This is a genomic window from Allobranchiibius sp. GilTou38, assembly GCF_017565325.1.
In the GTDB taxonomy this organism is placed as follows: domain Bacteria; phylum Actinomycetota; class Actinomycetes; order Actinomycetales; family Dermatophilaceae; genus Allobranchiibius; species Allobranchiibius huperziae.
On sequence record NZ_JAGEKN010000013.1, the window covers coordinates 1 to 42,427 of the forward strand.

The 42,427-nt window shown below is 67.3% G+C and carries 43 protein-coding genes; 19 read left to right on the forward strand and 24 right to left on the reverse strand.

Going from position 1 to position 42,427, the window contains the following annotated elements:
* Positions 1-1,374 precede the first annotated feature (1,374 nt).
* Positions 1,375-1,806 carry a hypothetical protein gene (locus tag JOB34_RS15555; RefSeq protein WP_208053548.1) on the forward strand — a complete coding sequence of 144 codons (432 nt, stop codon included), beginning with the start codon at positions 1,375-1,377 and terminating at the stop codon, positions 1,804-1,806.
* Positions 1,807-2,569: 763 nt separating this feature from the next.
* On the opposite strand, the gene JOB34_RS17935 is transcribed toward JOB34_RS15555, so the two are convergent.
* Positions 2,570-2,698: a hypothetical protein gene (locus JOB34_RS17935; RefSeq protein WP_279538971.1), complete on the reverse strand. Its 129-nt coding sequence runs from the start codon at positions 2,696-2,698 to the stop codon at positions 2,570-2,572.
* A 1,443-nt stretch (positions 2,699-4,141) separates the two neighbouring features.
* On the opposite strand from JOB34_RS17935, the gene JOB34_RS15560 reads away from it, so the two are divergent.
* From JOB34_RS15560 to JOB34_RS15590, 7 genes are all read left to right on the forward strand, one after another.
* On the forward strand, positions 4,142-5,497 hold the full coding sequence (locus tag JOB34_RS15560; protein WP_208053549.1) for a ParB N-terminal domain-containing protein: 1,356 nt from the start codon (positions 4,142-4,144) through the stop codon (positions 5,495-5,497).
* Between the two features lie 401 nt (positions 5,498-5,898).
* Complete coding sequence (locus JOB34_RS15565; protein ID WP_208053550.1) at positions 5,899-6,912, forward strand: DUF932 domain-containing protein; 1,014 nt, start codon at positions 5,899-5,901, stop codon at positions 6,910-6,912.
* A 529-nt stretch (positions 6,913-7,441) separates the two neighbouring features.
* Positions 7,442-7,822 carry a hypothetical protein gene (locus JOB34_RS15570; protein WP_208053551.1) on the forward strand — a complete coding sequence of 127 codons (381 nt, stop codon included), beginning with the start codon at positions 7,442-7,444 and terminating at the stop codon, positions 7,820-7,822.
* 239 nt (positions 7,823-8,061) lie between these two features.
* Positions 8,062-8,481, forward strand: coding sequence for a single-stranded DNA-binding protein (locus JOB34_RS15575; RefSeq protein WP_208053552.1), 420 nt, complete (start codon positions 8,062-8,064; stop codon positions 8,479-8,481).
* A gap of 91 nt (positions 8,482-8,572) precedes the next feature.
* A complete protein-coding gene (locus JOB34_RS15580; protein WP_208053553.1) occupies positions 8,573-9,352 on the forward strand; it encodes a ParA family protein in 780 nt (259 codons plus the stop codon).
* 2 nt (positions 9,353-9,354) lie between these two features.
* Positions 9,355-9,966: a hypothetical protein gene (locus JOB34_RS15585; protein WP_208053554.1), complete on the forward strand. Its 612-nt coding sequence runs from the start codon at positions 9,355-9,357 to the stop codon at positions 9,964-9,966.
* A gap of 628 nt (positions 9,967-10,594) precedes the next feature.
* Positions 10,595-11,122: a hypothetical protein gene (locus JOB34_RS15590; RefSeq protein ID WP_208053555.1), complete on the forward strand. Its 528-nt coding sequence runs from the start codon at positions 10,595-10,597 to the stop codon at positions 11,120-11,122.
* Positions 11,123-11,208: 86 nt separating this feature from the next.
* Here JOB34_RS15590 and JOB34_RS15595 read toward each other — a convergent pair whose 3' ends face one another.
* The 4 genes from JOB34_RS15595 to JOB34_RS15610 all read right to left on the reverse strand — a co-directional run bounded on the left by JOB34_RS15595 (position 11,209) and on the right by JOB34_RS15610 (position 14,102).
* Entirely contained in the window at positions 11,209-11,697 is a 489-nt protein-coding gene (locus tag JOB34_RS15595; RefSeq protein ID WP_208053556.1) for a hypothetical protein, read from the reverse strand.
* On the reverse strand, positions 11,694-11,843 hold the full coding sequence (locus JOB34_RS15600; RefSeq protein WP_208053557.1) for a hypothetical protein: 150 nt from the start codon (positions 11,841-11,843) through the stop codon (positions 11,694-11,696). The genes JOB34_RS15595 and JOB34_RS15600 overlap by 4 nt, the downstream gene beginning before the upstream one ends.
* A gap of 112 nt (positions 11,844-11,955) precedes the next feature.
* Positions 11,956-13,056: a hypothetical protein gene (locus JOB34_RS15605; protein WP_208053558.1), complete on the reverse strand. Its 1,101-nt coding sequence runs from the start codon at positions 13,054-13,056 to the stop codon at positions 11,956-11,958.
* Positions 13,056-14,102 carry a site-specific DNA-methyltransferase gene (locus JOB34_RS15610; RefSeq protein WP_208053559.1) on the reverse strand — a complete coding sequence of 349 codons (1,047 nt, stop codon included), beginning with the start codon at positions 14,100-14,102 and terminating at the stop codon, positions 13,056-13,058. The genes JOB34_RS15605 and JOB34_RS15610 overlap by 1 nt, the downstream gene beginning before the upstream one ends.
* A gap of 17 nt (positions 14,103-14,119) precedes the next feature.
* Here JOB34_RS15610 and JOB34_RS15615 point away from each other — a divergent pair, with 17 nt between their 5' ends.
* The 6 genes from JOB34_RS15615 (at position 14,120) to JOB34_RS15640 (ending at position 18,283) form a co-directional block, all read left to right on the forward strand.
* Positions 14,120-15,889 (forward strand): restriction endonuclease, encoded by a 1,770-nt coding sequence (locus tag JOB34_RS15615; RefSeq protein WP_208053560.1) that lies wholly within the window; start codon positions 14,120-14,122, stop codon positions 15,887-15,889.
* A 109-nt stretch (positions 15,890-15,998) separates the two neighbouring features.
* Positions 15,999-16,637 carry a recombinase family protein gene (locus JOB34_RS15620; protein WP_208053561.1) on the forward strand — a complete coding sequence of 213 codons (639 nt, stop codon included), beginning with the start codon at positions 15,999-16,001 and terminating at the stop codon, positions 16,635-16,637.
* Positions 16,634-16,990: a hypothetical protein gene (locus tag JOB34_RS15625; protein WP_208053562.1), complete on the forward strand. Its 357-nt coding sequence runs from the start codon at positions 16,634-16,636 to the stop codon at positions 16,988-16,990. The genes JOB34_RS15620 and JOB34_RS15625 overlap by 4 nt, the downstream gene beginning before the upstream one ends.
* A 9-nt stretch (positions 16,991-16,999) precedes the next feature.
* Positions 17,000-17,413, forward strand: coding sequence for a hypothetical protein (locus tag JOB34_RS15630; RefSeq protein WP_208053563.1), 414 nt, complete (start codon positions 17,000-17,002; stop codon positions 17,411-17,413).
* A gap of 28 nt (positions 17,414-17,441) precedes the next feature.
* Positions 17,442-17,759, forward strand: a complete 318-nt coding sequence (locus JOB34_RS15635; protein ID WP_208053564.1) for a helix-turn-helix transcriptional regulator — start codon at positions 17,442-17,444, stop codon at positions 17,757-17,759.
* Complete coding sequence (locus JOB34_RS15640) at positions 17,756-18,283, forward strand: hypothetical protein (RefSeq protein ID WP_208053565.1); 528 nt, start codon at positions 17,756-17,758, stop codon at positions 18,281-18,283. Before JOB34_RS15635 ends, JOB34_RS15640 begins: the two co-directional genes overlap by 4 nt.
* 149 nt (positions 18,284-18,432) lie before the next feature.
* Here JOB34_RS15640 and JOB34_RS15645 read toward each other — a convergent pair whose 3' ends face one another.
* Both JOB34_RS15645 and JOB34_RS15650 read right to left on the reverse strand, forming a co-directional pair.
* A complete protein-coding gene (locus JOB34_RS15645; RefSeq protein ID WP_208053566.1) occupies positions 18,433-18,702 on the reverse strand; it encodes a hypothetical protein in 270 nt (89 codons plus the stop codon).
* Positions 18,695-18,991, reverse strand: a complete 297-nt coding sequence (locus JOB34_RS15650) for a hypothetical protein (protein WP_208053567.1) — start codon at positions 18,989-18,991, stop codon at positions 18,695-18,697. Before JOB34_RS15650 ends, JOB34_RS15645 begins: the two co-directional genes overlap by 8 nt.
* 394 nt (positions 18,992-19,385) lie before the next feature.
* Between JOB34_RS15650 and mobC the strand changes: the two genes are divergently transcribed.
* The 3 genes from mobC to JOB34_RS15665 all read left to right on the forward strand — a co-directional run bounded on the left by mobC (position 19,386) and on the right by JOB34_RS15665 (position 22,510).
* Entirely contained in the window at positions 19,386-19,817 is a 432-nt protein-coding gene (gene mobC / locus JOB34_RS18210; RefSeq protein WP_208053568.1) for a plasmid mobilization relaxosome protein MobC, read from the forward strand.
* The gene (locus JOB34_RS15660) at positions 19,814-21,559 is read left to right on the forward strand and encodes a hypothetical protein (protein ID WP_208053569.1); all 1,746 of its coding nucleotides are present in this window, start codon (positions 19,814-19,816) and stop codon (positions 21,557-21,559) included. Before mobC ends, JOB34_RS15660 begins: the two co-directional genes overlap by 4 nt.
* A 141-nt stretch (positions 21,560-21,700) precedes the next feature.
* A complete protein-coding gene (locus JOB34_RS15665) occupies positions 21,701-22,510 on the forward strand; it encodes a hypothetical protein (RefSeq protein ID WP_208053570.1) in 810 nt (269 codons plus the stop codon).
* An 83-nt stretch (positions 22,511-22,593) separates the two neighbouring features.
* Here JOB34_RS15665 and JOB34_RS15670 read toward each other — a convergent pair whose 3' ends face one another.
* From JOB34_RS15670 to JOB34_RS15740, 15 genes are all read right to left on the reverse strand, one after another.
* Positions 22,594-24,297, reverse strand: coding sequence for a hypothetical protein (locus JOB34_RS15670; protein WP_208053571.1), 1,704 nt, complete (start codon positions 24,295-24,297; stop codon positions 22,594-22,596).
* Positions 24,290-24,784, reverse strand: coding sequence for a DUF4913 domain-containing protein (locus tag JOB34_RS15675; protein ID WP_208053572.1), 495 nt, complete (start codon positions 24,782-24,784; stop codon positions 24,290-24,292). Before JOB34_RS15675 ends, JOB34_RS15670 begins: the two co-directional genes overlap by 8 nt.
* Entirely contained in the window at positions 24,781-26,490 is a 1,710-nt protein-coding gene (locus JOB34_RS15680) for a type IV secretory system conjugative DNA transfer family protein (protein WP_208053573.1), read from the reverse strand. The genes JOB34_RS15675 and JOB34_RS15680 overlap by 4 nt, the downstream gene beginning before the upstream one ends.
* 130 nt (positions 26,491-26,620) lie before the next feature.
* Positions 26,621-28,330 (reverse strand): hypothetical protein, encoded by a 1,710-nt coding sequence (locus JOB34_RS15685; protein ID WP_208053574.1) that lies wholly within the window; start codon positions 28,328-28,330, stop codon positions 26,621-26,623.
* On the reverse strand, positions 28,330-29,859 hold the full coding sequence (locus tag JOB34_RS15690) for an SCO6880 family protein (protein ID WP_208053575.1): 1,530 nt from the start codon (positions 29,857-29,859) through the stop codon (positions 28,330-28,332). The genes JOB34_RS15685 and JOB34_RS15690 overlap by 1 nt, the downstream gene beginning before the upstream one ends.
* Positions 29,852-31,321 (reverse strand): hypothetical protein, encoded by a 1,470-nt coding sequence (locus tag JOB34_RS17940; RefSeq protein WP_208053576.1) that lies wholly within the window; start codon positions 31,319-31,321, stop codon positions 29,852-29,854. The genes JOB34_RS15690 and JOB34_RS17940 overlap by 8 nt, the downstream gene beginning before the upstream one ends.
* A gap of 95 nt (positions 31,322-31,416) precedes the next feature.
* A complete protein-coding gene (locus JOB34_RS15700; protein ID WP_208053577.1) occupies positions 31,417-32,196 on the reverse strand; it encodes a hypothetical protein in 780 nt (259 codons plus the stop codon).
* Positions 32,197-32,240: 44 nt separating this feature from the next.
* Positions 32,241-32,543: a hypothetical protein gene (locus JOB34_RS15705; protein ID WP_208053578.1), complete on the reverse strand. Its 303-nt coding sequence runs from the start codon at positions 32,541-32,543 to the stop codon at positions 32,241-32,243.
* A gap of 283 nt (positions 32,544-32,826) precedes the next feature.
* Positions 32,827-33,027: a hypothetical protein gene (locus JOB34_RS15710; RefSeq protein WP_208053579.1), complete on the reverse strand. Its 201-nt coding sequence runs from the start codon at positions 33,025-33,027 to the stop codon at positions 32,827-32,829.
* A complete protein-coding gene (locus JOB34_RS15715) occupies positions 33,024-33,221 on the reverse strand; it encodes a hypothetical protein (RefSeq protein WP_208053580.1) in 198 nt (65 codons plus the stop codon). Before JOB34_RS15715 ends, JOB34_RS15710 begins: the two co-directional genes overlap by 4 nt.
* A complete protein-coding gene (locus tag JOB34_RS15720; RefSeq protein ID WP_208053581.1) occupies positions 33,221-33,901 on the reverse strand; it encodes a DUF6668 family protein in 681 nt (226 codons plus the stop codon). The genes JOB34_RS15715 and JOB34_RS15720 overlap by 1 nt, the downstream gene beginning before the upstream one ends.
* A complete protein-coding gene (locus tag JOB34_RS15725; RefSeq protein WP_208053582.1) occupies positions 33,898-35,394 on the reverse strand; it encodes an ATPase in 1,497 nt (498 codons plus the stop codon). Before JOB34_RS15725 ends, JOB34_RS15720 begins: the two co-directional genes overlap by 4 nt.
* Positions 35,395-35,436: 42 nt before the next feature.
* Positions 35,437-36,090, reverse strand: a complete 654-nt coding sequence (locus JOB34_RS15730) for a hypothetical protein (protein WP_208053583.1) — start codon at positions 36,088-36,090, stop codon at positions 35,437-35,439.
* 2 nt (positions 36,091-36,092) lie between these two features.
* Positions 36,093-37,226 (reverse strand): lytic transglycosylase domain-containing protein, encoded by a 1,134-nt coding sequence (locus JOB34_RS15735; RefSeq protein WP_208053584.1) that lies wholly within the window; start codon positions 37,224-37,226, stop codon positions 36,093-36,095.
* A gap of 2 nt (positions 37,227-37,228) precedes the next feature.
* Positions 37,229-38,956 carry a hypothetical protein gene (locus tag JOB34_RS15740; protein ID WP_208053585.1) on the reverse strand — a complete coding sequence of 576 codons (1,728 nt, stop codon included), beginning with the start codon at positions 38,954-38,956 and terminating at the stop codon, positions 37,229-37,231.
* Positions 38,957-39,391: 435 nt separating this feature from the next.
* On the opposite strand from JOB34_RS15740, the gene JOB34_RS15745 reads away from it, so the two are divergent.
* On the forward strand, positions 39,392-39,724 hold the full coding sequence (locus JOB34_RS15745) for a hypothetical protein (protein ID WP_208053586.1): 333 nt from the start codon (positions 39,392-39,394) through the stop codon (positions 39,722-39,724).
* A 363-nt stretch (positions 39,725-40,087) separates the two neighbouring features.
* Entirely contained in the window at positions 40,088-40,399 is a 312-nt protein-coding gene (locus JOB34_RS15750) for a helix-turn-helix domain-containing protein (protein ID WP_208053587.1), read from the forward strand.
* On the opposite strand, the gene JOB34_RS15755 is transcribed toward JOB34_RS15750, so the two are convergent.
* Both JOB34_RS15755 and JOB34_RS15760 read right to left on the reverse strand, forming a co-directional pair.
* Positions 40,384-41,547: an MFS transporter gene (locus tag JOB34_RS15755; RefSeq protein WP_347813893.1), complete on the reverse strand. Its 1,164-nt coding sequence runs from the start codon at positions 41,545-41,547 to the stop codon at positions 40,384-40,386. The genes JOB34_RS15750 and JOB34_RS15755 overlap by 16 nt on opposite strands.
* Positions 41,548-41,627: 80 nt before the next feature.
* Positions 41,628-42,269, reverse strand: a complete 642-nt coding sequence (locus JOB34_RS15760) for a helix-turn-helix transcriptional regulator (protein ID WP_208053589.1) — start codon at positions 42,267-42,269, stop codon at positions 41,628-41,630.
* Between the last annotated feature and the right edge of the window lie 158 nt (positions 42,270-42,427).

Sequence of the window (42,427 nt, forward strand, 5' to 3'; positions counted from 1 at the left end):
ACGATCAAAAGATTGTGCGACACGCCGATGCGTGCTGCTAGTACTAGTGACCTTCAGGCAGTTAGATCGAGTCATGGACGGGTCGGTAACTGAGCAAAGAGCCACCGATGCTGTGTCCAGCGAGCTACGGATGCTCCGCTGGCAACGCGAGAAGCTCCACGCTGACGCCAGCGAGGCAGGCATCAGCGTGCAAGCCCTCCTACAGCGCCTCGTGTTTGAGGCAGCCGCCGTGACCCCCCAGAACGCTCCCGCCGATGCGCCGCGACGTGCTTACGACGCTGTGTCCAGCGAGCTACGGATGCTCCGCTGGCAACGCGAGAAGCTCCACGCTGACGCCAGCGAGGCAGGCATTAGCGTGCAAGCCCTCCTAGAGCGCCGCGTGTTTGGTGCCGAGAACCCCACTCGGCGTCAGCGGCGACGAGTGCAACAGCAGAGGCTGCCGTTGGCTGGATAACCCCGATCAGGGCAGTGCCCTGACACGACAAAGGCCGCCGTTCCCGCGGCGGCCTGTCGTCTAGCTCTTAAGTTCTGCGCCGGTTACCAGCCGGCTACGAATCGTTACTCGCCCTGAGAGGTGGCTTCGTGCTGCCTAAGATAACTCATGCTGCCCTGACACGCCAAGGTTTCGTCCCGACGGATCGTGCGCGTGTCTTCACTCACCGCGCGTGCGCCCCGGTTGACGCGGCGTACGTGGAGCTGTCCTGCCGTCGTCGACCTGCGGTGTTGCCGCGGTGGCACCAGGACGACCGCGGCCCGCAGAACGCCACCCGCGGCCATCACACCTACGCCCCGGACGGTGCGTATGCGCGCGTACCCGTCTGGGTCAGCCGTGAGCACTGGCTGACGTGCGTCGTGCCCGTCGCACTGGCGGTGCATGCAGACACCCTGCACCGGCGCGTGTCCCCTCAGCTGCTGCGCCGCTACCTGACCGTTCGCTCTGGGTACGCCCTGGCTGGCACTGGCCGGCGGTGCATAGTTCGCCCCGACACCATTGCCAGCGTCCTGCAGGTGGGCGTGAACGCGGTCAAGGTGTGCCAACGGGTGGCACGTGAGATCGGCCTGGAGGTCGTGATCCAGACCGGTCGAATGCTCAACGTCACCGAGTGCACTGCCGCCCGCCGCCGAGGATCTAGGCAGCGCGGGTTATCTACAGAGGTGGCTTTCACCAGCCCCGCTACGGTCCCCTCCCACTTGTGGATAGATACCCCTACCAGAGGTACCTCACTCCCAGCCAACCTGGACTGTGAGAACCCTTCCGTCAAGCCACAAACGGCCGCATGCGGCCAGAAAAAGGACGCGGCTTCGCCGCGCCAGCCTCCACCAGGAAGGGCTGACCCGGGCGGTGTCCGCCGACTGGCGCTGCAGATGGCTCACATGCTGCCGTGGCTGGCCTCTGAGGGCCCGCGGCGCCTTTCCCCGGCGCTGACCCGATTCACCACCTGCACACCGTCCTGGAATGCCCAGGACCTGCTGCTGGCGTTGTCCGACCTCGCTTTCCTGCGCGGCTGGCGCTCCCCACTGGCCGACCGGTCCGTACGGACCCGACCGGCGGCGCTGTTCGCGGCGATGCTGCGCGAACTGGACGAACAAGCCGACCACCCCACCGCCGCGTTCACTATCGCCGCCCCCTTTCCGGTTGCTGGTGGAACGTGCGGTCGGCCTGGGTGCGATGGGTGGATCGAGGTCCTGGACGCCCACGGCCGGCTCGACGGGGCCCGGCCTTGCCCGGATCCCGCTCACCGGCGCCAGCACAAAGTCGACCAAGTCGAGGCTGACGGCTGGAATGTCGAAGAACCCCCGTTCTAACCCTCCGAACCGGACCTAGCCAGCCCGCATCCACCACCGTTACCGTGCGAAACGTTCGACTAACCGGTCGACGACCGCACAAGGTCAGGGAGGACTACATGCAGCAGCACACTGGAACTGGGCGCATTGTCGAGGACAACCGTGGCGGCGGCTTCAGTCGCGGGGGTGGCGGCATTGACTCCACCCGTGTCGGTGGAGGTCGCAACGTCGGGGATGGGGGCCTCGTTGCGGGTCGCGTCGGTAACGGCGGCTGACCCCGCCTCACAGTCCAGAACGGTCGCGCTGCCTCCCCCTGTCGGCGCGGCCGTTCTGCATACCCGCGAGGCTTTCAACGCAAACCGAACGCCCGGTTCGGGTCGGCCGGCACCGGCCGCAGGTCCTTGGCCGGCACCCACCGCTGCACAGTGACTGGCTCCTCCCCCGGCCGTGACCGTACGACCACCACCAGGGCCTGCCATTCCCAGGAGCGCCGCCGCCAGGCCACGATCAGGCCCTGATCCGGGGGCTGGTGCGGGTGCAGGTCCCGCGAGCGAACCCACACGTGCCGGGTCGTGCGCGGCCGTGGCCACGTGCGTTCCGACCTGGACTGCCCCACCCCGCCCAGCGTATTCGAACACGCGTTCGACATCAGACCGTGACGCGACCTGTGCACGGCCACCGGCACACCTACGGGCGTCGACCAGCCGCCTGTGAACCCTGCTCCAGGTCCTCGGTGACCGCTGGGGCGTGCCCGCCACCTCTCACCACCGGCCCCCTCCCCTCCTCACCAGCTGCTTGTGTGAATGTGCAGGTGGGCCAGCACGATCGGGCCGCCCACCACGACCGCGATACTGAGCAGCGCGCCGAACGCCTGCAGGGGTGAGAGCGGGCCACGCCCGCGGTAGTGGAACACGCTTCAAATTTTGCCCCGTCCACCGCGGTGTCTGCGGGGCCTTCGCTGCGCTTCGGCGCTGTGATCGGCCGGCCAACCCCGTGCCGGCCCGGTCCCCTGCAGCTCGCGGCTGGCTCCCGCTGCCAGCTGGGGGTATGTCGCGGGGACGGGTGGGCCTCCAGGCCGCCTCCGGCGCCGCGGTGCGGGGCCTACGGCCGCCTGGACCCCCACGCACGCCCCGCGACCGTCCAGCAACGTTCACAACCTCAGAGCGGCGCCGGCTGCGCCGGCCCGCGCTATTGCGGCCCTGCGGGCCGGTCGGGGTCCGTGGGTGGTCGGGTTTGGCACGCACAGGGCTCACCCAGCCCAGCACGCCGGGGGCCCGACCCGTCAAGGCACGCCCCACCAGGTGGCCACGCGCTGCGCTTATTTCGCGGCCACCCGCCGGGACTCTCCGGCCTGGACGGCCCACCCTCACCGTGCTGTCCAGGGGTCGCCCCATGCGGGCCCGATCGCGGCACCTCCGCCGACGGTCGGTTCATCGAGTTGAGGAAGGAGGAACACCAGGTGTCGAACGCACAACACGCACTCGAGCTGATCACTTCGGTGGTCACGCTCATCACCGCGATCGTGACGCTCGGCACGGCAGTGAGCACACGCCGCCGCGACAGCGAGCGACGCCGCCGAGTACCAGCTCGACGGCGTCGTAGGCGAGTAACTCGCCGCTAGCCGGGTCAGGGGGCCGGGTCGGTAAGAGCCGGTCCGGTCCCCGCCCGACACCTTAGCCAGGCCCACCGACAACCGGAAGGAGAACCGATCATGGTCGCCATCACGCAGCTGCTCACGCTGCTCCTGCTGGCACAGATCCACGCCCAACAACGGCACACCGGCCGCTAACGCGGCGGGGTGTCGCCCCACTTGTCTCAGAGCGGGGCGACACCCCTAGCGCAGCCCCTACGCATGCGCCTACCGTGAAACCTAGTGCCGGTCGAGGCCTCCCCCCCCTGGTAACTCCCGGCACGCTGCAGTTCTCGCCTGGTGCACGACTCCCCTGCAGGTTCGCGCACCAGGCGAGAGCAGCACCCCTCACGACCGGTTTGGTCGGCCTGACGGCCGAGCGCCGGCCAGGCGCGGCCGCCAGTCCTGTGACCTTCCACAAGGCGCCCCACGTCCAGGAGCAGCCGCGAACAGCAGCACCGACGAGGGGGTAGCCCCTGCGCCAGTACAGCCACGCCCCCGCGCTGCCTCACGATGAGCACCAGGCGCGCGACGACAAGCCAGCACCTGCCACGGCACCCGCAGGGCGTGCGACCCACGAGGCGACTACTTCGGTGGGTGTTTCACCGGAAAAATGCGCCGGAAAATGGGCCAACCCCTTGCACTACTTGCATATATGCATCATAATGGACATGTCAGCACAACACCGGGGCCCAACCACCCCAACCCACCGAAAGAGAGCAACAGATGAGCACTACCGCTACAGCAACCGCCACCATCGGAGCGGTCGAAGAGCTGGACCCCCGCACGCTGGTCGTCGCCGCGAACGTGCGCGCAGACGTGCAACTCGACACCGAGTTTGTCGCGTCGCTGCGTGACCTGGGCGTCCTGGAACCGGTCACCGCCGTCCGGGACGGGGACGAGGTCCGCGTCCGCTACGGCCAGCGCCGGACCCTGGGCGCGATCGCGGCCGAGCTGGCGACGATCCCGGTCCGGGTCATCGACGCCGCCGACGATGACGCGCTGCGGATCGTGGCGCAGATGGCCGAGAACGACCACCGCGCCCCGATCAGCACCGCCGACCGGCGGATCGCTTACGAGCAGTTGACCGGCCTGGGTCTGACGGCGGCGCAGATCGCCAAGCGCACCCACCGCCCCAAGGACGAGATCGAGGCCGCAACGGCGGCCACCGCCTCAGCCACCGCCACGGCGGCCTTGGCCGAGCACCAGGACAGCCTGTCGCTGCTGGACGCGGCCGCGATCGCCGAGTTCGAGGACGACGAGCAGGTGGTGACCGCGATCGTGGCCGCCGCCACCGAGGGCGAGAGCACCGCCCACGTGATCCAGCAGGCCCGCGACGAGCGGGCACGCCAGGCCGTGTACGCGGCGGCGGCGGAGTCATTCCGTGAGGACGGTGTCACCGTCATCGACCGCCCGTCCTACGACTCCCCCACCACCGAGGTGTCGCGGCTGCTGGGAACCCGGGAGGCAACCCGCCCGATCGAGGCAGAGGAGCACCGCACCTGCCCCGGGCACGCGGTCTGGCTGCGCAGCGGCTACGCGTGGGACCACGACGGCCCCGAGTACGAGCCGGTGTACGTGTGCACCGACCCCAAGGGCAATGGGCACACCGTGGCCGACCCCTACGGGCGCACCCAGCCGGTCGGCGGGCCGATGAGTGAGGAGCAGAAAGCCGAACGGCGCACCGTGATCGACAACAACAAGGCCTGGGATGCGTCCGAGAAGGTCCGCGCCGACTGGCTGACCAACTTCGCCAAGGGCAGCGGCAAGCTGGCCGACGTCGAACGGTTCATCGCCCACGCCGTAGCGCGCGGTGAGACCCCCGCGCGGACCTACCAGGAGAGCAAGGACGCCGCCCGGATCGACCGGATGAGCGCCCCGGCTGCGACCCGGCACGCGGCCGCGCTGATCCTGACCGCCTGGGACCAGGGCACCAACCGGATGACGTGGCGCTCCCCCAGCGCCACGGACACCCGGATGATGGCCGCGATGATCGCCTGGGGCTACACCCCCGGTCCCGTCGAGCGGCTGCTGGTGCCCAAGGCCACCAAGAAGCCCGCACGCGCCCGCAGGAGCGCCTAACAGGACAGGTGGCGGCACTCACACCCGTGAGTGCCGCCACCGCCCCATAGCGCCCCACAGGGCCGCATGAGCGGTCACGGCCTGCGGCCTGTGCCGTGCTCAATGCGGCGCCGGCTGGCGTGGGTGGGTACGAAGCGCGCTGCGCGCGAGCTAAAGACGAGGGGGTGGGGTCCGATGCGGAGTCAGTGACACTCCCCGCGCTACCCGCCGCGGTGAACACGACCGCATCGACAGCGAGCACCTGCCACGGCACCCGCAGGGCGAACGACCCGCACGGCGCCTACTCCCCAAGAAACTCGAGAAATGTGCACCAAACTCCTTGCACTACTTGCACATATACGACATAATAGACATGTCAGCACAACACCGGGACTAACCACCCCACTACCGAGAGGCACACCATGGCTCACGAACTGGACACCTACGGAACCCAGGCCGCAGCAGTCTTCGCACGACAGGACGCGTGGCACCGACTGGGCACCGTGGTGCGCGATCGCGCGTTCACCGCTGAGGAGGCAATGACGCTGGGGAAGCTGGGCGGCTGGGATGTGCGCAAGTCCCCGCTCCAGACGGCCGTGTTGGATGAGGACGGGGTCACCACGTTGGAGATCCCGGGCCAGTTCGCCACCGTGCGCACCAGCCCCTTCACCGGGCATCCGGAGGCCCTGGGCGTCGTCGGGGGCTCCTACACCGTGCTCCAGAACGAGGACCACGCTCAGTTCCTGAACACGTTGGTGGATGAGTCCGGGGCGATCTTCGACACCGCCGGGTCGTTGCGTGGGGGCCGTCAGACGTTCATCACTCTGCAGATGCCCGAGACGATCAGGGTCGGCGGGTCTGATGAGGTCCAGCTGAACATCGCCGCGCTGAACTCCCACGACGGGTCGAGTGCGTTCCGGTTGCTGCTGACCCCGACCCGGATTGTCTGCGCGAACACTCAGGCGGCCGCGCTGCGCAATGCGACCGGAACGGTGAGCATCCGCCACACCCGCAACGCCCGCGCCCAGGTGCAAGCCGCCCGGGACGCCCTGGGCCTGACGTTCGCCTATGCGCAGGCCTTCCAGGCCGAAGCCGATGCGCTGGTCGACCAGGCGATGACCGATGGTCAGTTCTGGGAGCTGGTCGAGGGCATCTACGGCACGCCCGACAAGGACGCCCCGGCTCGCACGAAGAAGGCCACCGCGACCAGGACCCGGGCCCTTGGTCACTTGTGGCACGACGCGGACACCCAGGACGGCATCCGGGGCACCCGGTGGGCCGGGTATCAGGCCATCGCGGAGTACGTCGACCACGTGCAGCCGGTCCGCGCCAAGGGGGCCGACAAGGTCACCGCCCGGGCGCTGCGGTCCATCACCTCCCCCGATGCCACCGCCACCAAGACCCGCGCCTGGCGATTGGCCACCGCGGCGGTGTAACTGCCCACGGGATCTCGCACCCTCACCCGGTGCGAGATCCCGCCCGCCGGGCGTGCAGAGCGGTCACGGCCTGCGGCCTGTGCCGTGCTCGATGTGGCGCCGGCTGCCGCTCTCCGGGTCGCCGCCCGGGGCTCGTGCTCCGCCCGATCCCCCGGGGACCACTCCCCTACGCCCGGCAGCCGGCGCAGGTAGGCACTCGTAGGCACGGGTGGTTGCCGGGGGCACCGCGCAACTGACGTGAGTGGGTACCACGCGCGCTCCGCGCGAGCTGGAGACGAGGGGTGGGGTCCCACGGCGGAGTGGGGACTGCTCCCCGCGCTACCTGCCGCTGCGAACAGTTTCGTCACGACAAGCTGGCAGCTGCCACGGCACCCGCAGGGCGTCCGTGCCGGAGGCGTCTACTTTGCGTTGAGAAATCCCTTGCACTACTTAAACACATAAGACATAATAGACATGTCAGCACAACACCGGGGCCAACCACCCCAACCCACCGAAAGGAACCGCGATGACTCTTAATAGCCGCGCAGCAATGACCGCGCTGCAGCAAGTTCACGACGAGCTCGATCACCTGGAACGCAGGCGGATTCGCCGCCAAAAGGTGGACGCGATCATGCGCCCACCTAAGGATCCCAGCGAGCTCCTGCAGACCGAGGAGGCCCGCACCATCCGTGCAGGGCACGCCAGGCGGCAGAAAGCCTTCGAGGAGGAGTTGCGCAGTGTGCGTGCCCTTGTCGCCAGGATGGAGGCTGGCGGCCCCCTCATCGTCGCGGAAGTGACGCAGGGCTGGCGCGCATGGTGCGAGGACTGTGGGGCGATGAGCCCGGTCTGCGCAACGGCAGGGGGAGCAGGCGTCTACCGGCATGACTGTTACAGCCAGACACCCCCCGCAGCCGACGAGACCCACTTCTGAGACGACAAGACCGCCCCGACCAAAGGACGGGGCGGTCTATGTCAGCACAACGGCGGAACCACCCGCCGAAAGCAAGACCGACTCTATCAACTGGCAGCCGTCTCAGCGGCTACAGAAATTCTGCCAAATCTTGCATATATATCGCCCGTATTACTTGCATATATAGCACTTGTAAACGATAATGGACATGTCAGCACAACACCGGGGCCAACCACCCCAACCCACCGAAAGGAACCGCGATGAGCTATCTCATCCAGACCGGCAACCTCACGCAGGCACCCGAGCTGCGCCAGTCCAAAGCCGGCAACGCCTGGACCGAGGCGCGGGTGATCCATAACGACTACGAACAAGATCCCGCGGGGGAGTGGCGCGAAACCAGCAGCATCCCCTACACGGTGCGAGTCTTCGGCCGCCAGGCCGAGCAGCTCGTCGAGGCCGCCAACGCAAACGGCAACATCGCGATCCAATTCGCCGGCCGGTACACAGTGCGCAACTTCAACCGCTCCGATGGCAGCGGAGGGATCGCGTACGAAGTGAACGCGGACACCTGGGCAGTCATGCCAGGCCAAGAGGTGCAGCTGCGCAAGAGCGCGCCCCGCCAGCACGTTGCCGCCGCGGGGGAGTCGACACCGGATCTCGGCCCGGAACCACCGTGGTGAACCATCACCCAGATGCATGGGGCCGGCCCATCCAGACGGGCTGGCCCCATCGGCCCACTTGTGCACCACCTCAGAAAGGGGGCGAGCCTCGATGAGTACTCCGACAATTGCCGTTTGCAACCAAAAGGGCGGCGTTGGCAAGACCACCACCTGTTACCACCTGGCCCGCGCGGCAGCCCGTGACGGACGACGGGTCCTCGCGATCGACTTAGACCCGCAGGGGAGCCTGACAGCCATCCTGGCCAGGAACGGGTCAGTTGCGGCCGATGAGTTGACGATCGCCGACGTCCTCAGTCCCCGTGTGCAGGACGTGGCGTTAGCCGATGTGCTCACGCCGGGACTATGGGAGGGGATCCAGGTCGCTCCGGCCACCAACCGCACTCTTGCCGCGGTGCGGGACGAACTCATCACCACGCCACTCGGCCGTGAACGTCGCCTCGCCGACGCCGTGTCCGGCGTACAGGGCTACGACCTGGTGCTGATCGATTGCGCCCCAGACCTCAACACGTTGATGCACAACGCTCTGGTGGCCGCCAGCTCCGCAGTGGTGGTCACCGCACCCGCATTCCTGGCCAGCGAGGGCCTGTCGGCGTTGCTGGGCACCATCGAGGAGATTCGCGGTTACTACAACCCCCACCTCAAGGTCGGGGGAGTGGTGGTCAACGGCTACGACTCCCGCAGGGTCGGCCACCGCGACCGCCTGGCCGAGCTGGAGACCAGCGGCCTGCCCGTGCTCGAACCCGTCATCCCCCAGCGCGCCGCGATCCAGGACGCCACCGACAGTGGTTACGGCCTGGACCAATGGCCCGGCGGGTACGCCCTGGGCGACCTGTACCAGCAGCTGTTCCACGCGATCACCAAGGAGATCTGAGTATGCCCAGGCCCCCCGCCCGCAAGAGCAGCCTTGCCGGGTCCAGTTACTTCACCCCCGCGACGACCTCACCACCGACCACCAAGGACGCTGCACCAGAAACGCCGGCCAGCGCACCCTCACCTGCGCCATCCGCTGCAGCGCAACGCAAGACCAACAACCACCCATCCGAAGCACCACCAGGCACCCAGCGGATCGCGACCTACTGGCCACACCACGAACTGCTCCCACTCGCACGAGGGGCGTACGTGGCCGACCTGCAGCGCGTCCCCGGCAGCCCGGACAGCTTCGCCCGATGGATCGGCCAAGCGCTGAACAACTACGCCCAACTGAACACCGCCGCCCGCGAAGGAGCCCTCCTCGAGCCGGTTCCCAGCAGCGACGGCAAGACACTCGCGCGACCGTTCAACATCCCCACCGCCGATGTCGAGGCCATGCAACGCGCCCAGCGGGTCGACCTGGAACACAACCAGGTGCGCTCCCGCAGCGAGTTCATCACCCGCGCCATTCGCGCCGCCATCGCCGACGCCCGTCAACGTGCCGGCGGCGAACTGCCCGTGGTGAAGGGGCGACTACCCGGGCCCGCCACACGGGTCGGCCTCCCGCCTGCATAACTTGCACCCCTTGCCCATTTACGATATGTTGCACCAAAAGCACTAGAGCGACATATGTCAGGGATCAGGAACAAAATGGCCTGACGGGTGCGTGAACACCCGCCAGGCCCTACCGGGGAAGGAGCCCCAGCAATGAATGACGATACGAGATCTCGCCGACGCGAGAACGACCAGATCACAGCCGGCGCCTTGGGCGTACTCGGCGCGCTGTGCGCGATCGTGTTGGTCGTGATGAACGCACCAACCCTCGCGATCGACGCAGCGGTCCTGGCGGGCCTGACAGCGACGGTGCTGGCGGTGGCGTTGATGGTTGGGCGGCACCGAGAGCGGGGGAGTGGCCGATGATCTGCGAACCATGCCAGGTGCCCGGCCACGCCGCAGGCGACTGCGACGACGCCAAACGCACACAGCTGATGTACGCGTCGTGCCCGTGCCAGCACCGGCCCGTCCAGCACGCCGAGGCGCACACCAGCCGTGACGGTGACATCGAGAAGTTCCGAGTTACCGGTAACTAATAGAGGCGGAGAATTTGAGCACGGGTATCGAACTGCCACCCGGTGCGATCGGGTACGTATACCGAACGGACTGCGCTGAGCAAGGGTGGTCCTACATCGGACAGAGCCGACGGTTGGACCGAAAGAGCCTGGACAGTTATTTCGGTAGTGGCCACGCCATCCAGGAGGTGATCGCCGAGCGAGGGGTTGCCGGGCTTGAGAAACGGCTGCTTGCAGTCGCTGAAGACCAGGTCACGCTTCACTACCTGGAGATGGTGGCGATCGCCGAGGCGCGCAAGGACGGTGCGCGCCTTCTCAACGGGGACTTCGGCGGACCCAGGCCGTTCCCCGTCATCCAGCGTGCCCTGTGGGCCGTGCTGCCACAGGCAATGTTCGCCGCTCTCTTGAAGGATCACGACGAATTTCACTCGGTTCTTACCCGCAACCAGACCACGGTCGAGGAAGCCATCCGCGATGCCGTGTCGGCGCCGGCTACTGATGTTGTAGATGGATTCGAGCGTGACCTGCGGGCAACACAAGACCTTTCCCACCCTTGTCCTACGTGTGGTGCCACGGTCGACGCGGTATGTCGCAGCAACTCAAAGTCGTCAACCAAGCCGCACAACCCGACGGTGAACCACAGAGGACGGCCCCGGAGTTAGCGATGCGCCGGCGCCGGCCACGCGCGGCGGTCTGCCTCCCGGTCAGGCTATGTCCTTGTCTGGCCTCAGCTTCCAGGCGTGATCGTTCAGTGGCCCGTTGCGCGCAGGGTCGATTCGGTGGCGCCGAGGACCAACGCGACCAGGACAGCGATGTTCCCGGCGTCGACGTACCCCACCCGCTTGTTGTTCGCCGCTCTCAGCGATTTGATCGCGTCCGCTCGCGCTCGTGCAACCGCTAGTCGCGCGTGGGGGGATGGGTCATTCCACTTGTCAGTGGTCATGTGGTTGAAGGTCTCGGCGTCAGAGACCTCGAAACTGCGGGACCACTCGGCGATCAGCGATGCCACTAGGGCCGCAGCCACTGAGACGACGAACGCCGCGAACACTAGACCGCTCCACGTCCGCAACGGGCCTCTGCCAAAGGCACCCAAGAGGGCCGCGAACACTGTGACCACAGCTCCGCCAAGCTGCTGTATGCGGGTGGCGCGCCCCAGCAAACGGTCGGTGCGCTCTCGTTCCGTTGCTAGCTCAGCCTCGATGTAGCCGGCGTATTCGATGCCCGTGTCCGGGTTCATTGGTCCTTGAAGATGATCGTGTCTGGTGCTGTTGGGGGTTTGGGCCCCTCTTTGATTTCTTCGGCGCTCAGCCACGAGGTGTCGGGCAGCTCTTCGTGCGTCTCGTCAGAAGGTTCTGGTTCGGTCGATGCGTCCTGGTCGCTCATAGAACCGAGTATGGGCAGCTGTTATGACAAACGGCCGCAGGGCGACACGTGGCGGGCGTGGCCGGCTGTAGCTCACACCACCGCCGGCGGGCAGCCCTTGGTCAGCTGAGGCTTAGGGAGCCGCTGCGAGCAAGCTGGGGAACGGTGACACGCTCAGCATCTCCGGCAGGGTGGCCAAGGTAAACACTCGGCCGTCTGTGTCACGTACGACGGGTCCGAGGGTGTCGTTGACGCGGCTCCACCCAAGGCCGGCAAGGACTGCGAAGAGGGGCACTCCGCCGAGTCGGATCGCTTCGGCTCGGAGGCGTTCGAACCGCAGTGCCTTGTCTCTGGCCGTTCCGCCGTCGTTGACCAGTTTGCATTCCAGCATTGCTCGTAGCGCACCCGCCTCGTCGTAGACGACGAAATCGGGAGCGGGTGCGACGTGGATCTCGAAACGGTTGGCGATGTCCGCCTGGTTGTGGCTTCCGGTCCTGATGTGGTGAATGCCGTGGGAGGTGAACAGCTCTTCGACGCTGTCTTCCAGGAGGTTGCCTCGTTGAGTGGAGGTGGCATCGAGCAGCTGGCGGAACGCTCCGCCGTAGTGGCGCTGGTGAAGGAACGCGGCGTAGGGGACCCCGTCGCGGGCAAGTCGTTGAACAGTGGGCCATCCACCTTGGGTGTCGTACTTCTCTTGCTTGGTGTGCAGGCCCCCAGGGGGGTCTCCAAACAGGGACCCATCCATGACGGCGACGATGGTGAGGGCGGCGAGCCGGGCCTGCTCGACCGTGGGCCGGCTGCCGCGACGTTCCATGCCTTCAACGCGACCACTGGACAATGGCTTCAATCCCAGGGGCTCTGCGACGAGCTGGGTCGCGCTAGCGAATTCCTTACTCAGCAGCCCCAAGATTGTGCGCAACGCGAGCAGCGAATGGGGTTGCTCGACGATGAGCGCGGTCAGGGTGTCTTCGGTGACAGCGGTGAAGTTGCTGGTCCCCTCAGCAGCGGCAGCGTATGCGGCTTCGAACTCAGGCAGTTCGTACGGGGCAAACGAGTGGACGTAGGCGAAATCGGGGGCCAGGTGCGGAACGTAGGCCTCCTTGGCCACCGCGGCGAAGATCTCTTGGTGCTCGGCAGTGCCGTGGTTCTGTGATACGAGCCGGATCTGCGCTACCCGCTGGTCCCAGCCGTCAGCGTCGACGATCCGACGGACCGTCTGCTCAATGCTGGCCATCAACCCACGTCGCCGCGCTGGGTGAGGCGTTGCGCGTCGGTGGCGATGCGGCGTTGGGCCGCATCGACGTACTCCTGGTGTATCTCTAGACCCCCGACCCGCCGTCCAAGGCGGCGCGCGACCACGGCGGTGGTGCCGCCGCCGGCGAAGGGGTCGACAACGACACCACCGGTGGGGGTCATCGAGCTGATGAAGAATTCGGCGAGGCCTTCGGGCATGGGTGCGGTGTGGGCGACCCCGCGGTGTTGGTTGTAGGTCTGGCTGACCGGGATCACGTTGCCCGGGTCGGCGCCACCGTGCTTGTAGGTGGAGACCCGGTCGCGACCAAACCCGGCCTCTGTGGTGCGCCGGCCGTTGGTGTCCAGTTTGCGGCGCTGGATCTCATCCTCACTGGTCTTGTACGGCACGCGGACCGCGTCCAGGTCGAAATGGGGCTTGGCGCCGCGGGCAAAGTGGAAGACGTGCTCGAACGAGTCTTTGGTCCGCGGGCCGAACTTGCCCGGGATCGCGTTCGGCTTCTGCCAGATGTAGTCCTCGATCCATCGCCACCCCATGTTCTGCAGGGCGATGACAAGCTGGAAGACGTACGGGTGGCGTTGTCCTCGAAGTGGACCGTCTTTGGCAACGCGGTTCTTGATGTTGATCACGAGCGACCCGGTGTCGGCCGTCGCGTCGAACATGGCCCGGGCAAACGGAAGGAACCACTCCACGTAACGGTCGGGATGAATTCGGCTGTAGGCCCGCTGGTCCGCGTACGGCGGCGAGGTGAAGAACAGATCAACCCCGCCCGCTGGCAGTGCCGGCAACCAACGCGTCGCATCCCCCCAGGTCACACCCTCCGACAGCAGGTGCTGCAAAGCGGTGTCCGGTGTCGCCGGAACGCTTGGGCCGACAGGGGGCACGGACTGCAAGGGCATGGCGCCATCTTCGTCGATGATGTGGGAGTTGCCGTGCCCCCCCGCCGGGTCTTGATCCACGAACCACTGAGCTGTTCGGCGTTTGCTGAGCTGGTTCGGGCCATCAGGCTCGAGAAGCGCGCGCACCACAGGTCGATACTGATCGCATGAGCTTGGTGGAATGGACAGCGCTCCCAGGCGAGACGACTGAGGCCGTTGTTGCCATGTTGGTCAATCGGGAGTACCCGACGTCGACACGCATCACCCCATCGCAAGGGGACGGCGGGGTGGACATTTTGCTACGCGACGGTGACGGACCTGGTCGGGACGTGGTCTACCAAGTGAAGCGTTACACCAAGGTCGAGAGCAAAGAAAAGACCTCCATCAGCGATTCTTTGACAACGCTGTTCGCCGACCCTCGTTGGTCTCAACTAAACGTCACGCAGTGGCGACTAGTACTGCCATGGGACCCCACTCCAGAGCAAGACCAGTGGCTCCAGGGTCTGATGGCCAAGTTTGAGGGCGTCACCGCGGTGTGGCACGGACGGACTTTCGTGGACCAGCTCGCCGCGAAACACTCCGATGTCATTGACTACTGGTTGCATGGAGGCCGCGAACGCCGGGGTGCGGAGATGGCGCAGCTGGCATCTTTGCTAGGCCTCAGCAACGTAGAGTCGACCACTACCCCAGCCGAATTAGTTGACCGCCTAGGAAGAGCTGTGGGTGCACTCCAGGACGACCCTCTGTATGAGTTCGTATTCCACACGGGAGAGGGCTCTGCAGAGGAAGTCCTCCACAAGCTGATGGTGGACCGGAGTGATCAGCCAGGTCTAGCGATGTCCTGCGTTCAGGGGGCCGGCGAAAACAGGTGGGTTCAGGTCGACATCGTGGCGCGGTGTGCTGCGTCTACCCAGATCGCGCCCATCATTGGAACTGGTCACATGAGCGCGCCAGTGGGCACCGCAGCGGCGCAGGAGCTAGAAAATTTCAACAAGTTCGGGGCCCCTTTGGTCTCAGGCGAGGTCAAATTCGACGGCACTCTGGATGCTCCAGGCGGATTCGGGGGACCCATAGAGAACGCGACTCTTCACCTATTGCCCGTCAGCCTGCCGACCGACGAAGACCACGACCTCCGGATGGAGGTGCGCACGCCCGAGGGTGAGGCAATCGCCCAGCTTGATCTGACGCGCACTGACCGCAGTCATGGAAGTTCCGGCATGCGGGTGGTTCTAACCGAAGAAAACGCCCTCGTGACGATTGGCATCACCGCCGACCTGGTCGAGACAACCACCCATATCTCGCTGACCCTTGGCCAGCTCGTCGGCCGTCCCGTATCTAGCGTGGAACCGATCTTCAGATTCTTGTCTGCCTGCCACGCTCCCAACACAGTGCACTTGGGCCGCCGACACGCTTGGCCAGCCACGGCGGTGCACGACCCGCTGTTCAGCAAGTTGTTCGACCAACCCGGCGTCCCACTACACGACTGGCAGTTAGTCGCAGGGGCGATGAAGGCTCTGGCCGCCATTCAGGCCTCTGCGTCAGAGGTCATCAAAACTCCCGACTTCACCACGGTCACCAACGGTGAAATAGGTGCGTGGTCACAGGTGGAGCAGCTGCTGTCCGGGCAAGAGCTCGAGGGGACCTATCCGGAGGACCTAGTAGTGCGATTGAACGTCTCAGAACCTGTGGCCGCCTCGATCGCCGACGAGGGGTTGTTAACTGACACGCAGCCGTTGAAGGTAAGGGTCAAAGATCAAGAGCTAGACCTTGGACGGGAGCTCCACACCCGATTCGAGCATGCGCGGGTCGTTGCATCGTGGGCGACCGAAGAAGCGATGACGATCGAGGTGCAGACCGAGGACCGACAGTTTCGGTTGCACGTCGGAGGATTCCCTGTGTGCCAGTGCAGTGAGGCGCCCGATAGCGACATGGGCTGACTGTCGTTTTGGGGTACACCCCAAACCGACACATTGAGATAGCCCGAAAGCTGTCGTTCTGGTTGGGGATTTCGATCATTCCGACAGATGTGTCGGTAATGTCCCTCTCGTGAGGTTTCAGACAGTTGCCTACCTACGGGTGTCCTCGATCGACCAGAACGTCGACCGCCAGGTCGACGTTGTCGGCAAGGTCGACAAGACGTTCGTGGACCGGATCAGCGGCAGCAGCCGGGAAGAGCGGACCGCGCTGGCCGAGATGATCGACTACGTGCGCGAGGGCGACACCATTCGTGTCGCCGCGATGGACCGGCTCGCCCGGTCGGTCATCGACCTGTCGCAGATCGTGCAGCAGTGCACCGCGAAAGGCGTCAGCGTGGAGTTTGTGGCCGAGGGGTTGACGTTTGCCCAGGGGAAGGAGAACCCCTACGCCGAGTTCGCTCTGCACATGCTCGGATCGGTCGCTCAGCTGGAGCGGTCATTGATCCGTGAGCGGCAGCGTCAGGGGATCGCGCTAGCAAGGACCAAGCGCACCTACCGGGGGCGCACCGCGGTGCTGACGGCCGAGCAGGTGGCCACCGCTCGGTATCAGCTCACTCAGAAGATCCCTAAGGCACAGATCGCCCGAGATCTTGGAGTCTCGCGCAGCGCGCTCTACGACGCCCTGGCCGGCCGCGGTGCATACGTGGCGCCCACCACCACCCGGCCGACGATGGCCGGTGGCTCGGAAGAGATGGAGCTGCCCCTGTGAGTGCGTCTCACAGCAGTGCCTCCCGCTCCGAGTCGGCGGCGCGCCCCGATCTGTGGCACTACACGGGTCGCGTCGGTCTTGCCGGGATCGCGCATAAGAGGCTCTTGCGGGCGACGGCCGCGGATCACCAGCAGGAGGACGAGCTCCGAGACGCCGTGCGGCTGTTGCAGCAGTCGTATGACGCCATCACCGGGGACGGCACCCTCTACGGCGTCGAGGACATCTGTCGAGCGATGACGTTGGGCGACTGCACCAAGGTCGCGGTGAAGAAGCTCGACGAGCCGGTTCCGTTCACAACCTGCTTCACCGCGAAGGCAGATCTGCCGGAGCACTGGCGAAAGTTCGGCAACTAGGCCGCGGTGGTGTTCTCCGAAGAAGACCTGCGAACGATCGCCACGCGGGCCCACGGGCACTTGAGGGATGCGCTCTACGTCGATCCTGAGGGGAAACGGATGCCGGATATCAATATCCGCCCCGACGAGCACTGCGAGGTTCGGCTGGAGGCAATGGTGCGCGCCCCGATCAAGGACGCCAAGTACGAATGGGAACAAGAACGCCGGCTCATCATCGCCGGCACCACCGAGCTGGTCCATGGGACCAGCTCGGGCGACGAGGCCAAGCCCTACGTCGAGGTGCCCTTGGGGGATGTGCGGCCAGCTCACATCGTCGTCGCCGCGCAGCTCGGCCAGACCGGCCTCGACGCCGTGAGAGGGCTGCTGGCATCCCACGGGTGGTCGGGTGTCCCGGTCGAGCCCGGCGAGTCTTTCTCGACATAGGTAGTTCTAGTGCTATATCGTTCTGGTCATGAGGCGGACCGAGACAGCACTGCGCGTGGCCGATGAGTTCTTGTCCCGGCCGGGTGACAAGCACTGGGGGTATGAGACGTCGAAGGCCACCGGGATCCGGTCAGGATCGCTGTACCCGATCCTGACGAGATTCTTGGACGCCGAGTGGATCACCGACGGCTGGGAGGACCCCGCAGCTACCGGGGGTCGTCCACCGCGCAGGTACTACGAGCTGACCGACCGCGGACGGGCGGAGATGGGTGGCTTCGTGGCTGGTGCACGCATCCAAGCCAGCGCCATCCGCTCGAGACTGCGGCCGCTGGGAGGAACCGCATGAACGTGCACCTGTTGTTCGCGCATCCGTGGACCTGGATCACCGGGGTGCTGCTCGTGGCTCTTGTGCATGGCGTCGCACCTCAGCTGCTGCTGCGGCTCGCACTGGCGTGTTACCCACGCCGAGATCCACGCCGGCGGGAGCTGCGAGCCGACTACGCCGCTGTTCCCGTCAAAGAGCGGCCGCGGTGGGTGCTGGATGTGTTGACCGCCGGCCTCCTCGACGGTCTGCACCTTCGTGTGCGAGACGTGCGACGACGACGCAAAGCTGATAGCAACCTGCAGAAGCTCATCGACTTCAACCTGTTGGACAAACCCACCCAGAGGGCGTTCTTCGGGATGTTGCTCCTACTTGGGGTGGAGGGGATGGTGTTCGGTTTCGTCACACCGAACCTGTGGACGGACGCGGCGTCCATGATTACTTGCATGCTCATGGCAGGGCTGCTCTACCGTCTCCGGCTTCTCACCCGCCGGGCCGATGAACGCGCCGACGCGCGGCGGACCGATCCTGCCCACCATGACGAGTGAGACAACCCCCACGCTGTCCGACGTGGGGGTTGTTCGAGTCCCTCTGTGCTTAGCCCTACGAGGGTCCCTGGGTGGCCTGGGCTAGCCGTACGGCCTGGAGTCCCCGCTCAGAACTCCGATGCAGACCCTAGCTAGTAACCGGGTGGGTGTCAGGGTCGGGAGATGGTGGTGGCGGTGACGGTCACCACTGCGTAGTCCTTGCCCTTGGCGGGTTTTCTGTGGTCGTGCATGGATTGGAACCCGGCTTGCACGATGGGGTGGCTGCCGGGTAGCACGGTCACGGTGTGGGAGACCTGGGTGACCATCCGGCCGTTGTCGGCGGCTGCTTGGTCGACTTGGCCAAGGGCTACGGTCAGGGCGTTGGTGAGTTCGAGGTCGATGCCCATTCCCCAGAACAGGGAGGCCGGGTCGTCAGCCATTGCTGCTGCTGGAGGTGTCCGTCGCGGTGTGTTCGGGTCGCTTGCTGGTGCGGGTGGACTTGGGCCGGCCGCCGCGGCGGGTGGTGGGTTGGGCCAGGCCGAGCTTGCGCAGCTCGGTGGAGGTCCACCCGGCCTGGGTGGCATCGCTCCAGGCCGCGGCCGCGTCACGTTCGGCGGCGTCGGCGGTCTCACGTGCCCGGGTCGCCGCGTGCTGCCGTTCGCTGAGTTTGCCGACAGCGTCGATACGTCCGGCGAGCAGTTCCTGGGCCTTGTCGGTGATCTCAGTCATGCACCTCACGATAGAGCGATGGCCAGCTCCGCACAGTGGTTGATACCTTGCCGCGTTATCACGTGTCACCGCCTGGAGGCATACGCGACGTGCCCCCATGTGAAGCCCCCCCAGCTGCCTGCAAACGTGCGCGCCGACACAACGGAGCCGCCGGGGCGTCGCGTTCCTGTCACGCTGGGATACCCCTGTCGTCCCCAGCCGCTTTCCCGGACCGCACCGTCAGGTGTAGTAACGCGGCGACGTCAACGGCGGGAGCAAGATGTGCACTTATGTGCATTAAATGATCCCTGGGGCTGGCGCCTGGCGGGATCTTGGGACATGCTGGACAGGCACAAGCGGTTGTTGAGGTCCGTTCCCTTCGGGTTCGGACGATCGTCGGAGAGGGGTGGTCTGCGTGTCTGGTGACATCGCTGACGGTTCCGACGAGGGGTCGCGGCCGCGGGTGTTGCGCCGGTATCGGCGCGCGAACGCCGGCGGCGGGCCGCGGGGTCACCGGGTGGTGATCACCCACACCGATGAGGAGTGGGTGCGAGTGAAGTCCCTCGCAGAGGTCCAGGGGGTGACCGTCCCGCGGTTGTACGCGCGGGCGGTGTTCGCCCGTGACGTGGTCGCGGCGGCACGGGTGGAGCAGGTGCATTTGGAGCTGTACGGGGTGCGCCGGTTGCTGGCCGGCGCCGCAACGAACATCAACCAGATTGCGCGAGTCGCGAACGCTACAGATGACGTCGACGGCGCGGCCCTGGCGGGTGCGGTCGACCTGCTGGAACGACAGATCGGCCGTCTCAACGAACTGTTGAAGGGGCTGCCCGGGAGTGAGTTGACGTGATCATCCGGGTGTTGAACACCGGCAAGGACGCGCCGGGGTTGATGCGGTACGGGTTCAGCCAGTCGGCCCGGGGCGAGCAGGACGAGCGACGCACGAACGTGCACACCAACCCTCACCTGGTGGCGGGGTCAGGATCGCTGGCCGCGGAATGGTCTGGTGAGTTGACGAGTAAAGAGGCCACGCAGCTGGGCCGGTTGGTCGAGTCATCGTGGCGTGCCCGGTACGCCGAGCAGCTGGCCTCGGTGGGCGCAGGCTCGGGTGGTATATCCCGTAGCAATCTGACCGGTCCGGACGCCCAGCGGTCGGGGCGTGACCACGTGTTCCACGCGGCGTTGTCGTTGCACGCGGACGACCCGTCGTTGACCGACGAGCAGTGGCAGGCCGTGGCGTCGGAGTACGTCGACGGGATGGGTTTCACCGAGGGTGGCCCGGGCGTGGGATGCACGTGGGTCGCCTTCCACCACGGTGAGTCCGAGCACGGTAACGACCACATTCACGTCGTGGTGAACCTGGTGCGAGAGGACGGCGGGTGGGCCAGCACGTCGTTCTCAAAGAAGGAATCGCAGCGGGTACGCCGTGAGCTGGAAGCACGCCATGACTTCCTGCGCCCATTGCACGATCCGGCGTTGTCGGCCGAGCAGCAGCGGGACGCGCGGGAGCCGGTCGGCCTGCCGGGGTATGTGCGCGGCGAGCTGCGGCGCGCCAACCAGCGTCAGAGCGTGGGTGCGCACGAGGTCGAACCAGACCGGGTGCATCTGCAGCGGGTAGTGCGCGGCGCCGCGCAAGCGGCCACGACGGAGGCGGAGTTCCTGTACGGGGTGCTGGAGCGTGGGATCGATATCGAACCGCGGTGGGCGGCTGGTGGACGCACCGACGTCGTCGGGTATTCGGTGCAGGTGCCGGTGCCCGACGGGGTGTCGCCGGCGGGCGCGGATGAGCGGGTGCGGTACGGCGGCAAGAAGCTGGCACCGGACCTGACGCTGCCGCAGCTGCGGGCCCGGTGGACCGGGAATGAGACTGATGAGTCCAGGGAAGCGGCGATGGCGATCTGGCGCGGGGAGGTCCCCGTCCTGCCTGCGGCTCAAGACGCACCTGGGCACCTGCGCGAGGCCACCGCGCACCTGTCGGCGTGGAATGACCGTCTGGCCGGCACGGACGTGCGGGACCGGGCAGCGTGGAAGCGGGAGACCGCTCACGCTGCGGGGACGATGAGTTTGGTGGCCTCGGGCCTGGCAGGGCCTGAGGGTGTGCAGCTGGGCCGCGCGGCGGATCGGTTCGCGCGGGTGTCGTTGGCAGTGCCAGCGCACCGTGCCGATGCCCCACCGGTGCCGCGCGCCGGGTTGAGTGAGGCCGAGCTGGCGGCCCGCCATCTGAACCTCGCGCTGCGCGCTGGAGGCACTGATGCGGCCCGGGGATGGATGGCGGTCATGCAGCAGATGTCACGGACCACAAAGGCGATCCAGGACGCGCACGCGGCGCGTTACGAGATGGTGGCCGCGACTCGGACCCTGGCGGGGGTGCCAGCCGCCGTAGGGGGCGCGACGAACCGGTTCGAGCAGGTTGCCCGGCTGGAGGAGATCCCGGCCGACATCCGGGCCGATGCTCGCAAGCTGACCGCTCGGGGCCCAGGAACCACCAGACCGCACCTGGGAGCCGGCAAAGCCGTGGCGTCTGAGGACACCGCCCAACCGACCGTGATCGATGCAAATGCCCGCACGCAGGACAACGATCAAGGCATGTAGAGACCACAGTCGCGGTGATCGTTGCGCGGTGCGTACCTGCAGATCCCGTTGCTGCGGATCAAGACGTGCCGGGCGTTGCGTGGGGTCGCCCGTACCTCATGGTCGCCGTCAGTGTCGGCGGGGTGAGCCAGAATCAGACCCATGGGCGAAACCGCACAAGCGAAGTGGGCGGACGCGAAACTTGCACGCGCCCAGCAGCACCGGCATGACCTCGTGGGCCGTATCGCGGCATGGGCTGGCACGTCCCCGCCAAAGTACGACGGAAACATCGCAGATGACCGGCTGAGCTACGAAGTGCGGGTCCAGATGCGCCACTCTCCGCCGTTAGAGGAATGGTCTTTGATCCTCGGGGACGCGCTTCACAACCTGCGGTCGGCGCTTGATGTGTTGGTTTGGTCGCTGGCCGAGGTGGAGACACTTTCAGGCAAAGAGCAGAAGCGGCTGATGTGGCCGGTTGTGGTTGAGCGCGAGTCGTGGGTGGATGCGGCGGCACGATCGCTCCCCGCGGTCCCCGCTGACGTGGTTGCTCGCATTGAAGAGTGCCAACCGTTTAATTGGCCGGAATCGCAGCGTGAGCAGGATGGCCTGCTGTTGCTGCACAGGCTGGACATCCAGGACAAACACCGACTGTCGCTCGCAGCGCAGGTAGAGCCCACCCGTACCGAAATACAGCAGTCCGTTGAGTTCCACGACGGGGCCGCAGCTGCCCGTAATGCGCCTCCCGACATGACGATCGTCGACCAGGCGCTTGTCAACGGTGCCACTCTCCTGCGCGGCCGCACTGTGGATCCGATCAAGAGGATCGGAGGAACCTTCAACCTGACTTTTCAGACTGGACTCTCGATCGACGGCAACTTTGTAGGCGCCCTGGAGCTGTTGGACGGACTCAGCAGCCACGTCACCCAGGTGCTTCAACATGTCGCGAACCCACCGGACGATGTGGTGAGCTAATACGCGGTGCGGTCCCCGGTCACTCAAGGACAAAACGATCCAAAGCTGCGCCGTCCGGCGCCGGTGAGACGGCCCGGTGGTCGCTACCTTCCGAGGTCCTGCTCGGTGCCCCGGCCGCGGCTGAGGGTCGCTTTCGCGGGTGATTCATCCTTGGTGCGCGAAGAGCTGCGGGCGTGACGGGCCAGCATGTCGTCGGTGGACCGAGAGAACCCGGCCGCGGACTCGATACGTGCCTGACGGGCCTGGTCGGTAACACCTGGTGCGTACAGCTCGGACTCGTCGGCTCGGTTGTAGGGCACCGACTCCTCCGCGATTGCGGCGGCGCTGTCGAGGTCGACGGCGCGCTCGAGGCGTTGGTCTGCGTCCTGGTGCTCACCGGCGGTGTGCGGGGTGTCGAGGATCTCTTCGGCCACGCCGCGCTGCTGCTCGGCTTCGGCGCGGTCAGCGGCCGCGGCGTCCAACGCCGCGCCTGCCCGCTGGTCCTCGGTCAGATTGGCGGCCTGGTCGCCGAGTTGGTCCAGCAGGTACTCCATCGGGGATGTCTGCCAGCGGGTGCGGAACTGTTGGTCCAGTTGCGCTGCGGCGACTTCGGCGGCGGGGTCTTGTCCCGCCCATCCGGCGGCCTGCTCCCACGCGCGTAGCGCGGCCGCCTGGTCCGCGCCGGCGAACGCCGCAGGCTCCAGCAGCGGCGCGTACACGCCCCGCGCGGCCTGCTGGTCGAGACGGAACTGTTCGAGATCTCCGGACAGGCTTTCGGCGCTCACCTGGTCGGTGTCCAGGTTGGCCTCGCGCATCCGGTCCAGGTGCGCGGTCATCTCCAGCAGACCGCGTTCGTCGCGGCCTTCGTCCCATACCTGCTGCAGCGCGGCTTCCCGCTCCTGCGGGCTGGCCCACCCGTCCGGGGCGAACTCCTGGCCGCGGCCGACATAGCTGGCCCATTCCTCGTGGCGTGCAGCCTCGGGTAGTTGCCCGTGGTCGCGCCAGTGCTCCCAGTCGGCGCGCAGCTGTGCTGCACCGTCGTCGGTGGCCAGGGCGTCCTCGTGGTGGCGCTGGTACCAGGCGGGCGCGTGCTCTTGTGCCAGGGACAGCACCTGCGCGTCGCTGAGCTGCGCGGAGCTGGCCCACGCCTGCTCTAGTGCGGCGTCATACGCGCTGTCACGCTCCGCGGGTGCGGCAGCATCGCGGGCGGCCTGGGCGTCGCCCAGCTGGCCGGTGTGCCGGGCCCATTCCTCCCGTACGGAGCGGGTCGGCAGGTCGCCGTGCTCGCGCCAGTGCTCCCAGTCCGTTTGGAGTTGCCCGTCGGGCACGTCGGTGCGGTCTGGGTGGTGGCGGGTGTAGTACCCCGGGGCGTGATCGTGGGCGAGCTGCGCCGCGGCGTCACGGGTCAGCGGTTGTGCGGCCTGTGCCGGTTCGGTGGTGCGCTGCCAGGTGCCGGGGAGGACCTGATCTGGTGCCACCCCGAACCGGTCGGAGAAGCGGTCGGCGATCGCCGCGGCCGCGGCGGAGGCTTGCGGGTCCCGGGTGGCCCACTGCTGGGCGGTCGTCCAGCCGCGGTGCAGCTGGGCTGGTGTGGCCCGGGAACCGGCCCGGTCCTGGGTCAGCGGCAGGTACACCGAGCGGGCGGAGTCACGCGCGGTGAGGAACTGTTCGCGGGCGGCCGCTGCGGCGGCCTGGCGTTGGTTGGTCAACCGGCGGGCGATGTGATCGCCCAGTTGGGAGACGGCCATGACGCTGGAGCGGACCATCCGGTCCAGCTCGGCGCCGACCTCGTCGAGGTGATCACTCATCGTTGCCTCCTATAGGACCAGTGCTGAGGAACCCCGGTGGCACCTGTTCGTGCGGCCAGACCGGGGGTTGTTCGTGGACGCCGCGTTCGGCCGAGCACCGGTGAAAGACGCCGTTGCGTTGGGTGAGCACGGTCATGTGCACGTCGAAGTGGTTGCGGTACCAGGTCGACAGGCTCGCGCCGCCCTCCAGGCGCATCGCCTCGAACGCCTCCCACAAGGCCTCCAGGCGACCCAGAGCGGCGGTGTGCTCCCACCATCGGGCGCACCAGCGCACGTCCTCGGTATCGAGGCGGTAGCGCCACTGCGGCAGCACGAACTCGTCGACGAAAGTGTCGACGCCGGAAAACCACCGCTGTGGCTCGTCCGCATCCGGCGGCGAGGAGGATCCGGTGAGCTGGTCGTCCATGTGGTCAGCTGCCGCGCCCAGGCCTGTGTAAAGCGCACTGGTGCTGGCGGGTGCGCCGTTCGCGGGTGTCATGCGGGTCATCGCCCGGCACCGCCGAGCAGATCCTCAGCCTCGTCGACCGGGCTGTAGCACTCGATACTGGCGGTGATCTTCGCCGCGGCCACCGGGTCCTGGTCATACCAAGGGTCCAGGCTGACCAGCGTGGGGCGGGTCCCGGCGATGAACACCACGCCGCGGCCACGGGGGAACGCGGCCAAGTCCTCCACCGGGAAGATCGCTTCTTCGCGGACGTCACGGGAGGAGGATCGCTGCCCCCGCGTGCCGCTGCTGGTGGAGTGCCGCAGCACCTGACGTTGACCGATGAGGCGCGACATCCCCGCAAGGTGGTCATCGTCGCGGATACCGCCGCCGATGCCCATGATCGAGGCGGCAGACACCATCGACTCCAGGCCGCCTTCGCCCCACGCCCGCACACCCTGCTCACGAGACTGCAAGATCGTGACCAGGATGATTCCCTTGCCGCCGAAGTGGGAGTAGACCTCCGGCAGCTGCGGCAGCCGACAAATGTTCGCGGCCTCGTCCAGCTCGCACAACAACGGCACCGGCAAGCGGCCACCGCGGCTGGCGTTGGCCTTCTCCTCAGCCGCCGCAAACACCGCGTTCACCAGCGCGGCGGTAATAGCCCTGGCTGACCCGGCTCCCTCCTGGGACAACAGGTACAGCGTCTCGCGGGATGTGACGAAGCGGACCGGGTCGAACTGCCGGCGGGTGTCGTCCGGGCCGGTGGGCGTGATCCAGGGCAAGAACTCCGGCTCGCGGAGGAACTGCATGATGCCCTGAGCGGTGCCGTACAACCCGTCGCGTTGCTTGGCGGTTTTGCGGATGTGTCCGGTCAGCGCGGTCGCAGCCATATCCATCCCGTGTTGGCGCAGCAGCTCCACAGGGTTCGGGATCCCCGCCTCCCCATCGGGGAACGTCAGCCAGTCATACACGCGGGTGATGGGCTCCCCGGACAGCGCCGCGGCGAGGAGCAGGTCTGACAGCAGCGATTCGCCACCGGGGCCGAAGTAGGCGTCGGTGGAGGCGTTCGGGGAGGCATAGGAGGCCTGGAACAGACCCGCCAGCTTCTGGGCCCGGGAGACTGCCCCGAAACCGGCGGTGATGTACGACAACGGGTTCCACCACCAGCTGGGCGGCTCTCCGGCGATCTGTTGGGGGTCGCTAATCCACACCCGGCCGATCTCGCTGCGCGGGCCGCGGGTCGCGTTCAGCAGGTCCGGTTTGTTCGCTGTCGCCAGCACCGGGCCCCCGGTGGCCACGATGTGCGGGATGCACTGCGAGGTGGTCTTGCCCATCCGGGGACCCATGAACCACAGCTGAGTGAATTCCCACGGCCCGTACAACGGCTGCTTGGTGCGGATCGCCGTTCCGATCCGTACCCCGGTCCCGGCCTTGATGGTCTGCGGACCCAGCCGGGCGGTGTCCTTAGCGACCTCCCGCTGCGTTAACGGAGCGATATCGCGCCGCGAAGACATCGACTGCGCCCGGTCATCGGTCCACTCCCGCCCGTTGCGGTACTTGCGGACCAACAGCAGCACCAGGACCAACACAACAACCAACAACGCATAGAGCGCCGCGGTGACCGCGATCGCGGTCGTCGACCAGCTGCGCCCACCCAGCAGCCACCCGGCATACGCGGGCGCGGCGAGTGTGATGAGAGCGATCACGATGACCCAGCCGGCCTGCGACTGGCCTGGGTCGGATCGCTTGTTCGGTCGGTTGCTCATCGCCGGTGACCTCCGTTGTGGTGAATGGACTGGTGCAGAAGCCCGACAACCCATCGGCCCAAGCGGTTTAGGAGCCGGTCCAGCACGGTGGGCTGCGGCTGCGCCGCTGACCGGTCGCCGGGCTGGACGCTCATGCGCCCACCTCGGTGTCGGTGGTCTCGCGGGAGGACCACGTCTCCTGCAGGTTCTGCCAGGCGGCGTTGGTGTTGCCGATCGCCAGCTCCGCAGGGGTGAGCTCGACGTGGAAGGGGATGCCGGGCTTCTTTCCCGTTTTGAGTAGGAAGTTGCCCTGCCCGGGCGCGGCTTCGGCCTGACCCGTCTCAGGGTTGACCGTGCCCTCCATCGACCAGTCGGTGATCATCTCCCGCTCCCGGCGAGACATCCCGAATACTTTGGTCAGGTTGCCCATCTCCCCCTCAGCGAGGCCGCCGAGGAACACCATTTCGGAGCGTTCGACGAACCCCCACGCCTTCTTTGTGGCGGCCTCGGTCGCTAGGACGAGATCGTCCATGGTGTGAGTGATCAGCAACTGCCCGATCATCCGTGCCCGGTTCAGGCGAGTGATTGCGTTGACCCGGTCGACCATGAAGGTCGCCGCGTTCAACGCCAGCCACAGCTCGTCCATCACCAGCAGGTACACCCGCCGCTCGGCCAGGCCCGCGTCCGCCAGGTACTTCGCCGCGCTCACGCCGGCGGAGCCGTAGGACCAGCACACCAGCTGCAGCCCGGCCTGCAGCACCTGGTCGTCGTCCTCAACGGCAGACATGTCGAACGAGACCGCCCGGTCCAGCATCATCGGCTCGCTGGTGACCCGGGCGAACGTGTCCCCGTAGGGGCCGTCCTCCCCCAACGTCAGGAGCGCGTCGACGAGCCGTTGGGTGCGGTCGGCGTACCGGCCGGGTTCGCCGCGGTCCTGCACGATCGCGCGCAGCGCATCAGGCCGCGCCTCGATGGTGGTCTGCAGGTCGGCGATGACCGCATGACCTGTCAGGGCGGGGTCGACCAGCCGCAGCGCCGTGGACAGGACGTTGACCTCGTGGTCCAACAGCTCCGACCCGGACAGCTCACACAACCCCCGGACGACGTTGAGGCGCCGCCCTTCCAGGTCGGCGTGGGCTTTGCGGCGCAGCTGCTCGGGCAGCTCACCGATCCGGGCGGCCAGTGGTCCGACATCGAGGGGGTTGACGTTGCCCTCGCCGCGGCCAACCTTGATCACCTGCCCGCCCAGAGCCTTGATGAGGTCGGTGTAGTCCGGGCGCAGGTCCGACAGCACGATGGGCAGTACCCCGTACGCGGGAAGGACCGCGGCCATCTTCCGGACGAGGGAGGACTTGCCCAGTCCGGGTCGTCCGAGGACAAAACCGCTGGGGTTGTTGATCAGCCGCTTCAAGAACCACGTGACCGGGTCCGCGCAGACCGTGCCCCGGGTCAGCAGGTGCCGACCCAGGGGGACGCCGACGACAGGGGTGCCGGATCCGGCCGAGAACGGCCAAAGCCCGCACACCTGCACCGAGGACCCGCGCCACTCCGGTGGGGAATCCACAATGACTGCAGAGCCGCCGCCCTTGCCGGGCCACCCGCGTTTGCCCGGTGCGACCGGCCGTGCGGCAATGTTCGCCGCGCGCCGGGCGCGGATCCCGCTGAACAGCCCGGACTTGCGCTGCGCGGCCTTCTGCGCCCCGCGGGTCGCCCCCGCGGCACGCCAGCCCCGCCGTGTCCCCGCGGCCCGCAGCTCCGTGGCCCGCTCGTCGCTACCCGCTGCGCTAATGGACAAATTGTCCACGAACGGGTTAGGGGCGGGGTCGGCCGTGCTGCGGGTGGGCTCGGTGTTGGTGGTCATCACATGGCCTCTCGGATGCTGGTGGGCAACGTCATGTGCTCCGGCAGCACCAGCCCGATGGGTAGGGATGCGGCGAACGCCACGTCCTGGGAGCCCTTCGCTGATCGCAGCCGCAATCGGGCCGGCGCGGCCAGCGAGGAGGCGACGGTCTTACGGGCCAGGGGCAGCAGCTCCGGGTCCAACACGGTGGCGGTCACGACGATCCCGAACCGCACCAAGGAGGCCCCAGCAGCCTCCTCCTGCTCAGTTTTCAACGCGGCTTTCGCGTCGCTGCCCTTCCGGGCGGTCACCCGCTTGCCCTCGGAGGCTGCCCAGGTGGTGTTCTTCACGTCCCGGTCCACCGCCGCGGCGGACTGCTCCGGGGTCTGCGGGCGGTAGAGGATCGCGACCCGCTTACGGGTCAAGTCCCGGTGCGGCGCCAACAACCCCGCCAACGTCGAGTCGTAGAACACGCCCCGGGGTGGCGCGGTCATCTGCCACGAACAGGAGACCGCGGATTCGTGCTCGTAGTGGTCGTATCCGGCGTGCGCGGCGACCGGTCCGGCCTGGTCCCAGGACAGGCCGGTGCCGTCCTTGGTGCGGGCCTCCTCCACATCCGCCGCCACGGACGGGTCGTACGCGACGCGGACGGTATCGACCAGCTCCTGCGCGGTGCAGGGGCGGCATCCGGTACCAGCGCCGGTCGCTTTCAACCCATCCAGCAGCGACGGGAGGCGGGTGCCGATCTCCTCGGCCATCTGCGCCGTGGTGATTGCCTTGGCCCGGGCGCCCTCGATGGAGGGTTTCCCGGTGAACGTCACAGTGAGGCGTGTGGTGATCACCGCCGACCCGGCCGACCCGTTCACCGAATCGGTCAGGACCTGTTGGGAGAACGCCGGCGACGTCGAGTCCAGGTCAGCGAACGCGGCCCGGCGCAGCCGGTGCCCCGTGTCCGGGGCGGTCTCGACCACGGCCGCCGCGGCGACGATGTCCCCGGTCTGACCCAACCCCGCCAACCAGGCGCCCCAATGGGCGACCTGAGAGTCGATGACGTGCTGGTCCACTCCCCCGGTCCCAGCCGCGTGGCACTCGATCACCACGGTGTGGTGGTGCGTCGACGGGATGCTGATCAGCCCGAACGGTTGGCCCAACGAGTCGCGCCACTGCGTCAGCTCACTCGCTGCCGCCAACCCCGGCAGACGTACCTTTCCATCGGGTGCGTGCCCGACCGGGCCCTGGCGCAGCATCGTCAGCCCGGCCTTCTCCGCGCGGCGGTGACGGGCCCACCGGGCGGTGCGCACGTACGGGTTCAACCCCGACGGGTGCGGGATCAGCATCACGCCCGACACCGCGAGGGTCACCAGGATCAGTCCCAGCCCCAGGAGCAGGTGCCCGCTGATGCTGACCCCGATCAACACCAGCGCGGCGACACCGACCCCGGCGAGGAACACCGGTGGGAGCCCGAACAACCCGGGCACTTTCGGTTGGCGCAGGTTGCCGTACGTGACCCGCTTCGGGCCCAAACCCTCAGATGCCGTGACGTCACTCATGCCCCACCTCTTCTGCTCCGTCAGGAACGGCGCCCTGCGCCATGTCATTGAGCTGCTGGACGGCCTGGCCGCCCAGCTGTGCCGCGGTGCCCCCACCTGAGGAGCCACCGCCGCTGAAACCGCCACCACTGGTCGAGCCCGACGGCACTGCACCGGAACCGGCCGGCGTCGAACCACCGTTATCCGCACCGGCCGATTCACCGCCGGTGGGCGCACCACCGGAGGAACTGGGGCTGCTGGAGGATCCGGTGCCGCCGCCGCTGGAGGACGTCCCGCTCGAGGAACCAGAGCCAGTGCTGCCGCCACTCGGTGCGCTGCCGCCGTCGTCAGAGGGGACGATGCCGCCCCCGTCATCGGAACCGCCGGAGTCGCCACCGCCACCAGACCCACCCGGCAGGGCGCCACCACCAGGCAGGCCACCACCGCCGGAGGAGCCGCCGCCACCGTCACCACCAGGTGAACCGCCGCCGCCCTTCGGGCCGGCTCCCTCACCCCCGGCAAGACCGCCACCGGTCATGCCGCCGCCGCTGGAGCCGGCGGTCATGGAGGCACCACTGCCACCGGCACCGGCGGCGGCTCCCGCACCCGAGGCGCCCATGGTGCCGATCGCGACCGCACCGGTCGCTACGGCGCCGAGCGCTGCACCGCCGGAGAAGGCACCGGAGGAGCCCATCGCGGCCATCGGGACCAGGAACTTGATCAGCGACGGCAACGCCAGCGCCGCGAGCACCAGGATGGTGATGCCGTAGATGCCGTTCATCAGGCTCGCGGTGGTCTTGTCGCTGTCCCCGGGTGAGTGCAGCAGCTTGAATCCGGTCGCGTAGATCGTGGCCGCGACCGGTTTGTAGATGGTGAACGCGAACATCAACATCAGGGCCCGCTTGAACCGTGCCCAGCCCTCTTCGGAGTAGGAGTCCGCGGCGAATACCGGGATGAAGACCGCGAGCACGTAGATCACCGCGCCGCGGACCACCATGAACACGATCTGCATCAAGGAGGCCAGGATCAGCAGCAGGAACAGCAAGAACCACGCGCCGAGGGCGTTGTTGACCTCTGCGCCCCCGCCGGCATTGATGGATTCGTTGATGATGGCGGTGAACGCGTCACCCGGAGTGTTCTTGCCCGTGGCCTGCTCCAGGATCCAATCGGAGTACCCGTTGCCGGCGTCTAGGAAAATCGAGAACATCGCCGTGGTCAGCGCCGAGGCCACGGTGAGGACGATCAGCCCGCGCAGGATCTCGCGTGCGGACTGGGCGGCCTTGTTGGTCCATACCAACCGTCCCACGGCCAGGATGAACCCGAACGTGGCCAGGATTGCGAGGATGTAGGACTCATCCCCCACCAACGACGCGATCTGACCACCCGAGGCCGTGGACGCACCCAGCTGCGGATCGGGCACCTTCACCCAAAACGTCGCCACCGTCTTCAACATCGCCTGGGCGCCGTTTGCGAAGGCTGCCACGACCTCTTGGAAGCCGGTTTTCGCCAGTGATTTCGTGATGCACGTCAGTGGGTTGATGGGGTCGTAGCAGAACTTCGCGGGTGCTGGTCCCGGCATCATGAGGTGGGCCCCACGTTGGATGCGCTCATCGGGATGTAAGGGCTCAGACTTGGCACCTGGACGGCGTTGGCCACGCCAGTGACCTGCCCGTTGACCTTCCAGTCCCCGCCGGACCAAATCATCGGCAGCGTTTGCTCGACGTAGATGTCCTGCACCGTCAGGACGATCTTCACCAAGCACTCCGACTGGGTGCAGGCCTGCGTCAAAAACCCGGAGTACACAGCGTTCGAGGCATCTGCGGGCAACGCGTCCGCTGCATCACGGCCTGGGCCCGGGGTGTAATTCAGCATCAGCGCGTCGTGCGCGTTCGAGGTTGTGCCCGCAGAGCTGATGTTGAACGCCGCGATCACCGCTCCGGTAGGTGAATCCTGAAAACAAGACCGCAGGGTGCCTCCGGGGCCGTTGATTTTCTTAGGCCCCGCCGATCCCGACACCGGAGTCGCCAACGAGCCCACCAGCTTCCACGTCGCGGGGATCGCTGCTGTTGGCACCAGTGTGTTCCCGCCGGGAACGCTGCACCCGCCCACCGCGGGGGCGGTGGTCGGGGTGCTTGTGCCCGACAGGGGGCCGGCGCCTGTGGCGCCGACCGTGGGTGTGGCGGTGACGGTCCGGGTCGGTGTCGCCGTCGACCCGGACCCGCCGCCGCCGCTCAGCAGGATCCAGAGCAGGCCGGCGATGACCAGGACGATGACGCCGCCTGCTCCCCACCACAGCGGGGAGCTGGCCATCCCCCCGCCGGCGGTGATGTCGTCGTTCTCGTCGTTGTCGCGAGCCATGCCCGCCTCCTCCAGAGTTGCCGGTGAGTGGTGCGGTCAATCCGTCAGACGATGCTGACGCCGGTCAAGGTCGCGATGAACGTGGTCGCAGACCCCACGACAACGGCTCCCACCAGGGAGATGCCGATGATCTTCACGCCGTGGATTTCACGGCCTTCGATCATTCCGATCACCAGGTAGGCGATGCCGCCAATGAACCCCAGGACGCACAGCAGAGCGACGGCCCACATGGACCAGCCGACGACCTTGGTCAGGCCATCGACACCGGGGGGCTTCTGGATCCCCGATGCGGAGAGGCGGCTGGTGATGCTGGCAGCGGTGCGGGTGGTGACGGTGGTGGTGCTCATGAGAAATTCCCTTCAGTTGAGGTAGTGAACTTTGAGTGCGACTTGACGTGTGGGAGTGGTTGCGGCGACCAGAGGTTCACCACGAAAGTCGCAGTGAGGCCGATGACGAACGCGGAGCAGGCGGCTCTGAGACACCAGCGGCGGCGTCCGCCGTTTTCGCCCGCGGTGGTTGTCACCACCAGGACCGTGATGAACAAAACAACACCCGACAGGGCCGCGAGCAGGAGAAGGATCATTGATGCCGTGGGGTGCGACGTTTGCGTCGCAGCGTGCATCTGGCCCATCACTGCACCACCAGACTGAGGACCGCGCTGATGCTCGCGATAAGAACGGCGGCGACCGCGGCAATGGTGAGGCGGGCCGTCGGGTCGGGACCGAAGCAGCAGGTGTGCCCAGTCGCGACCTTGTAGACGATCGTGCCTGTCGCGCCTAGGAAGACCACCGCGGCAGCGAACTCCACGACGAGCAGGACTAGGTACATCACTGCACCACCACCCAGAGCAGCGTGATGGGGCCGGTGAGAAGAAAGGCCCCCATTGCGACGTCGCCAAGGCGTCGCTGCGGGTTGGGGGTGTCCCACCGTGGCCTGCCCGTCGCGTTGAGCCACATCAGCGTGCCGCCTGCGGCGAGGACGACCCCAGCGGACGCCCAACCCATGATCAGCCAGACAAGGTGCATCACGTCGTCCTTTCCGTGGCGGCCGGTACGCATAGGGCGCGGAGCTGGTTGACGGTGCGGCGTACCCGTAACGGGGCGGCGGAGATCTCCGGGACGGTCTGGGTGCGCCACGGTTCGACCCACCCGATCCGCCACGTGCGCGGCAGGATCTGCATCACCTGACGGCACCCAGCCAGCTGGGCTTTGCTCATCCGGGGTCCGTCGTCGACGAGGACCAGGCCCAGCAGCTCAACGTCGGAGAGTTGCCCGCCGGCCCAGACCTGGCCGGCCCGTTGCACCGCGGCCAACCCTGCGGCGTGGGTACGGGCGGCCAGCAGCACCCGGGGGGTCCCGCCGAGCGGGACCTTGGTGCCCGCGTCGACCGCAATGGCTTCACTGAGCAGCTGCCCCACCGTGGTGACACCCGCGCCGCCGTGCAGACCCACGACGTGCGTGCGGGCCTCGGGGCCGGCGAACAATCGCGGCAGCGACGCCCCGGCGGGTGCCTGGATCCCCAACGGGCGTGCTGGGCCGGTGGCCTGCAGGTTTTCCCCCAGCAGCTCGTCGACCGGCATGGCCTCCTGCACGGGCTCCGGAGGCGGAGCTGCGGGCAGGAACGGGTTGACCGGTGCCGGGTCCTTCCGACCGCGCGACAACAAGACGCTCCCCGGCACGCCGCAGCCCTCCCAGATCGCACTCATACGGTCTGTCCCTGCGTGCCCAGCCCGCCGGCGACCAGCGCCGCGGCGTGCCGCCACGCGACCTGGGTGTCCGGGCGTAGCCCGTCCAGGCGCAGGTGCGCGGCGCGCATCCCGGGGTCGTACGGGATCGGCGCCGCCGCTCGGGCAAGCTGCTCGAACCGGGCCAGGTACTCCCCGCCGGGGGCTTCGTTCTGGTCCGCGTGGGCGACCACCACGACCGCGTCGTCCGCGAGCTGGGCGGCGGCCTGGCCTTGGGCGTGCAGGTCGTCCAGCACGAGCCGGGCGGCTTCGGCGTGATCGGGCCTCGTCGTGGTGGCCACCACCAGCTGGTCGGTGTGCTCGATCATCCGCAGCCAGTTCGCCGCGGACTCGTCGTTGCCGGAGTCGATGAAGATCAGCCGGTAGTACCTGGCTGCGACCCGGTGCAACGCGTCCAAGTCGGCACTGGTGAGTCGTTCTTCGGGGGCGATGCTGCGCGGGTTGGATCGCAGCACGTCGTACTTGTCCTCGGTCTGGTGGTGCACGAACGCGGCCAGGTCTGCTGCCCGCGCCTCGGGGCGCATCAGGTCATCGGCGGCGCCGAGCAGGTCCCGGACATGGGCCTCGTGGGGGCCTTGTTCGGTGCGCCAGCCCATCGTTCCGCGGGTTTCGTTGTTGTCCCACGCCAAGCACCCGGCGCCGCCCCAGCGGGCGAACATCGCCGCCAGCAGCACCGCGGTCGGGGTCTTGCCGGCGCCGCCCTTGGGGTTAACGATCGCGATCGTGCGGGGGCCGGCCCAGTGCTGGGAGATGGCCCGCAGCTCCGCGCGTTCGGTGATCTGCTCCGGGGTCGGACCCTTGACCTTCTTCTCCAGGCCGATGCTTTGCAGGAACCCGTGCCACCCGCCGACCTTGGCCGGGGTGGCCATCCCGGAGAACGCCTCGTCCGTGCCGGGAAGGAATGTCATCGACGCCCGCCGCTCCGCGCGGGACTGCGGCACCTCCTGTGGGGCCACTGCTGCGACAGGCTGTGCGGTCGCCGGTGCGTACGGTGTACGCGCATCGTTGGCGTACGGCGTACGCGAATTCTGATCAGACGGTTGCGGGTCCGGTGCGGCTGTAGGGCTGTGCGCCGAGTCTGGGGCGTTACCGTGTGTTTCGCCCGTTGGCGAGATGGCTCTCTTGGCGGGCACGCCCCGGTCGGTTGAGGTTGTAGGCCCTTGACCGGTCGGGGTCACCGACCCCTCCCGCTCGGCGCCTTGCCCCACAGGTGCGGTCCCGACGGACGTGACGGATCCGTCGGGACCGACCTGCAGCTGCTGGGTGCCACCGTCATCGACGGCGGTCACCTGCACCGGACCCGACGCGGCCTGGGCAATGTAGGCGATCGCGGCCTGATGCACGCTCCTTCCCGCGTCGACGCGGATGACCTGGCCGTCGAGGATGAACTGACTCTCCCCGATGATCAGCATGAGCGTCGTACCGGTCGAGCCGTTCTGGATGTCCTGTGTCATGGGCTTCTCCTCGTCGTGTGCTGCTGCAGCTGGTGGGTGTGTTCAGGGCGTCTGGTCGTAGACCTGGGTCACGCGCCACGGGCCAGTGGCTGAGGTGCGCCGGCAGGTGACGATCCACACCGCGGTGGTGGCCTTGCTGGTCCAGTTCCCTACGCCGTGCCCGGTGGTGGTGACGTCGATCTGCCGGACCGCGAGGGTGGGGCTGTCCCCGGTCTGGTCCGGTACGTCGGTCATCGGGACGGCCTTCGCAGCCGCGGTGGTCCAACCGTGGTGCGCTGTGAGGACCGTCCAGGCCGCTCCCCCGCCGCCGTTCCCGGACAAGGGCGCCGTGACCGCGGCCGCCAGCGGCGCACCGAGCAGCGGCTCCGCCCGCCGCTCCGCGTCCAGGGTGGTGGTGTCGATTGCGGTGTCCTGGGTGGCGAACACCCGCATCACCGCGGCCGCGACTGCGGAGGCGTCTTTCTGGTTAACCCCGCCCAGCTCTGGTGCCCCGCCACGCGGGGTGCCCGCCCGCCCGGAGGGCAGGGTCGTGGTCGGGATCGTCGGCGTCGACGAGCTGCTCGTCAACGACGGCGGGGCGTGTGACGGGGTGACGGTGACCGTCACTGGTGTCTTGGTGGCCTTGTCGGCGCACCCAGCGACCGCGAGGGTGCTGATCGCCGCGGCGATCGCGACGGACGTACGTGCAGCGCGCATGGTCACTTCTTCCGGTAGTAGACGGCGTCGGGGTGACCGGCGTAGAGCACGGTGGAGGATTGCCGGGCCTGGGGTGCGAACCCGACGTGGCCGGGGTAGCCGTAGGAGCCCTCCACGAAGTTGCCGGCGAACCCCGGGACCGAACCGACGTACATCCACACGTGCGTCAGGCCCCCGCCGTTGCTGATGCCCACGTCCCCGGGGCGCAGCTGCGACAAGTTCAGCGACGAGGCGGAGCCGAGGGCTTGCCAGTGCGCGGCCATCCACGCCTCCTGGACCGGCACGAACCCGGCGCCCTGGGCGGTGAGACCCGAGTTGTTGTACGTCGGGTCCACGGCGGTGGTCGCGATCAACGAAACCGTGGCCGAGCAGTGGTCCCCCTCCGGACGCCCAACCGGGACTTCCCCGATCTGGTGGGCGTAGAAGTGACCGCTGCCCTCCGCCGCCTTCACCGCGGCCGCGTACTGCGGCATCTGGGCCAGGTGGTCCTGGCCCTGGTTGGTGGGCCACGCGTACGCCAGCACCGTCTGCGCCAGGGACGCCCCGGCGGCCAGGCCCCCGCCCGGCAGGGTGAACAGGGCGAGGTATTTGCGGATGGTGGCGATGTAGGCCGGGGTCTGCCCGTTCTGCGGGACACCACCGGCGCCGGCGACCGCGCCCAGGCCGGCGTTGTACGCCGCCCACGCCAGATCGTTCGGGTCACCCTTGACTGAGCCGGTTTTCAGCAGGGTGCTGACCTGGGCGTAGAGGGCGCACATGAAGTGCGCCTGCGCGGGGATCGCGTCGCCGGGGTCCAGGGGTGAGTTGGTGCCGTTGTGGTCGTAGTCCTGCCCCCACGTCTTCCACGTCCCGGGCATGAACTGCGCGATGCCTTGGGCACCCACCGAGCTGGTCGCGTTGGGGTTGAAGTTGGACTCTGCCTTCAGCTGGGCGGCGATGTCCGGTGCGGTGATCCCCGGGCACACGGTTCCGGCGGCCTGGATCAACGGCACGAGGTTGGCCGGGATCCCGGCCGAGTTCAGACCCCCACCCGGCGCGGCCGGGGGTGTGGGTGACGCACCGGAGACAGCGACCACCACCATGACCGGGATGGCTGCGACCCCCAGCACCGCTCCCCCGATGCCCTTGCCGCCCACGTCTACTTCCCACCCGCGGTCGTCGAGCTCGTCGCTGATGGCTTCTTCGTCGCCTTCGCGGTCGGCTTCTTCGCCGGTGTACTCGAGGTCGGCTTCACCGGGGGCGTCGGGGCCACCGTCGTCGACGGCACGCTCGAAGGTGTCGATGACGCTGAGGGTGCAGCAGGTGTGGTGCTGGGCAGCAGGTACAGGCGGGGGGTGTCGTCGGCCGAGCCGATGACCAGTGCTGAGGTGCCCACCAGACCGGCCGGAGTGACCGGATCCGTGGCGCCTGTGGACCCGTTCGCGTTGCTCAGCGTTGACGTGGTGCCGGTGCTCGCGCCACCGAGCGGAGCACCCGTCGTGGATGCCGCGACGGTCTGCTGATCAGCGTTACTGCACCAGATCACGCGGTCGCCGGCCTGCTGCGCGGTCCACCCGGCCGGCAGCGGGTGCACGGCCCCGGTGTGCAGGTCCACCACTGAGAAGCCCAGGACCCCGACCGTGCTCGAGGGCGACACCAGCAACGGTGACGCAGCGTTCTGCGTGTCGATCGACTCGCTCGTCCACCCGGCCCGGAAACCGTTGAGCGCGGTCGCGCGCAGCAACACCGTTCCGGTGGTAGTGGCCTTGGTAGGGGTCCACTGCTGGATCAGCGTGGTGTCGGTGACCGCGACGGTCGTGCCGCCGGTCCACCCCTTCGGGGCCGGCAACGTGGTGGGGTTACCCGCCACGGTGGGTGAGGTCACCCGCCAGGCGTGCCCGGAGCCATCGGTGGCCAGCAACGTGTCCTTGGGCAGAATCGCCACCGCCCGACCGCCCGGGGGCAACGCACGCGTGACCAGCTTGCCGCCCAGGCCCACGATCGAGACCGTGGTCTGTGACCGGGGAATGATCGGCCCCGCCGGGGTCAGCACTACCGCGGTGTCCGTGCCCGACGTGGGCACCGGCCACTCCCCCAACCGCTGCCCGGTCAGCGACCAAACGCTCACGTCTGTGTCGGTGGCCACCATCACCACCGGCACCCCCGCAACCCGTCCCAGCGCCGGGCCCGCCGCGACCGAGGACCCCGCCAGGTCCTTGATCCACACCGGGGCGCCGCTGCGGGTGCTCAACGCCGTCAGCGCCAGGTCCCCGCTGCCACGGGTCGTCACCGCGTAGATCAACGAACCGTTCACCGCCACCGGTGACGCGCTCTGCTGGGTCGCGTCCACCGACGCCACAGCCGCCGAGGACCAGGCGGCCTGCGGCGACCAGCCCACCGGAGCGGCCACCGGCAACTCCGTCGGCGTCGCCGACGGAGTCACCGTCCGAGTCACCGCAGGATGCGGAGCCGGCGCACCACCGTGATGCGCGAGGACGACGCCGGCAATGCCGCCCCCCACCAGGACGACCGCCGTGCCCAGCACCGCAACGCGCACCCCGGTGCGCTTCTGACCGTTGCGCTGGGTAGCGCCCGAGGCTTCGGCAGAGCCCCATGACTCCGTCATCGGCCACACCTGTCCATCGGCATCGATCACCATCGGCCAGGTGTTGCCCGCCTCGTCCTCCGCAATCGCCCGGATCGCCTGAATGGACCCCTCACGGGCCGCAGCCCGAGCGGCCACCAGCTGAACCCCCGCCTCCTGCGGGGTCATCCCCGGCGGAACCGTCACCGGCTCCTCGTCGACCGTGACCTGGCCACGGACCAGGCTCATCCGCACCTGCGGGTACGCCGGTACCCGTGCTGGGTCGAACCCGTCGGCGGTCACGACCGGCCTGTCGACCGCGGCGCGCCTGGCGTCCCGCTCATGACAGGGCCACCGCAGGTCATCAGCTGGCGGGTGGTCTGTAGGCCCTGGCGGGCAATCGAAGCCTCAGCTGCCGAGAAAGCAACCAAGGCTCCGATCGAGCCCGCCAGGGCATCTAGGGGGCGCATCCGCTTCTCGGCACGCGGAGTGCACTGGGGCGGACTGTCTGAGCAGCTGCGCAAGCAGCCACACCTGGTGCCTGCACCACGGTTCCAAGGGTCTGGCTGGGCTGCCATAAGGGCTCTAATCCGATCATTTGATTTGCATAACGATCATTTGATCGTTATGCCGGCCGCAAAAGACCGCGTGTTGAACAGGTTGGCTTCGAGTACGTGCCTATATGGCAGGGTTTGCAGGCGCGGTACGAGCGTTGAACATGGGACGGGAGCAGAGCGAATGGCCACGTCCGGCGAGGTACAACACCTGGCGGAAAACCTGATGTGGCTTAAGCGCAACGTCCCCAGCGCCAGTGGCGACTACTTCACCTATGACGCGCTGCGCGACGCCATTCTGCGCATCGACCCAGACATGGAGATCTCTACCGGCCACCTGTCGGCGATCCACCGCGGGGCGAAGCCCGCAATCGGTGCGCGTCTGCTGTGGGACATTGCCGGCGTCTACGCCATCGACCACAGATTCTTCTTCGATGCGACCACACGTAACGACATCAAGGTCGCCGTCACAACGTACGGCTCGCTGCGGAAGCGAGTGGTCGATGACGGCCACTAGGACGCACCAGCCAGCAACAGCCGCTCAGCAAGACTCGCTGGCACGCGCAGTCCCAGCGACACGTTCAGCTGCTCCAGGATCGATGCCTGGCCGCGGCCGCCATCGTCAACGCCCACGGCACGGCACGCCGCTGACAAGAGGTCTCCCCGAGTCATGGCCGTGCGCAGACTGGGCGGGACTTCCTCCCCTACGACCTCGCCGACATCTGCCGGCTCAAAGTTGACCATCCCGCTCCTTGGAACTTAAATGTTCTACGATGTGCACGTAGAGACAGTGCATCACCCACAAGCACCGTGGTCAACGACCTAAGGAGTGGCTTTGGTTCGCTTTTGGTCAAGAAGCGGTCAGAAGATATAAATTCCCATGAAAACTGAACCCAAGGTGTGGGACCTCATCCCCGATTTCGGGCTACGCCTCCAGGACGCGATGGACCACGCCGACCTCACCGCGGCACAGCTGGCCGAGCGTCTTTCTGAGATCGGCCTGCACATGCATCCGAAGTCGATCGCGGCACTCACCAGCGGAACCCCTGTAGTGCGGGCCAACGGCAGGATTCAGGCCAAACCCAATCCGACAATTCTGACCGTGGCAGCGATTGCCTCAGCGTGCGATGTCCCGCTGGGCTGGTTCCTCCAAACGGAGATCGACTACATCGGCATCTACCTCGGCCGCTGAAAATGCGGGAGCCGTCTGAGCCTGCGCGACACGCCTGCTCGCATCCCCAGCGCCACAATGACCACACCCACCGTCGCGAACCCCCACCGTGCTGACAAGAGCGCAGCGGCGGCTGCTCCAATGGCGAACCCCAACGGGTCAAGACCCACGATCGCGAAAGTACCGACGGCAACGACCGATGGCCCTTCGGGTAGGTCCGCGGCGCGCTCACGGATCAGGCCCTGCATCAGCTGCCCGATCGGCCCTGACAAGACACCCATGACCGCTGCAGCAGCAGCGGCGCCCACCGCCACCGGGCTCCAGGCCAACGTCAGACTCACAGCTCCCACCGCGGCCGCTAGCAGCATGGCAGCCGCGGGACGGCCCCTGCGGGGGAAATTCGGCCAAACCAGACCGCCGACGGTGCCAATGAGCAGCCCCACACCCCAGGCGCCGGCAATCCACCTGTACGCCTGAGGTCCCCACCCCTCCGAGCGAACCAGCAGCGGCAGTAGGACCAGCATTAACGCCCCGGTGAGCAGGTTGTATGCACCATGAGCCGGAACGCTGATTCGTAAAACCCGATCGTGAGCGACGGAGCGAATACCGGCGAGCAAAGACGTAGCCGCCTCTTCAGGCGGTTCCGCGTCTATCTCTCGCGGCGCAAAGCGACGAATTAGGGGGATCGACAGCAGCAGCAGCACACCACTGACTACGGCCACCTGGCCGGGATCCAAAAAAATCACGGCGAGAAATGCTGCGCCCGATTGCGCAACACGATTACACAGTCGCTCAAGTCCCGTCGCGACGCTTTGCGCCTTAGCCGGCAACAGCGCCAGCTGCACGGATTCCATTGCTGGCAGGTGGTAGCCGTCAACCACCGCTAGAGGGATGGCAAGGCCGGCGACCAGCCAGAGGTTGGCCTTGTCGCCTGAGGCCACGACGCCCATCCCCCACAACAGCAGCACCGCCGCGCGAACCCGTATCGACCACCTAGCGACCTTCGCCGGACCAACGCGGGTCGCGAGGTGGCCTCCAGGAACAATGGCGACAGCTGTGACCACCCCGACGATCGCGAGCACCAAACCGCCCGCCGCGCCCTTCGAGGAGGTCACCCAGGCAAGGCTGATCCACCACAGCAGATCCGCTAACCCGTCCAGGAGGAACACTGTCAAGAAGGGGCGAACGCCCCTCGCTCTAAGTGCCTCTCCCACGGTCCAATTCGTCGCCACGCCCCCCCCGGTCGCTTCTACTGCGGCCAGCGCAGCGGGACAGCCTGAACCGCTGCATACACCGGGGTCAGACCCTGGCGCATTGCCGCCGTGTCCATCTGGTCGCTTCGATCACGTGATCGGCGCCGCCATTCGTTCAATAGCTCAAGCAGGCCGTTGTGGAACTCCTCCATCTCGTCGGGACCGCTGAGATGAAGCCATTGGTCCCACACGAGCACGTGGTCCCGCCATTTCGCAGGCCACTTGTCTTCTTCATCCCCCGCCCACTTGCGCACATTGCTTGTCAACGAGGCGAGGTAGACCGTCGCCCACTGTTGTAATGCCGCGTCGTTGTACTCGCTGTTACCGATTGCCTCATCGAGGACCACCCCACCGGGCAGGGCCTCCCACCGTTGGAAGCGAGCCGACGAATGGTCGTTCAAGGGCTTCACGTACCCCGCCGACTCCATCGCACGCAGGTGCCGCAGCGCGGCACGCTCCTCGCGTACCCCCGCCGAAGCTCCCACGTCAGAGGCGCGCATCGGGCCGAGCCCCCTAAGCAGTGAGTACATGGCCCACCTCGCCGGATGAGCCATCACCGCCATGTTGGAAGGTGTCAGATCCGGCGTCGACGCTTCGCCGGCGCTGCTCACCCGCGTCTGCTGGTCATCGCCGGTCATCCACAGGAGTGTAAGCCTGGACACCGCTCATAAGATCGGTGCGACAGCTCTTTGTCGTACCGATGAACTGCCTTCGACCTTTGGAGAAACGCATCATGCAGTGCATGACTCGCGGCACCGGCGGCTGACCCACTCGTCCCCTGGGACAGCACCTCGTC

Coding starts and splice junctions, on each gene's coding strand:
- JOB34_RS15635 (WP_208053564.1), top strand. CDS start 17,442: ATGAGGCGGACCGAGACAGCACTGCGCGTGGCCGATGAGTTCTTGTCC.
- JOB34_RS15725 (WP_208053582.1), bottom strand. CDS start 35,394: ATGACACAGGACATCCAGAACGGCTCGACCGGTACGACGCTCATGCTG.
- JOB34_RS15675 (WP_208053572.1), bottom strand. CDS start 24,784: ATGACCCGCATGACACCCGCGAACGGCGCACCCGCCAGCACCAGTGCG.
- JOB34_RS15690 (WP_208053575.1), bottom strand. CDS start 29,859: ATGAGTGACGTCACGGCATCTGAGGGTTTGGGCCCGAAGCGGGTCACG.
- JOB34_RS15580 (WP_208053553.1), top strand. CDS start 8,573: ATGAGTACTCCGACAATTGCCGTTTGCAACCAAAAGGGCGGCGTTGGC.
- JOB34_RS15640 (WP_208053565.1), top strand. CDS start 17,756: ATGAACGTGCACCTGTTGTTCGCGCATCCGTGGACCTGGATCACCGGG.
- JOB34_RS15595 (WP_208053556.1), bottom strand. CDS start 11,697: ATGAACCCGGACACGGGCATCGAATACGCCGGCTACATCGAGGCTGAG.
- JOB34_RS15575 (WP_208053552.1), top strand. CDS start 8,062: ATGAGCTATCTCATCCAGACCGGCAACCTCACGCAGGCACCCGAGCTG.
- JOB34_RS15720 (WP_208053581.1), bottom strand. CDS start 33,901: ATGAGTGCGATCTGGGAGGGCTGCGGCGTGCCGGGGAGCGTCTTGTTG.
- JOB34_RS15650 (WP_208053567.1), bottom strand. CDS start 18,991: ATGACTGAGATCACCGACAAGGCCCAGGAACTGCTCGCCGGACGTATC.
- JOB34_RS15700 (WP_208053577.1), bottom strand. CDS start 32,196: ATGGCTCGCGACAACGACGAGAACGACGACATCACCGCCGGCGGGGGG.
- JOB34_RS15680 (WP_208053573.1), bottom strand. CDS start 26,490: ATGAGCAACCGACCGAACAAGCGATCCGACCCAGGCCAGTCGCAGGCC.
- JOB34_RS15715 (WP_208053580.1), bottom strand. CDS start 33,221: ATGCACCTTGTCTGGCTGATCATGGGTTGGGCGTCCGCTGGGGTCGTC.
- JOB34_RS15570 (WP_208053551.1), top strand. CDS start 7,442: ATGACCGCGCTGCAGCAAGTTCACGACGAGCTCGATCACCTGGAACGC.
- JOB34_RS15560 (WP_208053549.1), top strand. CDS start 4,142: ATGAGCACTACCGCTACAGCAACCGCCACCATCGGAGCGGTCGAAGAG.
- JOB34_RS15670 (WP_208053571.1), bottom strand. CDS start 24,297: ATGAGTGATCACCTCGACGAGGTCGGCGCCGAGCTGGACCGGATGGTC.
- JOB34_RS15730 (WP_208053583.1), bottom strand. CDS start 36,090: ATGCGCGCTGCACGTACGTCCGTCGCGATCGCCGCGGCGATCAGCACC.
- JOB34_RS15685 (WP_208053574.1), bottom strand. CDS start 28,330: ATGACCACCAACACCGAGCCCACCCGCAGCACGGCCGACCCCGCCCCT.
- JOB34_RS15750 (WP_208053587.1), top strand. CDS start 40,088: ATGAAAACTGAACCCAAGGTGTGGGACCTCATCCCCGATTTCGGGCTA.
- JOB34_RS15585 (WP_208053554.1), top strand. CDS start 9,355: ATGCCCAGGCCCCCCGCCCGCAAGAGCAGCCTTGCCGGGTCCAGTTAC.
- JOB34_RS15565 (WP_208053550.1), top strand. CDS start 5,899: ATGGCTCACGAACTGGACACCTACGGAACCCAGGCCGCAGCAGTCTTC.
- JOB34_RS15605 (WP_208053558.1), bottom strand. CDS start 13,056: ATGGCCAGCATTGAGCAGACGGTCCGTCGGATCGTCGACGCTGACGGC.
- JOB34_RS15760 (WP_208053589.1), bottom strand. CDS start 42,269: ATGACCGGCGATGACCAGCAGACGCGGGTGAGCAGCGCCGGCGAAGCG.
- JOB34_RS15705 (WP_208053578.1), bottom strand. CDS start 32,543: ATGAGCACCACCACCGTCACCACCCGCACCGCTGCCAGCATCACCAGC.
- JOB34_RS15665 (WP_208053570.1), top strand. CDS start 21,701: ATGGGCGAAACCGCACAAGCGAAGTGGGCGGACGCGAAACTTGCACGC.
- JOB34_RS15600 (WP_208053557.1), bottom strand. CDS start 11,843: ATGAGCGACCAGGACGCATCGACCGAACCAGAACCTTCTGACGAGACG.
- JOB34_RS15555 (WP_208053548.1), top strand. CDS start 1,375: ATGCTGCCGTGGCTGGCCTCTGAGGGCCCGCGGCGCCTTTCCCCGGCG.
- JOB34_RS15615 (WP_208053560.1), top strand. CDS start 14,120: ATGAGCTTGGTGGAATGGACAGCGCTCCCAGGCGAGACGACTGAGGCC.
- JOB34_RS15645 (WP_208053566.1), bottom strand. CDS start 18,702: ATGGCTGACGACCCGGCCTCCCTGTTCTGGGGAATGGGCATCGACCTC.
- JOB34_RS15745 (WP_208053586.1), top strand. CDS start 39,392: ATGGCCACGTCCGGCGAGGTACAACACCTGGCGGAAAACCTGATGTGG.